Below are 57671 nucleotides of genomic sequence, written 5' to 3' on the forward strand. Positions count from 1 at the left end.
GTTGGTAGAGCAGTTGACTTTTAATCAATTGGTCGCTGGTTCGAATCCAGCACGACCCACCACTTTCTCTCCTAGCATCAAATGATGGGTCGTTAGCTCAGTTGGTAGAGCAGTTGACTTTTAATCAATTGGTCGCTGGTTCGAATCCAGCACGACCCACCATCATTTGAAATGCGCAACACATCTTAGTGTCACTTGATGGGTCGTTAGCTCAGTTGGTAGAGCAGTTGACTTTTAATCAATTGGTCGCTGGTTCGAATCCAGCACGACCCACCATCAAGCTAAAAACCAAAAACTCCCCAACACGTAAAATATCCTTCAACGTAAAATTAGGATTTGAACCAGCGAAGCTGGTCGACAAAACTCGCGCAGCGATTTTGAACGTGCTTTAGCACGGCCCGAAGGGCGAGGAACGCAGTGACGAGTAATCCAGCACGACCCACCATCAAGCTAAACACCAAATACTCCCCAACAGGCAAAACATCCTTCGATGTAAAATTAGGATTTGAACCAGCGAAGCTGGTCGACAAAACTCGCGCAGCGATTTTGAACGTGCTTTCACGTTTGCCCTTTGATCTTCTCTTCTTGTCCTCATGTACTTTATTTCAAGCACTTAGCAAAAGCGTTGAATAGTAAGCATGATTACGACTATTTTATTACGCTATTGTTGTCTATGGAGTGTGTAATTTTTATGACAGTTGGGTATAATCCGCACCCTTGTCGCAACAGAGATGTAGGTTAATGTCAGTAGCATTTCGAGTGGATCAGGTAGAGTACCCGTTCCCTGCAAAACCACAGCCATTATCAGAAGCACGTAAAGCTGAGTTGAAGGCTGAAATTAAAGCCTTGTTAAAAGCCCGCAATGCGGTGCTGGTAGCACACTATTACACCGACCATGAAATTCAGGCGCTAGCTGAAGAAACAGGTGGTTGTGTTGCAGACTCGCTAGAAATGGCGCGCTTTGGTCGCGATGCGCAAGAACAAACATTAATTGTTGCTGGCGTGCGTTTCATGGGCGAAACAGCAAAAATACTTAGCCCCGAAAAAACCGTGCTTATGCCAACACTGGAAGCAACCTGTTCGTTAGACATTGGCTGTCCGGTAAAAGAGTTCAGCGAATTCTGTGACCAGCATCCAGATCATACTGTTGTTGTTTATGCGAACACCTCAGCTGCCGTTAAAGCGCGTGCAGATTGGGTGGTTACCTCTAGCATTGCATTAGAAATTGTTGAGCACCTAGATAGCCAAGGCAAAAAAATTATTTGGGGGCCAGATCGCCATTTAGGCTCTTATATCGCCAAGCAAACCGGCGCAGACATGTTGATGTGGCAAGGTGAATGTATTGTGCACGACGAGTTCTCTGCACAAAAACTGGCTGACATGAAAGCATTGTACCCTAACGCTGCAGTATTGGTTCACCCAGAGTCACCGGCAAGTGTAGTTGATATGGCTGATGCGGTTGGCTCTACGAGCCAGCTTATCAAAGCGTCTCAAACCATGGACAACGACACCTTTATCGTTGCTACTGATAAAGGTATCTTTTACAAGATGCAACAACTTACTCCTGAGAAGACCTTTATTGAGGCTCCAACGGGCGGTAACGGCGCTACATGTAAAAGCTGTGCTCACTGCCCTTGGATGGCAATGAACGGCTTAGAGGCGATTAAGGCGTCTTTAACGGGCGAAAGTGACGGGCATGAGATCTTTGTAGACGATGAGCTTCGAAAAGGTGCACTTATCCCACTTGATCGCATGTTAGATTTTTCTGCCGAGCTAAAAGCAAAAGGCGGCTTGTAAAACAGCGCGTTTTATAAGCACTTGCTCACTAATTTTTAGCAAGTTCTTGATTAAGCGCGCGGCATTACCTACTATACGCGCGCTCAAGGGAAACCTTGATAACAAATTTGGAGAGATGGCTGAGTGGCTGAAGGCGCACGCCTGGAAAGTGTGTATACGTTTATAGCGTATCGAGGGTTCGAATCCCTCTCTCTCCGCCAAATACAAAAGAACCGGCTTTCGCCGGTTTTTTTCGCCATTTGATAAAAGCAACCTTGTTGCAGAGAACAAGGATTGCCCCGCAAATAAGTCTCTAGCACACCAATCCATCACACTAATTCGTCACTATTCAAATTTTAAATATATTTGAGAGTAATGGCGTGTTTGCACTACAGACCGCGTTTCGCAAGCAAAAGCGTCTATACAGTAAATTCAGAATTCCCACTATAAATAACAAAAATTAAACATTTTGTTTACATGTCTTTTCTTACTTGGTTATTGTAGATATCCCACACTTAATGAGCCGTTCGCTACGTTGTTGATGTGGACTATCGCTCAAAAATAATAAAAACACATAAAAACAAGTAAGAGAATAATAATGAGTAAACGCTTACCCTTAACCTTTAAACGCAAACAAGTCGCAACGCTCATCGCACTTAGTTTAAGCCTTACCAGTCAATCGGTGTTATCGCAGGAAACCACAGAGCCTGCAGAAGATGAATTGGTAGAACAAATTCTTATCACGGCTTCAAAAAGAAGCACAGGTTTGCAAGAAACACCTATCGCCGTTTCAGTTACTAGCGGTGAAGCCATTGAACAAACCCAAGTGTTAGATATTCAAGATATGCAGGCACTTGTACCTACGTTGCGCGTAACACCGCTTCAGCGCTCTACCAACACCAACTTCTCAATTCGCGGTTTCGGTAACGGAACTAACAATACGGGCATAGAGCCGTCCGTCGGCGTGTTTATCGACGGTGTATATCGTTCACGCGCTGCTGCGCAAATTGGTGATCTACCGCGGGTACAACAAGTCGAAGTATTAAGCGGCCCGCAAAGTACATTATTTGGTAAGAACGCGTCGGCTGGGGTAATCAGCATAAGAACCGATGCACCATCGTTTACGCAAGAAGGTAAGGTTACGCTTGGAATCGGCAACTATAACCAGCGACTATTAAAGGGATACTATACCAACGGTATTACAGATGAATTTGCTTTTAGTGTATCTGGTGGTATCAATAAGCGCGACGGCTACACTGACAGTGTTGTGGAGGGTGTTGACGAGCTTAATAACCGCGATCGCTGGAATATTCGTGGACAAGCCCTTTACGAACCAAACTCAGATGTTCGACTTCGCTTTATTGCCGATTACAGCGAAATTGATGAGCGTTGCTGTACGGTAGCAGACTTTATTAATGGCCCAACAACAGGTGTGGTAAGAGCGCTAGGGGGAACGGTATTAGATACTGAAGACCCTTATGCTTACGAGTCTGCACTAAACTTCAATCCAAACAATAGTGTGGAAGACGGTGGTGTGTCATTGCAGCTGGATGTGGACTTCGAAACATTCTCATTTACGTCAATCAGTGCGTATCGAAACAACAAATCAGACTACTTTGTTGATGTAGATTATACCTCGCTAGATATCTTAGCCGAGGAGGGTCATACCGATATTGATACTTTCACTCAGGAATTTCGCTTAACTTCAACGGGCGAAAATAAGCTAGATTGGATGGTGGGTATGTTCTACTTCTCTGAAGAAGTAGATACTGGAGATACGTTGTTTTACGGTTCAGCGGTGCGCCCTTTCTTTGACGTTTTACTTAACGCTGGCGTAGCGCAAGCTATTGCTCCACTGCCATTTGAAGCCGTTTTTCCTGATGGTTTCTTAGGCACATTTGAGCCGCTATACGGGCAAGCACCTGGAACATTTTTTGGGCCAGATCAGTTCGTGAATAGCGAGTTCTTACAAGACAATGACGCGCTTTCGGTATTCCTTAGTTTGGACTATCACTTCTCAGACCGTTTGACGGGGACATTCGGCGTAAGCTACACAGAAGATGAAAAAGATGTGTCTATTGAGCAAGTAAATACCGAAGTATTGTCTTCGATAGACTTTGCTACTACACCTACGGTGTTTGGTGTGCCGCTTTCCACCGCTGTGCCAGCACTTACTCCGTTTATCCCAACGTTGCAAAGTGTACAGTTTTTACCACCTCAGCTGACTTATCCAAACGCAGTTGAAAGTGGTAATACCAACGATGACAAAGTCACCTGGAGTGCGCGTATTGCCTATGAAGTAAACAAAAACATCAATGTGTTTGCTACGGCTGCAACAGGTTTTAAGGCGTCTTCATGGAACTTGTCCCGCGACACGCGCCCGTTCGCAGCGGACCAAAGCGCACTTGAAGCGGCCAATCTAACTCAGCCCAATCAAAGTTACGGTACGCGTTATGCGGGACCTGAAGAGTCAACGGTATACGAGCTAGGGATGAAGGCCCGATTTAAAGACGGTGCTTTTAACATCACATTGTTTGATCAAACTATTGAAGGTTTCCAATCAAGCATATTTGTTGGAACAGGCTTTGTGTTAGCTAATGCAGGTAAGCAGTCTACAAAAGGTGTTGAATTTGATTCAACCTATAATGTGACTGACAACTTAGTGTTTAACTTTGCAGGTACCATTTTAGACCCAGTTTACGACTCGTTCGAAGGCGCTAATGGACTAAATGGACCAACGGATTTATCGGGCACTATGCCTGCTGGTATCCATGAACGAAGCTTTGTTGCGGGCTTAACGTATCACCTTGATTTCGAAAATGGCATGACAGGTTATGTGCGAAGCGATTACCTGTATGAAAGTGAAGTTCACATTGTAGAGAACGTACCACCTGAAATGACTCGAGAAGTCAGTACACTAAATGCAAGTGCTGGTCTTGAGTTTGAAAATGGCGTTAGCGTACAGGTATGGGTTCGTAACCTCACCAATGACGAGTATTTCTTATCGGCATTCCCACCGCCTATTCAAGCGGGTAGCTTCAACGGATATCCGAATCAACCTCGTACTTTTGGTGCAACAATTTCATATTTGTTTGAATAAAACACGCTTGTACGTGAATTTAAAAAGGCCAGTTTGAATCTGGCCTTTTTTGTACAAGAGAGAAACTAGTTACTGCCAGGTACTGCAGGCACACCGTTACCATTCTTTCCGTTAGTAATATACATGCTAACTTCGTAATTTCCTGTTCTGAACGTACCGTTACCTGTACCGTCAAGAGAGATTATTCCCACGCCGGGCAACAGCAACTCATCAGGTGACGAAACTTGCAGTATGTAATCGCCGTCTTGGTTAAGCGGAGCATCAACCATATACGCATCAAAACCCTCGAAGTTTTGGAAGTTGCGTTGCACGAGTGTTAGCGAGCCATCACGCTCTACGTAATAAAGCGCGACAGCACCAATGACGAAATCAGCTAGGGCATTATGCTCTGCTGACGGTGTATCAAAGCCGAAGAACTCAGCACTTAAAAACTGACCTGACTTCGCTGTAAACCGGTAGCTATCTACTTCTCCTGCAACGTCAATACGTCCAGCTACACGCGCTTCTAATAACTCGAGTTTACCACCAGCATTATCGCCAGTTTCCAATGTATTTGGTGCAAGTACTTTTCGTAGTTTTACCTTCTTATTACCGCCAGTGACACTCTCTTCTTGCAGTAACCTCGCTCGCTGATTTGCAGCGAGTTTCAACGCTGAACGTTCAGAGAAAAAACGCAAGTCTACAGTGCTATCGGCAAAGCCTGTACCTACACTAGCACCAGATGCCATTGTATGATCAAATGACTCAAGGGCAGCAAGTGGGCCGTCAAATACAGGGAAAAAGTCACCCGTACCCGGTGTTACACCATCACCTGGTGCGCCGAAACTATCGTGGTGACGCAACCCTAAATTATGGCCTAATTCGTGAGCCCCAGTGTTCGATGCCTGATTAACAATTGCTGTCGACAATGCAGCATCCACATCGCCATCAACGATAGGAATACCTGAAATACGCGAGAAGAAATCGCCAGAAGGATCGAGTGCTACGAGTACCTGCCAAAGACTTGCATCAACAAATGCACTGTCGTCGCGTATATCATTTCTAATATCAATAGACTGGGCGCGGCCAAAAAGAATACCGTTGTTAAAGTCGATACATACACCGTCTTCGTCGCGACATTCAAAAATAAGAGTAGAGTAATCTCCTTCGGTAGGTCTTGTTTGCGTGAAGCTAATGTCAAAACCTTCATAGCGACTCTCAATATTCGCTTGAATTTGATCGCGCTCACTTTGGGAGTACTGATAGCTGGTAAACGTTTGTCGTACATTTGGTACAAACGTAATCGCTTCGAAAGTAGGCGATGATTGTTCAAAGTCAAGGAAGACTACTTGGGTATCGGTGTTCTGCTGACCAACGGCAACACCTTGGCCTTTTTTACTATTTTTGCTTTGTTTACCACTGTTTACTTGTGCGTTAATGGCGGATTCTTTGTGAGATGCGTCTGATAGTAGCGCCAGAGTTTGTTCAACCGATAGCGCTCTTCTGTCAAGGCAAGAGGTTTGACCGCAGTCATCCATGATGACAGGAAGTGATGTGGTAGTATTAATATCTTGGGCACTAGCGCCTTGCCAAACACAAAGCATACTGCATGCTAGTAGACTTAAGCGTACTGTCTTTTTGCTTTTTTTCATTTTACTAAGTCCTTTCAGCTGCTTGAAAGTTGCAACACCTTAAATACAAACTCGCGCAGTTGATTAATTTTTGTAGTAGAGGTTTTCTAACGTTTGGGTTAGAAAATCCAATGTAGCAAAGCGCAAGACATTGTTAAATTAATAAACGTTCATAAAATAATCAGAGTAATTTGACAGATGTTCACTTCCCTTTACGTAACCTTATTTTACTGATCCGCTTAGGAGTCTTCCGGCTCATAGTGAGTACGCTCTACTACGGTTTTGTGCTCATTGAGAGGGGAGTGGCAACAAAAACCAGTTTGCACTGGGACACACAAAGTTTAATGTCATAAATTTGTGGTTAAATTTTGATCAATGTGTAACACTGATAAATGCTGACTTGGTCGTTACATTTTTTAAACAGCCAAATTACGGACATCATATTCATTGCCTAAATTCGCTTGGAGAGAAGAAGTGTAGTGAAGCGGTCAGCACGTACAATCAATGACTGCGGTAAATGTCACTTCATTCTAGATTATCACTATGGAGGTGTATCATGTCTGGAACTTCTGAAGCAGTTACTCAGGCCACAAGACTAAACGAAATTGGATTCCCTGAATTTACGACTAAACTCATAACCGATGTATTTGACGCATTAATTTCTAGCAATATCCGCCAAACCGAAGCCTATATCGAGCTGCTTCAACAAACTAGCAAGTCGCTTTCTTCTTTTATCAATGACACCAAAGACGATATCAGCGGTGACATGATTTTAGACTTTTTAGCTCGCGCGTTACCTGCTGATGTCGACGATCAAGAGAAGGTTACTGCGGTTGAAAATAACGGTGGCAACGCCACACTCAATCAAGATCAAGCCAATACGCTCAATGCAGCGCTTGAAACGCCAGCAGAAGCCGGTGTCACTGACAATAACCAAGTTGCCGTAGATGGCCAAAACTCGTATGACGCTATTTTAGATGCCGTAGCAAGGCGAATATCAGTAAATAAATACGACATGCTCAAAGAAATGGTAAAGCAAGGAATTTTGCGACTGGTTATCGAAAACGGTGATATAGAAACGCGTTTAACTTTTACCACCTATGGTTCGTCGTTTAGCCGAGAAACACAGAACAAATACAACCGCAAAGCGTTTTCTGCAAAGGCTCGCGCTAAAACCGGTTCTATCTTATCTCCGTGGGTCAAAGCATCGGCGTCAACCAAATATTCTAATGTGACGGTGACGACAACAAGCAAAGTTGATCAGGATAGGTCAGGCTCAAGAGTAAATATTTTTGGTGGTGTGAAAATTAACTTCCGCACCGACTATTTACCTTTAGATCAGTAAGGATACACGCCATGTCAAACTCAGCTCTTAATGAGCTGGGTTTTGCCGAGTTTGTGGCAAAACTCATCTCAGATACCTTTGGTGCGGTTCTCGCATCGCAAATCGAACAGCAAGATAAAATAACAGAACTCACGAATTTACTGTCACTTTCGGACGACGAGTTTGTTGCAATGTGCATGCAAGACGACGATCTTGTGTTTCAGTTAGAAGAGAATCTCAAGCAGCGCTACCCTTTTGATAGTGATACAGCACATGCGGTCTACAAGGGCGCACCGTACCAGCCACCAACGCAACAAAAGGAAGAGCAGCCACCTTTTTTCAATGATTTAGGAATTTCGCTGGAAGAAAAACTGCACTTCTCAGGTAAAAAGTTAACCGAAGAAGGTGCAAAGAAAATAAAAAATGCCGTCATGTTTAACATTGCGCAGAAACAGCGCCAACTGCTTTCTGATGTATTGATAAATGGTATTCCCAAGTTGTCTGTCGATCACGGTAAGATCAACGCAAAGCTAACATTCAGCATGAAGGATGAGGGCTCGCAGGAAGAGGAAGATGAGAGTAACTCTGCGCCGAGCAACAATGCAGTAATAACCAACAATTTCGCTGTGAACAATTTGTCAGTGGCCAATCGATTTGCCGGTGTTATTGATACGTCAAAACTGATAAAAACAAGGCTTAACATTACGCCAGCGAGTAACCGAGCGCCGCAGGACGCACAAAGCAGCGCAAACATTTACAGCGAAGTTGAAATTCACTTCAAGTCCATTTTATGACTACTTCCACAGACGTGCAGAGCTTAATTTGGCTGGTTCATGCTGAAATGGCAACGGTGATGAACACCCTAGCCAATCAGCAGTCAGGCTTTGGTGTAGAGAGTATCCGAGTAAGAATGGGGCAGCTAACTGATAACGGAGATAACGGTGAAACGGCTCCCCAGCTTGATGTCCAGCGCTACCCGCTAGCCCAACAAGGGTGGTTACTAGACATTAACTACAATGTTCATGCTTTTGATACACAACCGGTACCTGCGAAATGGAAAGGCTTAAAAGGCGATATTGAGGTTATTCACCTTCAAGGCATAGGTCCACAGCTTACCAAGCGCCTGCATAAGTTACAGATCTTTACCATTGATGACCTAAGACTTATGAATGCTGAATTGGTCAGGGATCACGACTTAAGACAGCACCAAACGATGGCTGCGCTTGCATTAGCATTGCCGCCTATCGCTTTAACCACCAATGTCTTAGAAAAGTCGCCGCTATGGTTGATAGACAACGAATCGTGGTTGAATACCCATGTGTCTTCAGACAATCACCTTCGTGCACTCTCTACATGGCTACGGCAACTTGAGGTTTGTTTGGATAATAAGTGGTTGTCTCGTGTGTCATTACGCGAAATTGTAGATTAATTCCGCGCACAGTCTAAAAAATAACTTGCTTTCATGTAACCTTTGGGTATCATTGATACCTAAGGGTTACATATGGTTGGTTTAGGTATCATAGAACCGACGGTTTCCCACTATGCCATGGCTCGATATAACGTTTTACTTTTTTAGTTTGTCGCATTTACCGTGCGAACTACGCAAAGGATTTAATTTATGACACACACTTCACCTTCTGAAGTAACAGCAGCAATGGAAGAGGACTACCTGTCTTTGATAGGGCAATCGAGTATTGCTGTGGCTTTTATTTTGTTTTTTACCGCATTGTCAAATGCCAACATCGGTCAGGGTACTGCTTGGGAGTGGGTACTTGGTGGTGGAACATTAGTTGCGCTAACAGCGGTGATCACACTGTGCATTAGGTCGTTTAAATACACAAGAAACCTCAATAGAGTCGGGTTTTGGACGCTAAAATTCAATGACGAATACGTTGACTTTGTAAGTGGTACAAGTTTGCGAATTACCTGTCACATTATGATGTACGGCGGCATTATCATTGGCTTTTTTGGTAGTGATATGTGGTTTAAAGCGCTTGTTTCTCCACTGCCGCTTAACACTGTTGTTCAACTGTTAGTGAGCGTCGCATTTTTAGTGCACGGTGGCACTATTGTGGCGAAACTGCGAGAGGAAGACCTAAATGAATGAGGAGTTAGACAACCACATCCACAAGTTTAGGTTGCAGCATAAAGTCTCTCAGCAAGAACTGGCTGATGCAATAGGGGTTTCTCGCAAAACAATTAGCACGGTAGAAACTGGGCGCTTCACGCCATCTGTGGTCATTGCGCTTAAAATAGCGAAATACTTTGATGTACCTGTTGAGCACATGTTCGAGTTGCGTTGAGCAGCCTGCGACTTACATTAAGCGTACGACAATGTCGTACGCTTTGGTTGATTTTGCCCACCTGTAGCACCATTTGATGCTAACAACGAACGAACCTTGTTTGTTGTGAAATCGCTAGATACCTCGGGTTGTGATTGCAAGAAGTGTTCTCCTGCCTTGAGACCCAGTTTATAGTCGTGCTTAAGTTCTGCATCACTACTGCCCAGCAACTTACTCTGTAACTTCTGTTCAGCGAATATTTGTACTATTTCGACGTCTTCAGGCGGATTTTCAATAAATGCTAGCGCTTTTTGATAGGCGCGTTCATGCTGAAGCAAATAATCGATTGTTTTTGGGCATTGTCCCGTCGCGCACATAACGGTACTTAGCCGCTGTAACCAAACTGATTGGGCTTGAAAACTGCTATCCACTGTACGAATAACAACAATCTTACGCGCACCACGCTCATAGGCTTCTATTACGGGAAGCGGTGCAGCTAATCCGCCGTCTAAGTAAAAGTCAGTATTTGCGGCATTAACATCGTACTCGTGAAAGGTGGTAAGCGGCACGCCCTGTTTGTATAACATAGGCAATGCGCTCGATGCCTTAATTAAATCCACCCATGCGTTTTGGCTTGTGAGTGGGTTAAGGTAGTACGCTTTTCTGTCACGTACGTTAGTGGCAGTAAATAATATTTCTCTACCGTGTACATTTTCTAATGCGGTGTCGAAGTCAAGCAAACGCTTGGCCTCTCTGGTTTTATCAAAGTACCAATCTAAGTCGACAATGTGCTTACCTGTTAGCGCTCGACCTAGTTGAAAAAAGCGTTTGTGGCGAGTAAGGCCACGGATAAGACGCTTTGCGTACCCTTTTTGGCGCGCAACATAACTAGTAAGGTTTTGAGAGCCAGCAGACGTGCCAATTAGAATATCAAATGGGTCGTAATTGTTTTCAAGCCATGTATCTAATACACCTGCAGTGAAAATACCACGTTGTCCACCACCTTCGGCAACCAAGGCTACCTTAGTTGCCTGACTACCACTAAGTGTTACCACGTTGGATGATGAATAACCTGACATTGGAAAACCTCGCGCAACCCACTAATTTATTAACTACCTTGCGCTATAGTAAAGCGTTAGAAAAAACGGCGAAAATTGAAAGTTTGAATCAGCGTGATTGAAAAACCTGTACTACCAGTCATTTATTTGTAAATGTAGTGTTAAGGTATTAAATCAGCGCACGAACATAAAGGCGCTTAGCAGTACATGCGAGAAGCAATGAGTAAAGGTAACAACGCAAGCAATATTGTGATCTTAGGGGCGGGAAGCATAGGTTGCTATCTCGGAGGATGCTTACTTGCTGGTAACCCCGAGTTGTCTAGCTCATTGACCTTCATAGGTCGAGAACGACTTCAAAATGACATTTCAAAAAATGGCCTAACGCTTACAGATTGGCAAGGTAGGGATGTCTTCGTCGATTCAGCCGTTGTGAATTTTTCGGTAACGAATGATGCTCTCGCATCGGCCGACTTCATTCTACTGTGTGTCAAAAGCCAAGATACACAAGAGGCTGCAACGCTTATTCAAGCGCATGCTAACCCAAATGCGGTGATTGTGAGTTTTCAAAATGGCGTTACTAACGGCGATGTTCTCGCAAAGACCTTGTCGCAGAAAGTCATCAAAGGAATGGTGCCATTCAATGTCTTCTACGAAGGAAAAGGACATTTTCATTGTGGCACAGAAGGTAATTTAGCCATTGAAGATAAAGACGGAACATGCGGCAGTTTGCTTGAGAAGTTTAACAAAGCCTTGCTACATGTCACCGTGTATGACGATATAACTGCAGTTCAGTACGGAAAACTGATCATGAACTTGAACAATGCAGTAAATGCGCTTTCTGGAATCCCCCTAAAGCAGCAGCTTGGGAATAGAGCTTATCGCTTAGTAATGGCCAAAGTACTCAAAGAAGCCCTTCACGTGTTTAAGGCACATGGCATCACTGTGGCAAGAACGGGGAAGGTTATCCCGAAACTAATGCCAACTATCATGGTTCTTCCTAATACACTGTTCCAAATTGTTGCGGCTTCTACGCTTAAAATTGACCCACAAGCGCGTTCGTCAATGTATGAAGACTTAGCGCTGGGTAGACGAACCGAAATTGATTTTTTGAACGGTGAAATAGAGCGGCTCGGTCGACTAAGCGGTATCAGTACGCCGGTAAACAGTAAAATTGTAGCGTTAGTGAAAGACGCCGAGCGCAAGAAAAAAGGTAGTCCAATGTTGTTACCTGCTCAGCTCATGTGACACACGGCTGATAAGACATGAAAACAAGGTACATGCCGCCTCAGCCTTATACAGTGTTATAATGACGCGTTTTCAATTTCAAATAGCGGTATTTTTATGGGTTTTTCAACCTTAGGTTTGCAGGCAAATCTACTAACTACTCTTGATGCATTAGGTTATGAAGACCCAACGCCTATCCAGCAAGCAGCAATTCCACAGGTTCTTGCAGGTCATGACGTGATGGCTGGTGCGCAAACGGGAACTGGGAAAACTGCCGCTTTTGCGCTGCCGCTAATTCACCGTATTACTGCCCAAAAGGAAGCAAATAGTGACATTCGCGTGTTGGTGTTAACGCCTACGAGAGAGCTTGCTCAGCAAGTGCACCAAAGTTTCGTGCGCTATAGCGAAGGTCTAAATTTAAATACCGTTGCAGCCTATGGCGGTGCCAGTATAAATCCACAACTTGCCGCATTGAGTGAAGGCTGTGATGTGCTTGTCGCAACGCCAGGACGTTTACTCGAACTTGTTATAAAAGAGTTTATTGACCTTAATAACCTAACAACACTGGTGCTAGATGAGGCCGACCGTATGCTAGATATGGGCTTTATCACTGATATTACGCGTATTCTTAAGCGCTTGCCTGAGGGCATTCAGACACTATTTTTCTCGGCTACGTTTAATGATGAAGTGTTCGCTTTAAGTAAAACAATGCTAAACCAGCCAAAGCTTATTGAAGTAGCACAGCGAAACGCGACGGCTACACAAATTGAACAGCGCTTTTACGAAGTGGACAGTCAACGTAAAGCTGCGCTAACGGCCTTTTTAATTGGCGCGAATAATTGGCATCAGGTACTTATATTTACGCGCACCAAACAAGCGGTAGATGACCTTGCCAAAGAGCTAAAAAAAGATGGGATCAGCACGGCACCCATTCATGGTGACAAGTCTCAAGGGGCCCGTGATCGCGGTTTGGAAGATTTCAAAACAGGTAAAGTGAGAGTGCTTGTCGCAACCGACGTTGCGGCTAGAGGCCTAGATATTGACCAGTTGCAGTATGTGATCAACTTTGAACTTCCTTACAATGCCGAAGACTATATTCATCGAATTGGGCGAACTGGCCGCGCCGGTAATGCAGGCTTGGCAGTGTCGCTCGTATCGCATAGAGAAAAATACCTCTTGGCTGACATTGAAAAGCTTACTTCAGCGCATTTTTTATTACAGTGGCAAGAAGGGTTTGAACCTAACCCCGATGCACAAGAGCCATCGAATAACGTTAAACGCAAGTCTTCAAAGAAAAACCTGCGCGCCCAAGCACTTGGCCTAAAAACAAACAACAAGGCTAAAAAGGGTCGCCCTCGCCGTCGCTAGCATAAGAAAAAATCACCGTTTTTGGTGCTTGGTAATTTGCTTCAGATACGCTATTTTTGAAACGTGGATTGAATCAATCAAAGGATGTGTCATGGAAGAAAACGTAAAGCTTAACTACGTCGAATTTGCATCGCTAAACTTATCCGCGTCAAAACAGTTTTTTAGTGATGTTTTTAACTGGGAGTTTATAGATTACGGCAGTGAATACAGTGCGTTTTCAAATGCGGGCCTCGACGGCGGAATATTTTCAAGTGACAGGGTTACACAAGCGCAAAACGGTGCACCGCTGTTGGTATTTTACTCTGCAAATATTAGCAACACTCAAGCAAAGGTTGAGCAGGCTGGTGGCGTTATCTGTAAGCCGATTTTCTCATTTCCAGGCGGTTGTCGTTTCCATTTTATCGAGCCAGGCGGTAATGAACTAGCGGTGTGGTCAGAGTCTGATAACTAGCATAAAAAACGCCCCATGTCTGGGGCGTTTTGCTGTGTATTAAGCTTGTTCTAGAACAATTCTGAGCATTCTGCGAAGCGGTTCAGCGGCACCCCAAAGTAGTTGGTCGCCCACAGTAAACGCCGAAATATATTCAGGCCCCATGGTCAGTTTGCGAATTCTACCTACAGGAATAGACAAGGTCCCAGTTACTTTCGCTGGAGTAAGCTCTTGCATAGTGGCGTCGCGGTCATTGGGCACGACTTTCACCCAATCATTATGCTGGGCTAGGATTTGCTCTATTTCCGTTACACTTAAGTCTTTTTTCAGCTTTAAGGTAATGGCTTGGCTGTGACAACGCATAGCACCTACACGTACACAAATACCGTCGATAGGTACTTCACCGTATGATGTGCCTAAAATCTTGTTAGCTTCTGCCTGTGCCTTCCACTCTTCGCGGCTTTGACCTGAAGGAAGCTGCGAATCAATGTAAGGAATAAGACTGCCTGCTAGTGGCACGCCAAACTGGTCACTTGGATATTCGTTACTGCGAATAAATTCGGCAACTTGTTGGTCAATGTCTAAAATGGCCGTAGCTGGATCATCAATTTTATCTTTCACGTTGCTGTGAATAGCACCCATTTGGCTTATCAGCTCGCGCATGTGTTTTGCACCAGAGCCCGACGCTGCTTGATAGGTCATAGGTGATGCCCACTCGACAAGATCTTTCTCAAACAAGCCGCCAAGCGCCAGTAGCATAAGTGAAACAGTGCAGTTACCGCCGACATACGTGCGTATGCCGTTTGCCATGCCGTTATCAATTTCTTTTCGATTTACTGGGTCGAGTATAATAACGGCGTCGTCTTTCATACGCAGGGCTGATGCTGCATCTATCCAGTAGCCTTTCCAGCCCGTCGCGCGCAAATCGGCGTAAACCGCTTTGGTGTAGTCTCCACCTTGGCAGGTAATAATAATATCTTGTTTTGATAGTGCGTCGATATCGAACGCATCTTCAAGTACACCAGCATCTTTGCCTGCAAAATCTGGTGCTGCACTACCTTTTTGAGAGGTAGTGAAAAAGGTGGGCTCAATGTGCGCAAAATCCTGCTCTTCTTGCATGCGCTGCATTAATACTGAGCCAACCATACCGCGCCAGCCCACTAGACCTACTTTTTGTTGTGACATTAAACTGAGAACCCTTGTTTCTAAAATGATAAGCAAGCAAGTAATTTAGCTAATTACCTGCACAATACCTGTCGTTTTTATATTTATCTTCGCAGTCTAAGCCTAATTCTGTGCAGTGGCTAGGTGGTTTTTATAAATATTCCTTTCTCGATATAAGTAAATTTTTGAATCGGTTTCAGTTTATAGATTCCGTTGATACTGATTCAAAAATTATGAACATTATCTGTTTGGCAACATCTTGTTACCATGCTCTATATTCACTTGGTTCTATGCGGCTCATTAAAAGCAGCAAAACACAGCTTAGGTATTGTTATGAAAACCGTTTTAATTACTGGCGCAACAGATGGAATTGGCTTTGAAACCGCGAAAATGTTCTTACAGCGGGGCCTTGAGGTTATTATACATGGGCGCAGCAAAGTAAAGTTAGCAAATGTAAAAAAGACACTATTAAGTACTTATCCAAAAGCAAACGTCGATACGCTTTGCGCAGACTTGTCGAGTTTCGATGAGGTAAGGGCACTTGTTGATACAGTGAATAACCGTTACGAGCGTATCGATGTAGTAATAAATAACGCGGGTGTATTTAATATTGCAAACTCGCTAACGCAATCAGGGTTAGACGTGCGGTTCATGGTAAATACCATCGCCCCTTATATGCTCACTCTAGGTGTATTGAAGCGTATTCCCCCGTCTGGCCGTGTGGTAAATGTATCTTCTGCTGCTCAAGCGGCCGTGAATTTTGACGCGCTACGAGGAGAGGTACTTTTATCCGATGCGCAGGCTTATGCACAAAGTAAATTGGCTATTACCATGTGGACAATGTCTCTTGGTGAACGCCACGCACAGAGTGGGCCGCGTTTTGTCTCGGTTAACCCCAAGTCGCTTCTTGGCAGTAAAATGGTGAAAGAAGCTTATGGAATAGCCGGCGGCGATTTAAAACTGGGGGCAAGCATATTCGTTGACGCAGCTCTCTCTTCACAATTTGAGAATGTCTGTGGAGAGTATTTCGATAACGATCATGGCGTTTTTGCAACACCACATCAATTTGCGATGAGCGCAGATAACCGCCAGCAGCTTATTAATACCATTGAAGCGATAATCGCGAAAAACTAGCGCGTGATTATTGAATCATACCGATAAGCTTTTTATCCCAATAAGGTGTGCCGCTAAAACGCTCTGCAAGAAAATCAATGAATGCGCGCACCTTTGGGGCGAGCAGCCTATTACTGGGATACACGGCCCAAAGGGCACAGTCTGTTGCGACGGGATAGTCTTTTAATACCTGCACCAGTTCACCACGAGCTATATTTTCATAGCTACACCATGTCGCAGTAAGTGTAAGACCGCAGCCTGCCACGCAGGCATCTCGCACGGCTTCACCATTGTCCATGCGCACCCGGCTTTTAGTCTTTATAGAGGTAACGCTGTTACCTGTTTTGAATTCCCAAACGTCAAGCGCTGGCAAGTTGACCGCCATATGCTCTTTCAGGTCATTTGGCGTTTTAGGTTCTCCGTGTTTCTTTAGGTACTCTGGCGAGGCAACAATAATGCGCTTATCGTCAGTCAGTTTTTTCGCATGCAGGTTGGAGTCTTTAAGTTCTGCATCTCGAATGGCCACGTCAAAACCACCATCTACGACGTCTAAAATGCTGTCACTAAAACGAAAATCGATATTCAGTTTTGGGTACTTAGCCAAAAACTCATGTATGGCTGGTACAAGGTGCATGCGCCCAAACGACGCTGGAGCGGTGACTCTTAGTGTACCCTGAGGCGTTCGCGCGCCAGTACCAACGGCCGCTTGGGCCGTTTCTATACTGTCTAGCACTTCTTGAGCATGGGGTAAAAATAACTGCCCTTCATCGGTTAACGACACTTTGCGTGTTGTACGATGCACAAGCCTTACACCCAATGTATCTTCAAGCTTACCAATGTGTGCGCTAGCCACCGCAGGAGATATGTTAAGTTCTCGCCCTGCAAGACTAATATTTGAAGTGCTCGCAATGCGCACAAAGAGCTTTAGGTGCTCAATATTCATAAGAGTTTTCAACATGCTCTACATAATTCCTTACGTTATAACCCAATTCTCATTGATAAAACACCTAATATTCTGGTTGTGATGCAAACGACTCACTTTCTTTAACCCTTCATTAAAGGGCTTATAAAAGCGATGTACTTGCGTTTTGAGTTTCACATTTCTATGCTCATCAAAAAGGCTTTTTCTCGTAAGCAATGGCCTAATAATGGCAAACCATAAGAGTGGGGTAGGTGATGGGTGTTGCTAACATCATGTCTAAACGCGTAGTCAGTGTGCATATGGATGACAGCTTGCAGTCGCTCAGAGAACTATTTGCCGCGACTGGGTTTCATCATCTCGTCGTAGTGCATGATAACGAGCTCAAAGGTATTATTTCAGATCGTGATTTGATGAAAGCAGTCAGTCCTTTTGTAGATACCATTAGTGAGCGAATGTTGGACCGGGCGACCTTGGATAAGAAAGCGCATCAAATAATGACGCGAGAGGTCATCACACTTGAGCCTCACGATACTATTGTGAATGCAATCGAGCTGTTTAACAGTAACAAAATTTCATGTATTCCAATTGTAGACGATAAAAATCGACCTGTAGGCATGGTGTCTTGGCGTGATGTAATGCAGTTCATGCAGCAGCGAGTGCAATCGAAACGTTAGAGAATGACTGATAACAAATAGAAAGCGTGACCTTTACAGAAACAGCTTCAGTAAAGGTCACTCTCTTTTCGCTTGCTAATAGCGTGGTTAATTGTTGCGATAACTGGCTTTAAACATCAAGCTATAGAGGACCGGTACTGCAATTAGGGTTAGCACTGTCGCAAAGGCAAGCCCGCCCATAATGGTCACCGCCATGTCGGCAAAGAACGCATCAAACAGCAACGGCGCCATGCCAAGTATGGTAGTCACAGCCGCTAACGCCACAGGACGAACACGACTTAACGTTGCTTCAACAATGGCCTTGTGAATAACCAGCCCTTCTTCAATTTGAAGGTCGATTTCTTCAATAAGTACGATGGCGTTTTTAATGAGCATGCCAAACAGGCTCAAGAAACCCAGTAAAGACATAAAACCAAACGGCATGTCGGTTGACAATAATCCGGTCACCACACCCACAATTGCCATGGGTACCACAAGCCAGATGATAAGGGGCTGACGTGCATGACCAAAAAGCAAAACAGAGATAATGAACATTACTAGGAAGCCTGCTGGCAGGCCTGCTCCTAGCGCCTGTTGCGCTTCGCTAGAGCTCTCAAATTCACCACCCCATTCAAGTGAATAGCCCGGGGGTAAAGCAATACCTTCGATAACTGGTCGAATACGCGCAAGGGCTTTTGCCGCCGTTTCATTTTCGCCCGGCTCAGCTTCAACGGTTATGGTGCGCACGCGATCTTTTCTGTGAATGCGCATTTCTTCAGTCATGAGCTCCAGGCCTTGTGATACCTGCGTAAATGGGATGTATTGTCGCTGTTGTGTAGACCAGACCTGCGATTCGCGAATAGACTGAAGCTCGCTATCATCGCTATTACCCATTTTTGCAATAATGCTATACGCATAATCGCCGTCCTGAACCGTGCCTAAACGTACGCCACTACTTGCGTATTGTACGGTTTGGCTAAAGTCAGAATGCGAAACCCCTGCAATACCTGCATTGTAGTTATCGTACTGCGTATTAATAGCAAAGCCTTTTTCACGCCAGTTGTGACGTATGTCAATGACTTGTCCGTCCTCAAATAGTAGCGTTTTTGCTTGTTCGGCGAGGGTGCGCAGTACCTCGGTATCTGGGCCAGAAAAACGCGCTTCTAACTTAGCGCCTGCTCCTGGGCCAAACTGCATACGCTCCATGTAAAAATTAGCGTCTAGATCTAGACTATTGAGTCTGCCAGACAACGCTTGTTGAATTGCTGGAATGTTCTCAAGCGCGTTAGCTCGTACCATAAAAAACGCATAGTTTTCATTCGCACTTTTCGGCGCGTAGGTCAGGGTAAAACGGTCTGCTCCCTGACCGATAAACGTTGTCACAGCCGTTACATTGTCTAACTCGAGAATACGTTGTTCCGCTTCTTTGGCGATAGCTTCCGTTGCGCGAATATCCCGATCTTGCGGCCCCCAATAATGCACAAAAAACAACGGCGCGTTTGAAGGAGGGAAGAACCCTTGCTTCACCATGCCAAAGCTGCCATAAGCAACTACAGTAATAAGTACCAACACACCAATAGTTACCCAGCGAAGCTTCAATGCACCAACGAGCGCATTTTTGAACCAGCGTTGCATCAATGAAGGTGAAGCGTCGGAGGCTTGGCTCATGCCTTTTTTATAGAATTGCGCACCTAACACGGGAACTAATGTCACGGCCAATACCCAGCTAATCATGAGTGACACCAACACCACGGCGAATAATGAGTAAAGAAATTCGCCAGTTGCATCGTTAGACAAACCAATGCCCGAGAAGGCAGCAATACCGATTACCGTGGCGCCAAGTAGCGGCCACTGCGTGCGCTTTACAATAAAGCTGGCTGCTTCTTTGGCCGTAGCACCTGTCGCCATTCTTAGCATCATACCTTCGGCAACAACAATAGCGTTGTCAACCAACATACCCATGGCAATGACCATGGCACCTAATGAAATGCGCTGTAGTTGAATATCCATTAGCCACATTATTAAAATGGTGCCTAATACCGTCACAAGCAATACACTTCCAACGACAATACCTGAGCGCCACCCCATGAATAAACACAGAGTAAGCGTTACGACTGCTACCGACATTACGAGGTTATTGATAAAGCCATCAACCGACTCATCAACCACTGCGGCTTGATCGTAAATAGGTGTCAGAGTTATCCCAATAGGGAGCTGTTTTAATAGCGCATCGACTTTGGCATTAACACGGTTACCAACATCTACAATGTTCACATCGGTTAGGGCAGAAACACTTAGTGTTAATGCTTCCTCACCATTGTAGCGGACTAAAATAGGTTGAATATCCGCGGGTTCTAGTTTTAATGTCGCAACATCCGCAACGCGAATGGAACGGTTGGTACCCGGAACTACCAATGACAGGTTTGATATTTCTTCTAATCTGTCAGGCGCGCGTTCAACGACAATACGCACATTTTTTTCATCAACTTTTACCCGACCACCATTAAACGGACGAAGATTGTCTTGAAACAGTGAGGCGAGGTCGGGAAATGAAATTCCCAAGCCAGCAAGTTGATAGGGATTAATGTAGGCAACAATTTGTTCTTTTTGAACACCGGTAACATTGACTTTAGCGACACCTTCCGTAGTAAGTAGATCACGGCGAATAATGCGGGCAAATTCGCGAAGTTCTCTCGTGTCGAAATCAGGAGCGCTCAGCGCATAATACAAGCCATAAACATCGCCAAAATCGTCAAATACCACAGGCTCTTGTGCACCTGCTGGTAACGACGGTGTAGTATCGCGAAGGCGCTTTCTTAACTCGTCCCAAATTTGAGGCAGTAAATGGCTATCGTAGGTACTTTTTACCTCGACGGTAATTTCAGAACGACCCGGCGAAGAAACAGAAGTGACTTCTTTTAATTGTGGCATTTGTTGAATAGCAATTTCCAATCGCTCAGTGACTTCCCGCTCAACTTTTTCAGCACTTGCACCAGGGTAGGATGTGTACACTTTTACTTGCTTAATAGTAAAGGCTGGGTCTTCAAGTCGGCCAATTTTAGTCATTGCCAGCATGCCACCAAGCAGCAGTATAACGACCATTAGCCATACGTTGACGGGTTTATCTATGGAATAACGTGCAATATCCATAAACTACTTCTCTCCCTTGTAAGGAAGCACTTTCATACCGTTTCGCATTTGCGCAGCGCCTGCAGCCACTACTTGCTGACCCAACTGCACATTGCCTTCAATAATGGCAAGACTGTTTTCGATATGTTTCACACTAATTGATTGCTTTGAAACCTGTTGGGTTTTGTCGTCGTAAAGCCAAACCGCGAAACCGTTGTTCTCATCGCCAACTAGCGCTTTTACAGGTACAACTACGCCATCTGGATACAGCGTCCCTTGCAAGCTCACTTTAACCACGGCGCGCGCACCTGGGGTTAGCGGTAATTCATCTCTTGGTGCCATCGCAAACACGACTTCATAAGTTTGCGATACAGGGTCAGGTTGCGTTGAGTGCTCAACGTATTGAACGGGGTACCACTGACGTCTATTAGTGGCGAGTGTGGCACTGGCTTCTTTTATGCCTCTGCCAATATTGGCAGTAAGCAAACGCTCGGGCACATTAATATTGAAATAAATTTTTGATACATCTTGCAAGCGCGCAATTGCGGTACCTGATTTTACAAAACTGTTATTTTCTACCAGTCGCTGAGATACCTTGGCGTCAAAGGGAGCGTATAACTCTGTGTAGCTAAGATCTTGTTCAGCGTTTTTTAAATCGATTACCGCTAACTCGTATGATGTCATGGCTGAATCAAGCGCACTTTGTGCCACCAGCTTTTGGGCAAACATTTTTTCAATGCGATCAAGTTCTCTTTTAGCTTGCTCTAAGCGCGTTTTTGACTGTTCCACTCGTCTCTCAAAGGGTTTTCTATCAATTGAGGCTAGTAGCGTGCCTTTGGTGATATCACTGCCTGTCACCAAGTCAGTTTGTGTTAAGCGGCCCGACACTTCAAAACTAAGGTCAACGGTTTTTACCGCAGATACCACAGCGGGAAAGGTAAACTCATCAAAGTTAGGGATGGTTTCTATTGCGGCTAACTTGACGTATCGAGGTGTATTTTCCGTCTGTTCAACGGTTTTTTCAGACGTACAAGCAGTAAGCGTAATTGCACTGAAGACGCTCAACATGAGCACAAGAGGAAATCGTTTCATGGACATGGGCGTATGTAATCCATTAGTAAAGTGAAAATAGTATTGATAGTAAACGCATTAGGCATTTGATAACGTCGACGTCATAAATGTCTAAAGTAAACTGGTGAGTGCATTTTAATGTGGGCGCTTTGAAAAGTAAACTGTTCGGTGTAAAATGGCGGACAAGATAAATACGAGTACCTTTTATGACAGGCAATACCCGAACGCGCAGTGACTTGAAACGAGAAGCTATTATTCAGGCTGCTACGCAGGCTTTTCAGGAATATGGCGTGAACGGCACGAGTATGGATAAACTGGCAGAACTGGCCAATGTATCAAAGCGTACTGTGTATAATCACTTTTCGACAAAAGATGAGTTGGTCATGTACTTGGTCACACAGCAGTGGCAAAGTGCTATTTTAAACGTCACCACGCGGTATGACAGTGCAATAGCACTAGATGAACAATTACGTGATCTTATCTTGCAAGACATTGAGTTTATGGCCAGCGAAACCCATCTTGAACTTGCGCGCGTAGCTATAGGCCACTTCTTTTACGAGCCAGAAAAGCTTAAAGATGAAGTTGCCCAACTTAAGGCACAAGAAACCGCAATGCATCGTTGGTTAAAAGATGCCAAAGCAGACGGCAAAATGCGCTTCGACGAATTAGACAGGGTAGTTGAAGAGATTGACAGCTTAGTAAAGGGCCAGTGTTTTTGGCCGCAGTTGTTTAAAATTGAAGATGCCCTAAGCGACAAGGACAAACAGCGTGTCGCAGACAATACCGCAGCACTCATCCTGTGCCGCTATGCAATTTCCTAATGTGTTTGACCTTCGCTATTAAAACGTAAGGCAAAGGTCGACCCGCTTAACTCACATCTCTATATCTAAACTCACTCACAGCGCTTAAGAGCACAATATAAAGGCTTTTTCCTTTCACAATGCGTCATCATAACGGCTTGAGTTGTGTGCGAGTCGTTGCGCGTTTTTCTGTAAACCGCCACTTTTAACCATATATTGTCTTTTTACACGCTTATTTATTGCGCAATAAAGTAAAAATAAAAACAACATTCAAAAAAACTTACTTTGCCTCTCGTCAACAGCTTCATTTTTCTATATCATCTCAACCGAAAATGACAACGATTCTTATTAGCACTTAACTTGTTGGGTAAAGCGCCAGCTTTTCAGAGCACTAGTTCTCTATGCTATTTGCCACTTTGCCGTTTACCCAAAATATAAGACCTGTTTGAACACACGGAGATAGACATTGAAATTTAAACTTACGAGTATCGCTACGGCAGTATTGTTAAGCCCAGTTGCGCTGGCAGTTGATGTAGAAGATATCGAAAGAGTAACGATTAATGGTCAGTACCTTTCTGTAAACCAATCAAACTCAATCAAGAGCCCCACGCCAATTATTGATGTACCACAAAGTTTATCAATTATGACGTCTGAAGAGATTACAGCTCGCGGTATTACCAGCATTGGTCAGATCATTGATTACACACCAGGTGTAAACACGTCACAGGGTGAAGGTCACCGTGACTCTGTTGTGTTTCGTGGTGTGCGTTCAACAGCAGATTTCTATCTAGATGGTAACCGAGACGACGTTCAATACTACCGTGCACTCTACAATGTAGAACAGGTGGAAATTTTGCGTGGTCCAAACGCGTTGCTTTTCGGCCGTGGTGGTACAGGGGGTATTTTAAACCGCGTATCTAAGAAAGCGAAAACCGGCGAGCAGTTTGTAAATTACAATGTATCTGCCAATACCTTTGGCGCTTACAACCTGCAACTAGACACCAATATCGATACGGGCGATGAATCAGCAGTTCGCATCAACGCTATGTACGAAAGTTTAGAAAATCACCGTGATTTTTACGATGGCGACCGTTATGGCTTCAACCCTACAGCACGCTTAGAACTTAGCGATAATACTATTGTTGATTTGTCTTACGAGTATATTGATCACGAGCGTTTTATTGACCGTGGTATTCCAACAGGTGCCAATGGCGAACCAGTTGAAGCGTTTGAAGATATTGTGTTTGGCGATCCGGAAAATAACTATCAAACACTTGATGCTGACGTATTTCGCGCAAACCTTCAGCACAGATTTTCAGACAACCTGAAAGGTAACTTCAACGCATTTTACGGCGATTACGACAAAGTTTACGCAAACTTTTACGCTGCTGATTTCGATGCGCAAACCAATGTTGCTACGCTAGATGGTTACATTGATACTACACAGCGCGAAAACCTGATTTTATCGGCTAACTTGGTAGGTGAGTTTGAAACGGGTAGTTTTGAGCATACCGTGATTTTTGGTGGTGAAGTTATCAATACTAAGTCTAACCAAGATCGTTTCAATCCAGTATTTGATTCAACTGGCAACGATAAAGAGCGTTTTGCGGTAGAGCGCCCATTAAGCTTTAGAGGCCTTACAGGACTAATGCGGACGGTGAGACAGTAACAACCTCATTCTCAGCGCTTAACGATGACACCCATGTAGACTTGGACGTTTACTCTTTCTACGTACAAGACGAAATTGCTCTATCAGATAACTTTGATGTTGTTATCGGCGCGCGTTTCGATAGCTTCGATATTGAAGTGTTCGATGCACGTCCAGCGGTGTTAGAAACACGTAATCGCAAAGACGAAGAAGTATCACCACGTGCTGGTCTTGTATACAAACCACAAGAAAATATCTCAATTTATGCAAGCTACAGCGAGTCGTTCTTACCGCGAAGTGGTGAGCAATACGCAAATATCAATGGCGATGCTAACCAACTAGACCCAGATACGTTCACTAACCAAGAAATTGGTGTGAAATGGGATTTTGCGCAAGGCTTAAGCTTCACTGCAGCAATTTTTGAAAATGAGCAAAAATCACTAGATAACGATCCAAACGATCCAGAAGGTTTTGTAGAAGTAGACTCTGACGTATCGGGTTTTGAACTTCAATTCCAAGGCAACCTGACTGACAAATGGTACATTACTGCTAACTACAGCAACCTAGACGGCGAAAATGCTGATGGTGTTGAACTGCGTGAACTACCAGAAAATACATTGTCTGTATGGACAACGTATCAGGTTAATGATCTATTCGGTTTCGGTTTAGGTGCAACGTATCAAGACGAAAGCTATATTCTAACGGCAGAAAACTCGCCAGTATTGCCTAGCTACACCCGTGTAGATGCATCGGCATACTATGACTTAAGCGACAAAATGCGTTTGCAGCTTAACATTGAAAACCTAACTGATACGCTGTACTTCCCGAACGCACACTCTCGACATCAAGCTACAGTAGGTGCGCCTATTAATGCACGACTGTCGCTTGTAGGTTCGTTCTAATATCTGCGATGTAGATAGTTTATAGACGTAAAAAAGCCATTCGCTTGCGAATGGCTTTTTTGTTGGTCATGGCCATGAGCCTTTGCTGAAATTACCCGTTGTTGGCAAAATCAATCAAGGTCTGTCCATCCATTCTATAACCCAGCCATTCGCTTTTGGGTTTAGCGCCAAGCGAGTCGTAAAAATCTATTGCTGGCTTGTTCCAATCTAATACGCTCCATTCAAAGCGTCCGCAGTTGTTATCTACTGCAATTTTAGCGAGGTGTTTTAGCAGTGCCTTACCAGCACCTTGACCTCGTGACGAGGGTGATACATACAAGTCTTCTAAGTAAAGGCCATTTCTACCTTGCCACGTAGAATAATTGAAAAAGTAAACCGCAAATCCAATTGCCTGGCCGCTACTTTCGCAAATAACACAATGCGCTGTTGCGCCTTCGCCAAATAGCGTGGTGTGCAAATCAGCTTCTGTTGCTTCAACCTCATGCTCTGCTTTTTCATAAATAGCTAACTCTAAAATGAACTGGCGAATTTGGGCTACATCGTCGCTGGTGGCTTTTCTAATCGTTAACGTGTCAGTCATAAAAGGTCCAATAGTTGTTTTTCAAAAGGGTAGGGGTTTTAGCTCTAGAAGTCTAATGAAAGAAGGTTCAAACCATTTACGTTCTTACAAAAAAAATCGGCCGTGTAATAAGGCCGATTTTCAAAAGGTAATACGAACAGGCTTTATTAATCTATGCCTGACTGGGCTTGTGGCTCACCCATTGGATCGCTTGCACTACCGCTGTAAGGCGCTTTTTTACGTGACGTTAGTTTGCTTTTGACAAACGAGAATGGCCCCGCTAAATCAAGCAAAATAAGGTACAAGCACGGTACTAGTATCAAGGTTACCAAGGTAGCATAAAGTACTGCAAAACCAAGTGCAGCCGCCATTGGTATAACAAACGCGGCTTGTAGACTTGTCTCAAACAAGATGGGTAATACACCCGCAAACGTTGTGATAGATGTTAGGGTAATGGCCCTGAAGCGTGCTGTGCCTGCTTCAACCACTGCCTCTCTAACGCTATAGCCTTGTGCACGGCGCTGGTTTACAAAGTCCGTCATAACCAGTGAGTCGTTAATTACAACACCAGCCGCAGCTATAAGCCCGAATGTCGACATCATTGATAAGTCTAATCCTAGGAAGTAGTGCCCCCAGATAGCACCCGTTAGGCTAAATGGAATAACCGACATGATTATCAGTGGCTGTCCATAGCTTTTTAGTGGCACGGCTAGAAGGATGTATACCATTATCATTGCCGCAAGGAAAAACAGTATTTGCTCGTTTTGTTGCGCCTGCTGCTCTTCAATATCGCCACCGAGTTCTGTCATTGCAGAAGGAAACGACTCCTTAAGCTGAGGTAATAGCTTTTCTCTAATCTCAGTTACAACTTCGTTTGGCTCAACCTTTTCTTCATCAATGTTGCCCCAAATGTAAACGCTGCGATAACCACCTTCTCGGCGGATATAGCTAATACCTGGCTTTTCTTCAAGCGCAACGACATCACCCAGCATGACTTCTTCACCTTGCGGCGTTTTAATCAGTGTGTATTTAAGGTCTGCAAAACGTTCACGGGTAAGTTCAGGGTAGCGTACCATTACGCGCACTTCTTCACCGTTTCGGATGACGCGCTGCGCTTCACCACCGTAGAAACCCGCACCCACTTGTGACGCAATATTTGAAAGCGTTAGGCCCAAGTCATACGCCACTGGAAGCAAAGTCATTTGCACTTCTTTGCTTGGTGGGTCAATGGTTGAACTTACGTCAAATAATCCGTCTTGCTGCTGCAGCATTTCAATAAATTTAAGGCCTGCTGCGTTAAGCGTATCAATATCTGGACCAAACAACAGGTAACCAAATTCACCGTCATCGCCATTGCCGTTTACATCATCAATAACCGTAAACGATTTCATCCCTGAAATTTCCGGAATAGCTTCACGCCAGCGACGAGCGAGTTCAAAGGTGTCGATAGGACGGTCTTCTTCATTCACTAGCGGTGCTAAAATACGGCCTTCAGTGCGCTCATCGTTAAATGCAAGTCGATCGCGGATCATGCCTGTACCAAATTCGTCGACAATATCTTGCTCAACTTTCAAAATAGTCTGCTCAACAATTTTCAGCGCGGTAATGGTTGCTTCATCTGACACGTTTTCGTTCATTTCAATACGAACACTTGGGAAATCGTGTGGCACTTTAGGGTTGGGCACCATACGCACATAGTTAGCATTGATAAGACCAAAACTTAGCATAAGCAGTGCAATAAACATCATTAGTACTGCCCAGCGCCATTCAATTGCGCGCTCAACGGTACGCTTGTACGGGCCGTTTACAAACTTAAAAAAGTTCTTGTTAAAACGCGAACGCCAACTGGTCGGTTTAACTGGTGAAAAGCGCGTATGCGCCAAATGCGCAGGCAAAATAAGCTTCGACTCAATCAAACTGAACGCCAAGCACAAAATAACAACCACAGAAATGTTGTAGAAGAAGGCACCTTCAGGGCCGCTGCTTAAAGTAAACGGCGCAAATACTGCGATAGTGGTCAATACGCCAAACGTTGCAGGTGTAGCAACCCGTTTCGCTCCGCGAATAACATTATCAATACCGCCGCCCTTACTCTCAATTTCAGTGTAGGCGCTTTCCCCTATAACAATGGCATCATCTACCACAATACCTAATACCATGATAAATGCGAACAGCGACAGAATGTTAATACTCACACCAAATAACGGCATCATCATCATTGCGCCTAAAAAGCACACGGGTAAGCCAATCATTACCCACAACGCAAGCCTAAAGCGTAAGAAAAGCGTTAGCATGAAGGCAACGAGCACAGAACCCTGCATAAGGTTGGACAGCATCATGTCTAAACGCGCATTGAGGTAATAGGTCATATCAACCAATACTTCTAAGCTAATACCTTGTGGTAGCTTTTCATTTTTCTGCTCGATGTAGGCTTTTACTGTTTCCGCTACCGGAATGGTGTCTTGCGATTTTGTCGCTTTAACCGCGATATAAATCGCGTTCATGCCGTTGTATTTGAAATACCGCTCGCCTTCTACAAAACCATCATTAATGTACGCAACATCACCAAGGGTAACTTTAGCGCCAGCATTGCCTATTTTGATAGGGATTTGTCTGAACTCTTCACCATTGTAATACTGGTTTTCTACACGAACAGAAACAATTCCTGAATTAGTGCGTAACTGGCCGGCAGAGATATTCGCAGAATAGCTGTTAATCGCTTGGGTAATATCAGAAATGTTGATGCCGTATTTACGCAACGTATCGGGTTTAATCTCTATTGCTATTTCATCGCTTGGTGCCGACACTTGTACCAGTGAGATAGAGCCAAGCTGTAGCAGTTCATCCTCAACTTCTTTTGCCAATAATTTGAGTTCAGAAAGGGGAAGGTCGCCCACCAATGGCATTTCAATCACTTGTTGCTGAAACTCAACTTGTGAAACGTTAACGGGCTCCATACCAGCTGGGAAGGTTGCGATACTGTCAACGCGAAGTTTTACCTTATCCAATACGTCAGTAAGTTCAGCTTTGGTGTCAACTTCAAGTGTAACTGCACCGCCGCCACGTCTAGCGCGCGATACTGTACGTTTTATCTCAGTTACATCTTTTAGTGCTTCTTCTACCTTAATGAAGATACTTTCTTCAATTTCTTGAGGCGAAGCACCTGGATACGTAGCTTCAACGTTAATATAGTTAATTTCGATGTTGGGAAACATCTGACGTTGAATGGTGAGATAGCTTGCTATACCCATAATGATGATAAAAATCATCAGTAAGTTTGCGGCAACTGAGTTGCGCGCAAACCAAGAGATAATGCCGTGTTGAGTGTCGTTGTGGTTTTCCATGACAGCGCCCTTAGTTTGTTTGTGCTGTCACAAGGTCAGAAGAATTTTCGATAACTTTTACCGCCATACCGTCTTGTGGGTATTCAGGCAGCGTCATGACCACCTTACTAGCGTTAAACTCACCTTGAATTAAAAAGTCACCGTTTTCTTCACGAATTACTTTAACCTTGTGGGAGGTCAATTTGTTGTCCTCATCGAGGGTCCATAGTTTGCGATTGGTCACAAGCTCTTGAGGCACGCGATAAACGTCACTTAAGGTTTTACCTTCAAATGAAATCGTGCTGTATGAACCAAACTTAACAATGGGTTTGGTTGTGTTGATGGCGTATGGATCTTCAATACGCGCTACAAAATAGCTCATGCGAGTATTGTTATCGATAACACCCGTATCACGATGAATAGTGCCTTTAACCGTTGCGCCTTGTACGTCATCGACTTCAATAGCGATATCGCTACCTATTGTATTGTCGGCAAGAAACAGTCTGTCAAATCCGGCAACAGGGAAGGTGATTTCGGCGTACTCAATGTTGTTGATCACTGCAACAGGGCTGCCTTGGGTTACATAGTCACCCGTACTGATGTTACGCGACACTATCAGTGCGTCGTAAGGTGCTTTAACTTTACAGTTATCAAGATCTCGCTTGGCAATTTTTAGTTGCGCTTCAGCCGATTTAACACCCGCTTGCGCGCTCATTACTTGCGGTTTACGCAGGTACAGGTCGGTTACACGAGCATCAGGCATGGTTTTCGCCTCTCTCGCTGCGACATCAGCCTGCGCTTCCTCTTGAATAAGTTGCGCTTTGGCACTAGCCAAATTAGCTTCTGCCAACAGCAAAGCCGCCTCATAGGCATCTTGCTCGATTGAGAAAAGAGTTTCACCGCGGCGAACCAAGCCGCCTGATACAAATTTAGGGTTCCAGCTCTCAACTTCGCCCGATACTTGGGCGGCCAAATTAGTGGTTTCTAAGGGCGTAATTTCACCATATGACGTTAACCTTACACGAACATCCTCAGGAGAAAGCGATTCAATGGTAACGGTTGGGCGAGTGTCTACTTCCTCTTTAATTGCAGAGTCTGACGCAGAGGCCTCTATACCTTTCATCCCCAGGTAACCAGCAATAAAGACACCGACTGGCAGTGCAATTCTCATCCATTTCATAACCAATTCTACTTTAGTATCAAAATCAGGCTACAGTGTAGCGCTAAACTGTTTCAAAGATATAGTGCAAATGTAACGAAACATGAGTCAATTTTGTGTAAAGAGTGATAAAGGAAAAGGTAAAACTAAGACTGATTTTCCAGTGAAGAGAAAGCGCTTACTTTGTTTCTGCCCGTATCCTTAGCGTGATAAAGGGCTTTATCCGCTTGTTTGATGGCGAAGGCGACGGTATTTGTAAGGTTAACCTCACACACACCAAAGCTACTACTTACGTGCATTTCAACGTCATTGATATGCAGTGGTGTAGTGTTTAACTTCTTTCTAATAAGCTCAAGCGCCTTGAGTGCCTCAGCTTCATTGGTCTCGGGAAAAATAAACATAAATTCTTCACCGCCCCAGCGTGCCAGTATGTCTTGCCCGCGAATGCGAGAAGTAAATAAGTTTGAAATTTGTTTCAATACTTCGTCGCCCTGTTCATGACCTAACGTATCATTAATGCTTTTAAAGCGGTCAATATCAGCGATAGCAATAGAGAAAGACGTTTTATTGCGCTGCAGACGGGCGTATTCCCTTTCAAGACACTGCTGGGCACCGCGTCTATTGAGTAGTTTTGTGAGATGATCGTGATTCGCTTGGCGCTCGAATTGTTCTTTCAAATGAAGCGCCGTGTCGTAGCTTTTTTGTCGACTGTATTCATAAAAGGCTGAAAGAAACGATACCGTTAAAAATGAATAAAGCAGTCGTGTCTTAAACGCATAGGTATAATTGGTTAGTAGTAAAACATCGCCCAAAGCGAAGAGTATTACGGCGCTCACCACCGTATAGGCCAGTAGCGCTAACAGCCCTCTTTTGAAACCTGCAAAAAACATCGTTACAGGTGGCACCAGGTATATCCACAACGGCCCTGTATTGTCTTTTCCGCCTGTAATAAGGAGCAAAAGAGTTAATACCATCAAGCACGAAATTAACAGTGTGATAGAAGCTGTTCTTGCTTTGGCCGACTTAAAACGAACTTGTAATTGTTGCGAAACGGCAAAAATTGTACTGGCGATAAGTAACGTAATCGCCAATGACAGTTCTTGAGCAAACAGGGCACGCATACCTAATAAAAAGGTAATAGACATGCCAACTGCAGCGAATAAGTTTACAACGACTATTCGCCGGTTTGTTTCATCTCTATAACGGTGACTTACACCACTGTAAACGTATTGTTTGATGCGACTTAGCATAACCTAGTCAATTTTACCTACTTCGGTTGCAACTGTTTCAGCCAACTTATCAATGGCATGTCTCATGGCATCAATACTTGCTGAAAAGCCATCATTTTCTAAATCAGTGCGTAGATCAAACGTGAAATGCGTTAATTCATCCATTGACGACGTAATAACATAGTCGCCAGTGAAGGTAACCTCACCCTTATGGGTGCTAACAAAATCGGTTACATGCAGCGAAACGTGTATGGCTGCCTTACCGTCGTAGTGGTCGGCGCGTAGAAGTTTAACATTGCGGCTTGCTAGCGCTTGTTTTAGCGACTTAGTCAAACCTTCTTCAACGGGCTCTGCCCATAAATGTTTGGTCGAAATATGCAAATTGGTGTCACTGGTTTGATAAACCAAACCACGGTGCTTCAAGTATTCAGGCAACGTGATTCTGTCAATGATTACCAATTTGGCGGACGTTGGGTAGGTTTCACTCATTGCGCCTGAAGACGGTGAGTGTAATAGGTAGTAGGTTAAGGAACTAGGCGTGCTGCTACACGCCATCAAACTGCAAATAGTGATGCACAATAGGCTCCATTTGTTAAATGTAATGCCCTTTAAGCGGGGTACTGTAATTCGCTTGAGTATCATGTTCGTTATTCCTTTTCTCAAATCATGTGCAATACAGCTCAAATTAGTCCGCACGTTATTCTTCTCGCTTGGCTTTTGGCTGAATATCCGCGCCATCATCTTGAGAGAAAATCAAACTATTCGGAGATTGATTCAACTTCAGCAACAAGGGTTGCATGTTGCGCATGGTTTCTTGCAATGCGTCGACGGTTTCTTTAATTTCAGACTGATTAAAGCCGCCTTCGCTGTAGTTCTTCAGTAAACCGTCCAAACTAACTAGCACCTGGTTTAGATTGGCATTTAGTGCTTTAGCATCAATATCTGCAATAAGTAGATCAAAGTCGTTACTTGCAGTCTCGACAGACTCTGCTGCCAATTTCATGTCTTCTACTGCCAACTGCACATTTTCAACCATTTCTTTTAGAGGAAGTTGATTAATTTTGTCTAAAATCGCATCCGCTTTTTGGGTTAACTGTGTGAATTCATTACTCACAGTAGGGATCACTTCATAACCATTTATAACGTCAATTTTTGTATTCCCGGCATGTTCTGGAAAGTGCTGCAAGTCCACATAAAGGCCCCCAGTCAGTATATTGCCCATACGCAACGAGGCGCGCAAATCGCGTTCAAGCCAGTTGCGTATTGTTTGTTTGATTGCCTTTAACCCTTCTTCAGTGTCAGGTTGTCGGGCTTTACCCGGGTAAATGTTAATCAGTACAGGGATAGGGTAGTCCTGCTGAAGTATGTTCCCTTCAACAGCGGGAAATGAGTTAATCGCGGTTACATAACCAATTTCAATTCCGCGATATTCGACTGGTGCGCCAACCGTGAGACCTCGTACACTTTCATCGATAAGTAATAAATACTCCGCAGCTACCTTAAAGCGTGCATCTGAAGCGGCGCTCTGATCTTCATAAATAGTAAAGAATGCATTTTCTAGTACTTGCTGGCCTTTACTGACGCCTTCTGGAATGCCAAAAGTAATACCATTTGCTAGCAAGGTCTCCAAGCTTCTTGTTTGCACACTTACACCACTAGACTCTAAAAGGAGCTTAACGCCACTAACATCCCAAAAGCGTGTGTTTTCGGTAATAAGCTTGTGATATGGCGCTTCAATAAAGGCGTCGTAATAAACAACACGTTCTTCAATATTAAAGGTAGCATCTTCAAATTCGCCCACTTTAAACCCTTTGTAAATGATAGGGTCGCCGGGTTTGTATGCGAACTCATCGTCACTTTTGAGCATGACATGTAGCCCCGGCGTGCCTGGAGGGGTAACGGGAGGGCGCTCAAGCGCTACAAAATGCAACTTTTCGCTCCCTTTATCGTTTGCTGACATCGCGATGTAGCTACCTGATAGTAGCGTGTTAAGACCTGATACTTCAGAGAAGCTAATACGCGGAGCCACTACCCAGAAATTGGCGTTTTCGTTAAGAAGATGAGCTGCACTTGCATCAATTCTCGCGGTTACCAACACGCCATTTAAATCAGGTTTCAACGTAATTTTTTTGACCTGACCAATATCCAGATCGCGCACTTTTATAGGGGTTTTATTGACTTCTATACCCGTTGCAGACTTTAACTCGATGGTGATGAGGGGACCTTGGTTTTTCCATTGGTAATACACCATCCAACCGCCGATAATGATCACCAAAAGCGGGATGATCCAAATGCGAGATATGGAACTGGTCGGTTTCACGGTTGCGTCGCTAACCTGTGCGTTATCGGTCATGGTAATTGCTTCCACTGCTGCCAAATTAGCCGCGAATCAAATGTCATTGCAGCTATCATTGTTACAAATACTACAGCACAAAAGGCTAATGCCGCTTGGCCTGGATAAATTGATAATGTGTTACCCATTTGAATGAGTGCTACTAACACTGCCACCACAAATACATCAATCATTGACCAACGACCAATAGCTTCCGTTATACGGTAGTAGCGAATGCGCAATTGCTTAGAACTGGTTTTTTGTCGTTGAACTGAAAAATTAAGCCACGCCAATATGACTATCTTGGCTACGGGTACCACAACACTGGCAATTAAAATCACAATGGCGACAGGATAAGATCCTGACTCCCAGAGTGAAATTACGCCGCCTATAATGGTATTTGGCGTTTCTTGCCCGAAAAGTTCAGTATACATAATTGGCAATACATTGGCAGGTATATACAAAATACATGCCGTAATAAGTAAAGCCCATGTACGTTGAATACTTTCGCTCGCTTGTGTTTCGCTGAGTGGTTTCGGCGAGGGCGGCACACCTTGACTAAGCCACATTTGGTATCGCGTTACGTCAAATTGACTAATGCACAATGCCGTCAATGCAGAAAAACCAATAAAAGCATAAAAAGACATGCCGATGGCAACATCGGCGAGTTCGGTTATTTTGATTAGGCTCACCAAGGTTCCAACCAAAAATATCTCTGCCATGCTCCAAGGTAACAGTGCTTTTACTAACCGAAATAACCGGTTTAAGTAGAAAGGGCGTTGTTGTTTGATTTGCGCTAATGACAACAAAAATATACCCACAATTACAATGCCTGGAAGCAACACCGTTGCAAGACTTGTAATGATAGCCAGCGACAAATAATCTTGTTCTATCAGTACAGTGATTCCAGTAGGTAGATCGATACTGTGTTTTTGCCCGCTTGCTTTGAAGGTTAAAAAGTTAAATGGCAACGACAGCAGTAAAAATATAAACGCGCTAAATGAATGCGCGAGCATTTTTTCACTGGCTTGATTTCTAAATGACACCAGTGTGTGATTGCACACGGGGCAAACCGCCCGCTGACGATGAGAAAGCGATGGAATTTTCACAGAAGTATGGCATTGCTCGCAAACCAGCGTTAGGTTATCTGTGTGTTCCATAAAAATTAGTATGCCGCGGCGCCAATGTGTATTATCAAAATTAGGGATAACTTATTGATTTACAGATTTCACAGCATAGCGCATTGCGAGGGTATCGGGAAGTGATGCAGTTTTTAAACCACGAAAAACAAGAAGAAATTAAGAATATGTTTACGGACAAACGAAGTGGCATTCAACGTCTGTACTTAACGGGTAAACGACGCGGTAGACGCTTTGTGTCAAAGCGTAGTATCGGTGGCGTACGCTTTTGGCGCAGCCTAACATTTGCTCAACGATGTTACCTTGTTGCAACGGGAATGGGGCTATTAGGAATGTATTTCAACGTCCAAAGTGCCGCTTTTGATGTTGTAATGTATGCCTTTGCGTTAGCAGGGATCGTAAACGAAATATGGCCCCGTTTTATGATTGTGTGGCACAGCCTGCCGGGCAAGGCGGTCATACTATTTGTGTACGCCATTATTGCTAATTTTGCATTAGCCTCGGCAAGTGGCATGGTTAACGATATCGCGGGGGTATCGGCTGGTGCATTGCCCTATAGTCATAACTTCGCGCTTATACTTACTATTCCAACGTGGTTCTTTATCACGTCAATCATGGCGCTACTTCTTTTAATACTCTTAACGCCACTGTATATGATGGTACTGCTAGTGCTTAAGCCCTTTGGTGTTAAGCGCATTTGGCATCCGCCTGAGTATCGATTTGTGCTAACGACCACGTTCATTCGTTTCATTTGGACTGTTTTATTGTTGGTTGAGTTTTCTCTGCTTTCTGCACAAGTTGGATTGATGTGGGAGGATGAAGAGCAAGTAGCAAGCGAAATGGCATCGGTTCAATTTGCCGGTGATGCCCTTGTTAAGAAAATTGCTGAGCAACAAAAAGCGCAAAAAGCCGACGGCGATGTGTTGTCTGATGAGGGGGCTGAGTTGCCCGGCTTAACAGTTAAACTAGGTAACGAGACAGGTGATGAAGCAAGCAATGCAGAAAATAATGTCGCGTTAGACGATGCAACCAAGACGATTAATGATATCAACAACGCAAACGCTGACATAGAAAAAGAGTTTGAACAGGCATGGGAAGATGCAAAGGTGAGAAGTAAAGCATTTAAAAAGATGCAGCAACGCGCTTTAGCTGACTTCATTTATGTGTTTGAAGCAGACTCTCGTTCACGCTGTGCGCATTCACAAGATAGTCGTGTAATAGAGTTAAATGACTACGAGTTCCTTGAAATTACTCGCGACAAAAGCGAAGAAAACGAAATTGGATACCTTTACCAAGTGAAGGCGTGCAAATCGGCGGCAATTGGGTTGTAGTTAAATTTAACTTATTAAACAAGTGAAACAAAAAAGCCCGTGGTAGTTAGCAACCGCGGGCTTTCTTTTATTAGGAACGCTTAGAAGCTAGCGTTGCCCGGTGTACGAGGGAATGGAATAACGTCACGTACGTTTTGCATACCTGTAACATAGGCAACAAGACGCTCGAAACCAAGACCGAAACCTGAGTGAGGAACAGTGCCGTAACGGCGAAGGTCGCGGTACCATGCGTAATCTTCTTTCGATAGGCCCATTTCATCAAGACGTGCATCGAAAACATCTAGGCGCTCTTCACGTTGTGAGCCACCAATAATCTCACCAATGCCCGGCGCAAGCACGTCCATTGCAGCAACCGTTTTACCGTCATCGTTAATGCGCATATAGAACGCTTTAATATCTTTCGGGTAGTTCTGCATGATAATTGGCGCGCCAACGTGCTCTTCTGCTAGGTAACGCTCGTGCTCAGACGAAAGGTCAATACCCCATTCAACAGGGAATTCAAAGTCTTTGCCGCAGTTTTGCAAGATTTCGATAGCATCGGTGTAATCCATGCGTACGAAGTCTGAGTTAACTAGCTTTTCCAGACGTTCAATTGCATCTTTCTTGATACGCTGCGCGAAGAAAGCCATGTCATCTGGCAGTTCTTCTAGTACCGCTTTACAGACGTACTTCAGCATATCTTCTGCAAGTTGTGCCACATCTTTAAGTTCAGCAAAGGCCACTTCTGGCTCTATCATCCAGAACTCTGCAAGGTGACGAGAAGTGTTTGAGTTTTCTGCGCGGAACGTAGGCCCAAACGTATATACTTTCGACATTGCAGTGCAGTAAGTCTCAACGTTAAGCTGACCTGATACCGTTAGGTAGGTTTCTTTTCCAAAGAAGTCTTCTGAATAATCAACGTTACCTTTGTCGTCACGCGGAATGTTCATCATATCAAGTGTTGATACGCGGAACATCTCACCAGCACCTTCGGTGTCACTCGCGGTAAGAATTGGCGTAGAGATCCAAAAGTAACCTTTTTCGTGGAAGAAGCGGTGAATTGCTTGAGACAAGCAGTTACGCACACGTGTTACTGCGCCAATAACGTTGGTACGCGGGCGAAGGTGTGCATATTCACGTAAATACTCAATGCTGTGGCGTTTTGCTGCCATTGGATAAGTGTCTGGATTTTCTACCCAGCCCAAAATCTCTATGTCTGTTGCATCGATTTCAACTGACTGACCTTGGCCTTGAGACTCTTTAACCGTGCCTGTTACAGACAGAGAGCAACCTGCCGTCAAACGCTGAACGTCGGCGTAATTTGACAGAGAATTTAGCGCAATAACCTGCACAGGATCGAAGCAGCTACCATCGTGTAGTGCAATAAATGATAAACCTGCTTTTGAGTCTCGGCGTGTTCTTACCCAACCTTTTACGGTTACCGATTCGCCAACGGCGTACTTACCCTTAAGTACGTCAACTACGGGCGCATGCGTCATGTTAATTTCTCCGTCTTACTAATTTTATGTTGTTGCTCGCCATTAGGTGATATTCAACAACACAGTGCAAAATGCACGAAAACTTGTTTTATGGTCAATGTTCTGGATTGCTGTGCCGATAAAAAACACAAACCTAGCTAGGCATTTTTACGTATTCATACCTAGAAGCATGCTATGGTGGTGTAAAAATAGACAAAAAGGCACAATCCACTAGCACGCTAGTATACTCAACCTTAAGCGGGATGCCAGAGAACAGAGTGACAAATGGGAAATAAAAACAGTTCATCATCACCAAATTCACCGTTGACTTCGCCAACGGGTGACAGCTCGTCATCTCGTAAAGACGAAAAGCCTGATATTGTCACCTACGAAATGCTGGCCGAAAGGCGCTCGATACCGCGCTCGCAAACAACATTTTATAAAGTGATGCTGGGTCTAAATATCTTAGGCTGGGTAGGGCTGGTTGTTGTGTTAATTCTATTTCACTATGCGCGGCCAGACTTTATAAGCGGTGTTCAAGAATATTGGGGCATTAAAGGTGACACATCATGGTCACAGACCCACGTAAATGCAATGACAATCATGTTGCTCGTATGCTTGGCGCTCAGTGTGGTTAGTTTTGTTATGCGAGCAAAGCGAACTCGACGAGAAAACGATAATTTTGGTGTGAACTTGATTGTGCTCATAGCGATAGTAGCTATCAGTTTAGTCACTGTAGCTACTACGCTAGGCTTTTAGCATAACTTGTTAAATGAACGCAGCCTGTATCAACCAGTAAGTATAAGCGGCATACGCGACAACGAATGCGCCGCCTTCTAGCCTATTTAGGCGGCCCTGACGCTTAATGCCAATACAGAAGATAAATAGTGCGACAGTTGATGCCAGCATAACCACCACATCGCGATACAAAAAGTCTGCACTTACTGCCATTGGCTGAATGGTGCCAGCAATACCGACTACCGCAAGCGTGTTAAACATATTTGACCCGATGACATTCCCGATGGCGAGGTCGTGCTCACCCTTGCGTACTGCCATCAATGATGATGCAAGTTCTGGCAGTGATGTGCCGATGGCAATAACAGTAAGGCCAATAACCGTATCGCTAACACCAAAAAAGGTGGCTACTTCAACCGCGCCCCACACCAGCATTCGCGAGCTTGCTACCAGTAACAATAAACCGGCAATTAACCACATTACATGGGTTTTTACCGTACCTTCGGTTGCATTAATTTCGTCACTGTATTCAGACGCCAGCGCATCGCTATCACCTTTCATACCATGATATATGCTCCATGAAATTAGCAACACAAAAAGACCAAGCAATGAAAAGGCGTCATCTTTTGATACTTGTTGGTCAAGTACCTGCCATGCAGCAAAAAAGGTGATGCCAAGCAATACAGGCAATTCTTTTTTGATAATTTCTGATTTAACGGCAATAGGGCTTATTACGGCGGTGATACCCAGAATAAGCATGACATTGGCAATGTTCGAGCCATACGCATTACCTAATGCAATGCCCGAATTACCCTGAATAGCAGCAAAAATAGACACAATAATTTCTGGGGCTGAAGTGCCGAAACCAATGATGAGCATACCAATCAGCAACGGTGACACACCAAAGTGATTAGCAACAGAAGCCGCGCCACCTACAAATTTGCCCGCACTCCATAACAATACAGGTAACCCGATTGCAATAGCCAAACTGGCCAATAACATACCTACTCCTTAAATCTATATGTTTTGCTTCGCGACAGTTAACGATAACACGAACGCTTATAAAAACAGGTCAACACGATGATGAGTATCCTTCCACATGAGTAAACATTTTTGTTCATCATTGCATCAGTTTTCGTTGTCTTAACGATGAAAAAAAGCCGTGCTGATAATGCTATGCAAAGTTCAAGTTAAGCGTAAACTCAGCGCTGTTTTAAATGCGATTGCAATTTGCGCAATAGCAACTTTAATTGTAACCGACAACACACTTTTTAGAAGCGAATTACATGCACAATACACTGATTGTTACTGATGATGTTACTTCTTTTTGTAACACAGCTTTAACCGTGCTTACTTTTCAAGACTACCTTGCAGAGTTCCCAAAACTGAACGAACCCAAAACACGCGTAATAAACTTATGCGATACCTCGCGTTATTTAAGCGAAGGGTATTACTGTTCACTATTGGCGCAAGCAAGAAGTCACTCTGTTTTGCCATCGGTAAATACCATTAATGATCTGCGCATGGCAGAAGAGAAAAGTATTGATCGTATTGTGTTCTCGGTATCAGCAACACAAGACAACGCTGAGCTTAGCGAAGAACCTTTATTAGTACTGTTTGGTGAAGTGAAAGATCAGCGTTTTAAGCGTCTTGCAAGACAGGCGTTTGAAAAGTACCCGTGCCCAGTATTGTTGTTAACGCCCACTATTACGCAAACAAAAACGTTAGCGAAAGGGGCGGGCAAAGTTCAAATTGAAGGGGTGGCAAGCGTACAGGCTAAAGCGTTCAATGAGTTATCCGACAAGCAACAGGTTCGCTTTATTGAACAACTAGTTGCATACACAAAAATTCAGTGGCGGGCGAGTAAGGCCAGCAAGAAAGCGCGTTGGGATATGGCTATTCTAGTAAACCCTGAAGAAAGCACACCGCCAAGCGATGAAAAAGCGATAAAGCACTTTGTTAAAGCTGCAGAGAAGGTGGGCTTTCGCGCTGACGTAGTAAGTCGATTGAAGCCTGAGGATTTGGGGCATTATGATGCGTTGTTTATTCGTGAAACGACCGCCATTGACCATCATACTTACCGTTTAGCCCGTGCCGCAGAGCGCGAAGGTATCGTGGTGATGGATGATACTCAGTCTATTTTGCGCTGTTGTAATAAGGTGTTTTTACAAGACGCATTTGCGTATCAAAAAGTCCCTGCGCCTAAAGCAACCTTTGTATCAAGTGCAAGCGATGAAGTGTGCGAAAAACTGATTAATGACTTTGGGTTGCCTTTGGTACTTAAACTGCCAGAGAGTTCGTTCTCGCGAGGTGTGCACAAAGCAGAGACTAAAGAGGCACTAAAACTGAGACTGGAACAAATGTTGTCGGAATCTGCGTTAGTGCTGGTGCAAGAATACATCTTCACTGAGTTCGACTGGCGAATTGGTGTGCTTGGCGGCAAGCCCATTTACGCGTGCCAATACTTTATGGTGCGAAACCATTGGCAGATATACAACCATCAAGGGGATAGATTTTCTTCGGGTGGTTTTGCCACCATGCCAACCTTTGAAGTACCAAAGCCTGTGTTACAAGCGGCTGTGAAAGCGGCAAAGGTAGTTGGTGATGGTCTATATGGTGTGGATATAAAACAGGCTGGGAACGCTGTGTACGTAATTGAAGTGAACGATAACCCAAGTATCGATTCAGGTGTAGAAGACAAATATTTGGGCAAAGAACTGTATGAATTAATCATGCAAGAATTTGCTAACAGGTTGGAGCAAAGAGGGCGATGATTCCATCGGCTGAAGTACAATTTATTGGTGATAGCGCTGCAAAGTCGCAAAACTCGACTGATGTGACACAAGGTATGGCAGCAGCATCGAAATCTAACAAGATGCCAGGTAGTCAGCCTGGGCAAATCGCTTTGCGGATTGCCACAACCAGTGACTTGGCTGCACTTCAGCATATCGAGAAAACCTGTTTCACCACAGATAGACTCACTAAGTCGCGCTTTAAATTTTACATTGAAGCGCCGCATGCTGAACTTGTGGTTGTGGAATTTACACCGACTGAAAGTGGCGCTCACCCTAATGCTCAAGCGATGACATGCACCGAACCCACTGTAGTTGGCTACGGCCTTCTGCTTTTGCGTAGAGGTACGCAATTAACACGACTTTACTCTATTGCCGTGTTACCAAGTGCTAGAGGTTTGGGCATTGCTGAAAAGCTCATAAATAGCTTGGGGGAGCGGGCGCTTTCGCGGGGAAAGCGGTTTATGCGCCTGGAAGTTGCAGTTGGTAACACAGGTGCAATTGCGCTATACAAAAAGCTAGGATTTAGTCAGTTTGGTATGTACACCGACTATTACGATGACCACACCGATGCGTTGCGTATGCAAAAAGTATTAGTGCCAAGTCGTTCGGCCAAATCTGAAGTGTATCCGTGGTATCAACAAACGACTGATTTTACGTGCGGTCCTTCCGCACTAATGATGGCGATGTGCGCCTTAGACAGTAATTATGAAATGTCTCAACAAAACGAATTGGCGTTGTGGCGAAAGGCGACAACTATTTTCATGATGTCAGGACATGGTGGTTGTCATCCTGTGGGGTTAGCGCTAGCAGCCCATTCAGAGGGGTTTTCAGCACGCGTAATCATTAATCAAAACGTACCTTTATTTGTAGATGGTGTACGAAACACTGAGAAAAAAGCCATTGTAGAAAGCGTAGAGATGCAGTTTATGCAAGAGGCCAAGGATAAGCAGATAGAGGTTGAAATTACTGATTGGCACACGGAAATTATTGATGACGCGCTGCGTGCAGGTAGCACGGTATTGTGCTTGATCAGCACTTACTCCTTCGACAAGAAAAAAATACCACATTGGGTGGCTATTACCAGTTGTGACTCGCATTGCTATTATCTTCACGACCCTGATGCCAGTGAAGGGCAACCTGTGGAATATCAGCACATTCCTGTTGCGCGTGAAGATTTTTTGCGCCTAGCAAGTTATGGTACACGTAAAGTCAGAACACTGGTTTTACTCAACCCGCCGAACTAGCATGCAAGCTAGCAGTAATCTCAGATTAGGGAAGCCTACGTTATAGGCTTTCCCTAATGATGAGCTTGAGAAACGCTAATTTTGTTGTTCAGTGTTTTAAGCTTACTTACTAATTGAGATAGCTCTTTAACCGATCCTGAGTACTCAATGTGCTTGTTCATTTGTTGGCCTTTTACCGCACTGTTATACAAAGCGGCACTTTCAAAGCAAGCAGTTTGCTTGTCTAGTTGTTTCCATTCACCCTGTAAATCTCGGGGAATGCAATGACGTTTTGCACTAAGTTTGTCTTTAATTTGCAACACTTTTCCGATTAATAATTGTGCATCAGTTGGCATAATTATATCTCCTATACTGCTATTATTAGGTAACTTTTTGTTTTGCTTAGCTTTTGTGTTGAATGTGTGGGCTAAACAAACCATTTTCACGTTACGCTTACCTTCGTTCACATATTGACATTGCATCAACAGTGCCAAAGTAGATAAGAAATAAGCTAACACAATGAATTGGCGTGTTAATTATTGAAAAAGCTCAATAGGTATTAGAAATGAGTTGTATAAAAAGTGGACGCATTTTGCAGTTTACTCGCATATGCGTCGCACAATGCGAGTTAAGTTACTCTGCAAGCTGTCTAAAGTCTGCGAGTAATGAAAGCGCGCTGTCGCCAAGCATCGAGTAAGGGTCAAACGCGTCTTTGGTGCTAAATTGCAGTACTGAACGCTTTGTCATGGCTTGCTCAGACACATATGCCATTTCCCAAGAGCTAAATGCTCGTTGGGAAATTTCCCCATAAGACAAGAGCATTAATGATCTGTGTCTTGTGTCAGTCTGAATTAATGAGAAGCAGTCATTAACCGCTGAGCGCGATCCCTCTAAACACTGAAGGAAGTAACGAGAGTTAAAACACAGCATACCTGTAATACCATGCTGCCTATTATTTTTTCTGGCGCTGCGCAGGATAGATTCTATATCACTTGGTTTGAAGGATTCGCCAACCGTACTTGCGTAAATTAGTCTTACAAGAAACATAATAAGCCCTTTTTTAAACATTCTCCTCGTTTACCTACGCTGTGTAGGTAAACCCAAAAAACTATTAAAACTCAAACGATACAGCTTCTTTTTGCATTACAGCATTTGGACTCTCATTGAACTGTGCTGTAACCGGTGGTTTAAAGGATCGAAACTTATTCTTATGCATTACACTATAGTCGTCTTTTGCAAAAGCGTGAGCGTTTTACAGTCTTGAATTTCCACCGTGTTGACGTAAATATTCAAAAACGACTCCAGGAATAGCATCTAGGTCGCATACTTTACTTGCTGCATCAAGTTTTATGGCTTCACGAGGCATGCCAAAAATAACACAAGACGCTTCATCTTGTGCCAGCGTAAATGCTCCCGCTTGTTTTAGTTTAAGCAGTCCGTTGGCGCCATCTTTTCCCATTCCCGTCATGATTATGCCTATCGCATTTTTCCCCGCTGCTGTACTCACACTATCAAAAAGTACATCTACAGACGGCTTATGCCCACTTACACGCTCGGAATCTATTAACACGGTGCGGTAATCTGCGCCGCTGCGCTCTATGCCCATGTGAATATCTCCCGGCGCAATAAATACGTAGCCTGGCAGCAGCCTTTCACCGCCGCGTGCCTCGGCGACATTGACGCTGCAAGATGCATTCAATCGCTGTGCGAAGGTTTTGGTGAACCCGGGAGGCATATGTTGCGTTATCACTATTGCAGGTGCATTGGCAGGCATGGTTTCTAAAAAGCGCTTTATCGCAATGGTTCCGCCTGTTGATGCGCCAATAGCAATAATTTTCTCTGTTCCTGAAATGATAGATTCTTGTTTTGCAGTAGGTGTTGAAGAGAGCTTTTTAACTTTTGATTTTGACGCAAGTCGAATTTTTTCAATTATAAGCGAACTGTACCTTTCAAAACCCTCGGTAACACCAATCTTAGGCTTAGGGATATAGTCGACAGCACCAAGTTCTAAGCTTCTTAATGTTGCTTCTGCACCTTTTTCGGTTAGCGTAGAGATCATGACCACAGGCGTCGGTCTGGCCTTCATCAACTTAGACAAAAACGTTATGCCGTCAACTTTTGGCATTTCGATATCCAGCGTTATTACATCAGGGCAGTGTTGGTTAACCATATCCCGAGCGATGTAAGCATTAGGTGCCGCACCGACAACAACCATGCCGGGTGTAGCAGATACGATTTCAGACAACAGGCTTCGAATTAGCGCGGAGTCGTCGACTATCAGTACTTTTATCATCGCTCCTCCTAAAATAAGTCCACTGAGTTATCAATAGAGGCATTTTTGAGTTTGATACGATATTCGCTTTCCCTATCAAGAATAGTGGTATTATGAAGCGCCTTTATCTTTTTCACCCTTACTAAGCCGCCTTCCTCAAAAAAATAAACCTTTCTTGGGTAATCAGAGAGCACATCGCTGGCAATTATCGGAATCGACTCGTTTTTTAGATACTCAAACGCAAAATCGACATTTTTCTGGCCAACATTATTGTGAATAAGTCCTTTCATTACGTTACCTCCGCCAAACACTTTCGCCACAATTTGGTTTTTTCTAGCCCCTAATTTAAGCATCTCATTAATGAGTAATTCCATAGCGTATGTGCCGTAGCGCGCGGACTCACAAAGTAGGGCTGATTTTTCCATATCGTCTCTGGGCAACAAAAAATGATTCATGCCGCGCACGTTATTGACAGGGTCGAACAAACAAGTAGCTATACAAGAACCCAATACGGTAACAATAAGGTGATTGTTCGACGTCGCATAAAACTCTCCGGGTAGAATTTTGACTGCGTTGCAATTGAAATACCGGTCAAAGTAGTGGTTAGCTTCTGGCGAGGCATTAAAGTCACTATACATCAGGGCGTCCCACTTCGTTTTTGATAGACGGTTCGTCCAACTGATACAAAGCTCGAATCCAAATTGGCCACCGTTTCTGAATGCCCGGCAAAATACAATCCGCCGTTTTTAAGTTTTAGGGCAAACCGGTGTAACAATTGTGCTTGCGTTGTTTTATCGAAATAAATCATCACATTTCTACAGAAGATGACATCTAAGTTGCTCGGTATGCACGACCATTGATTATTAATTAGGTTTAGCTGCTTGAAAGACACTAATTTTCTTAGCTCCGGAATAACACGCACAAAGCCTTTGTTGTTACCCGTTCCCTTATGAAAAAAACGTTTTTTGTCGTCATAGGTAAGCGATGACGCGGTGTCATCAGTATAAATACCTTGGTTTGCCTTAAGTAAAACATTGCTGTCTATATCTGTTGCAATAATCTCAACCGGAGGCTCGAAGGAACCATAAGCTTTCACCACCGTCATGGCGATGGAGTAGACTTCTTCCCCCGTGCTACTGGCAGCGCACCAAATGCGCCTTGGCTCTCGATTTAATGACAAAAATGTATTTAATGTATCAAAGTGATGCGGCTCTCTGAAAAAAGAGGTGAGGTTTGTAGTTAACCCATTAATGAAATTCTCCATTTCACCATGGTTACTTTCCAGATACACGAGGTAATCGGAAAAACGAGATAGATTAAGTGCGCGTAGCCGGCGTGAAAGCCGACTATAAACCATTGAGTCTTTACTCTGTCCTAGGCAAATACCTGCATTTTGGTGCAGTATCGTACGCACTTTATCAAAATCGTTGGCCGTAAATTCAAACTCTCTATGTTCCATATACAGCAGCCGCGATTTCTATTCTTAAAACGACTCCCACTCATCTTCTTCGGGAGATACCATTTTGACTAAGCGCTCTTTCACCTTGGGAGCTGCAATTTTTTCAACCGTTGAAAGGGTGCTCTTTTGTGCGCGGTTTTGATCTTCACTTAACTTAAAGGCTGAAATTTGCTTGTTCATGTTTTGTGCTTGAGCTTGCAAGCTTTCTGCAGCCGCCGCAGCTTCCTCAACAAGCGCAGCATTTTGTTGTGTAACTTCATCCATTTGAGAAACAGCTTTGCTCACTTCGTCAATGCCTGATGCCTGTTCAGAAGACGCGGCAGCTATTTCACCCATAATGTCGTTAACACGCTTGATAGAAAGCACAATTTCTTCCATTGTCTTGCCCGACTTATTCACCAACTCGTTACCATTTTCAATCTTGTTAACCGAGTCTGAAATGAGATTCTTAATGTCTTTCGCGGCTTCAGCAGAACGCTGTGCAAGAGAACGCACTTCAGATGCTACTACCGCGAAGCCTCTGCCTTGCTCGCCGGCTCTTGCTGCTTCAACGGCAGCGTTAAGCGCAAGTATGTTGGTTTGAAACGCAATACCGTCAATGACACCAATAATATCTGAGATTTTTTGCGCCGATTCATTGATTGAACCCATGGTATCGACCACTTGCCCAATGAGTTTGCCGCCATCAATAGCAATGGTTGAAGCTTGCGAGGCAAGGCCGTTGGCCTGATCTGCATTTTCTGAGTTAAGTTTAACTGTGCCCGTTAGCTCTTCCATACTTGACGCGGTTTGTTCTAAGCTGGACGCTTGTTCTTCGGTTCGGCTTGATAGGTCGCTATTCCCTTGGGCTATTTCAGTCGCTGCGGTGTTAATTAAGTCTGACGCAGAACGGATTTCTGAAATCATGTTCACGAGATTTTCAATAAACGAACGCATCGCTTCACTGATTTGAATAAACTCACCCTCAAAATTTGCTTCTAATCGTGTGGTTAGGTCACCTTCGGATAAGCGCATCAACACACGTTTTATCTCATTCACAGCAATTTTTGTTGCTGTTATATCGGTCGCATATTTAACGACTTTGAACGGTTTGCCATTAACATCGAATATTGGATTGTAAGTGGCTTGGATCCAAATCTCCCTTCCGCCTTTTGCAATGCGTTTAAATTCACCACTTGCGTGAGTGCCTTCTCTAAGCTGTGCCCAAAAATCGTGATATTCCTGGCTTCTGCGGTGTTCTGCATCTACAAACAAACTGTGGTGCTTACCCTTAATTTCAGAAAGAGAATAACCGACAGTGTTAAGGAAATTATCATTAGCAGTAATAATTGTGCCGTCCAACTGAAACTCGATAACGGCTTGCGATTTTCCAATGGCGTCTATCTGTCCGGCATAGTCGGCGTTGCGCATTTTTTCTGCGGTAATATCTGTGGCATATTGCACCACACTGGTCACTTTGCCTGAACTATTCAAAATGGGGTTGTACGAGGCCTGAAGCCACACTTCTTCACCGTCTTTACGAATATATCGATATTCGCCGGTTTGGAAGTTGCCTTCTTTCATTTGCGACCAAAGCTCTCGGTTGGCTGCCAAGGTTTTATCATCGCTTGACGTTAAAACCTTATGACTCTTACCCCGAATTTCTTCAATGTCGTACCCGGTTATCTTAAGAAAGTTTTCATTCGCATTTAAGACATTACCCTCTGCGCTAAACTCAACCACCGCTTGCGAGCGGTCGAGCGCATCTAACATACCGCTTTTTAATAAAAGTTCGCTTATGTCGAGCCATTCTACAGCAGTGCCAATGCTGGCGCCGTTTTCGTCTTTAAGCGGCATTAGCGTTAGGCGAAAGTTTAACGAACCTACCGTGATTGACGACACCATTACGTCTCGTAAATTTGCGAGAATGCTGCTTTGATGAGCGGGGTTCTTATGAAATTGGTCGATACTTTGGCCGATAAGGTTATCTGCTGAAAATTGAGGCAACACTTTGCGCAGCTCTTCTTCACTTTTCTTAAGTAAAGAAACCACCGCTTTGTTTGCATAAATAATAATTCTATCAGCATTTGCAATCATAAAACTTGTAGAGCTCTGCTCTAACGTTTGAATGCGATGCTCGGTATACCTTGAATCGGTTTTTGATTTTAAAAGGTTCGCCAACTTCATAGATCACTCCTGATCAACAATTTCACAGTGTCTGAAAATGCACCTAAATACCTGTATGCCGTTAAAACAGACAAATACAATGCGGTGCTTGGCGCTTGAAATGCGTTATCTCAAGTTACGCCTTGGATTGTGCAAAACTTAAGCAATTGCTTCGTGACGCTCATTGCGCAATCTTTAAATTGGAAGCGGAGACATACTGTTGCCTGATATTTCGTCATGCTTGAGCTTGAGGCCTTGCTCAATCTGTTCCAAGTACAAGAATTAGCAAAAGTAATTATTAAAAATCGTTAAGAATCTCAGCTAACGAGAAAAGTGTAGACAAGGATTTAAAATAATGTGCAATTTATTCGACTTTAGTTGAATAAATTGTCTATCAATCAGCAGTGAAGACTTTGTTTGATGGTTTTTTAAACTTACTTTTAAGCTTTACTTATAAGAAAAACGCTTTGGTTTTGAACGAGCTTTTTTTACTTGGCAATAGCAAAAATGCGGTGTCCAAATAAGCAAATTCAATAAAATAGCCGTGACCAAGCTAAATATAATTGATGAGGGTGTCAGGGGAACCGAAGGGCTGAAGTTGTCTAGGACTCTGTCTAACGTGTCATATTGAGACGGGGTGGCCATAAATACGAGCTTTTCAAAGTAGTGGCCGTGTTCCAATTTACGCATACCTTGTTCAATGGCATTAATTTGCGCAAAGCGTTCTGCTTTTAATGTGGCATTTTCTCGCACAACGGCTTCATTGTTTTGTTGCAAGCTTTCCAGCATGGCTTCCACTGATGAAAAACCATGTTGCTTCGCCAACTCAGTTGAACTTGTCACTTCATCACGAAGCGCATCGTAATAGCCACTTAAGTACTGACGATAATGGTCGGCCAAAATAGGCACTTGTAGTGTAATGATAAACAAAACGGCAAATAACACCTTATCAAGTACTCTAACAATCATTTTTTAAACTCACTCCATCATCGACGTACTGGCTAGCCACTTCCGTTGAGCAATCAATAACTTCACTGTTAGTTGTAGGATGCCACCTAATTACTACTTCAAACTAGTATAGATGGCATGCGTTAACATACTGAGTTGCTCCGGGCTTATGATATAGGGAGGCATAATGTATACCAGCTTTCCAAAAGGCCGTATCCATACACCATGCTTCACAAAATGGCGTTGAATTTCAGCGACATTAACCGGTTTTACGGTTTCAACAACACCTATAGCGCCCAGCACGCGTACATCTGCAACACGCGGAAGTTCTGCACATTTTGCAAGCTCGGCCTGTAATTGTTTCTCAATAGCAGGAATTTGCTGTTGCCAGTGATTTTGATTAATCAACGACAAACTTGCATTAGCGACGGCGCAGGCCAGTGGATTTCCCATGTACGTAGGCCCATGCATGAATACACCGGGTTCGCCTTGGCATACACCAAGCGCCACATCCTCGGTGCACAAAGTGGCCGCCAACGTCATATAACCGCCGGTAATCGCTTTACCTAAGCACATGATATCTGGTGAAATACCTGCGTGTTCGCACGCAAATAGTTTACCGGTGCGCCCAAATCCCGTGGCAATTTCATCGCAAATCAACAATACATCATAGTTGTCGCACAGCTGGCGACAGCGCTTTAAATATTCCGGGTGATAAATGCGCATGCCGCCCGCACCTTGAACAACCGGCTCCAAAATAAGGGCGGCCATTTCGTGGTGATGCTTTTCAAATAATTCTTCTAGTGGAAGAATGTCATCCTCACTGAAGGTTTGACCAAAACGGGTTTGTGGGGCAGGGGCGAATATTTGCTTGCTAAGCACGCCTTCAAACAAGCTGTGCATGCCGTTTACCGGGTCGCATACACTCATGGCGGCGAAGGTATCGCCATGATAGCCGTTGCGAGGCGCAACAATACGCGACTTTTCAGCGCGGCCTTGGCATGCCCAATACTGAATAGCCATTTTTATGGCAACTTCCACCGATACTGAGCCAGAGTCGGCCAAAAACACGCGCTCTAATCCTGCGGGCACCATATCAAGCAAGGTTTTACAGACATCTATTGCGGGCTGGTGGGTAATACCGCCAAACATGACGTGAGAAAACGCCTCTATTTGATCATGAGCGGCTTTATTAAGTAAAGGGTGGTTGTATCCATGAATGGCAGCCCACCAACTCGACATGCCATCAACCAGTACTTCGCCAGTGGCTAGAGTGAGCTCAGCGCCTTTGGCGCCGGTGACTTCGTAACAAGGAAGCGGGTTAACCGCAGACGTATAAGGGTGCCAAATGTGTTGTTTATCGAATTCTATATTGTTCAAAATTTAACCGTTAGTAAAGCTTTTGAAATGGTCAGAGTTGACAACTTTGCAATGACGCATAGACTAAGCCAGCATTCTTAATTAGTAAAGGACAGTCAATGACACTGGCTTCAGCGCAACAGGCGCAAACGACAACTATTCGTAACGATTGGACCAAAGCCGAAGTAGAGGCATTATTCGCTATGCCGTTCAACGACCTGCTATTTGAAGCGCAGGTGGTACACAGACAACACTTCAACCCAAACGAAGTGCAAGTTAGTACGCTATTGTCGATTAAAACAGGTGCATGCCCTGAAGACTGTAAATATTGCCCGCAAAGCGCGCGCTATGACACTGGCCTTGAAAAAGAGCGCTTGCTTGAAATTGAAAAAGTGATCCAGCGAGCAAAAGAAGCCAAACAGGTTGGCTCAACGCGTTTTTGTATGGGCGCTGCGTGGCGAAACCCACGCGACCGAGACATGCCTTATATTGTTAAAATGGTTGAAGAGGTGAAAAGTCTTGGCCTTGAAACCTGTATGACCCTTGGCATGCTAACACGCGACCAAGCGGTAGCCTTAAAGCAAGCAGGCCTTGATTACTACAACCACAACCTTGATACATCGCCAGAATTTTACGGCGACATTATTACCACACGTACGTATCAAGACCGTTTAAACACGCTAGAAAACGTGCGAGCAGCGGGGATGAACGTATGCTCTGGCGGTATTGTGGGTATGGGCGAGACAGTAAGCGATCGCGCAAGCATGCTTGTGCAGCTAGCGAACTTACCTGAGCAGCCGCAAAGTGTACCAATTAACATGTTGGTTAAGGTAAAAGGTACACCTCTTGATAATGTGGAAGACCTCGACTATTTCGAATTTATTCGCACTATTGCCGTGGCGCGTATAATGATGCCAAAATCTCACGTGCGTTTATCGGCAGGCCGCGAGGCAATGAACGAGCAGATGCAGGCGCTGTGCTTTATGGCTGGCGCAAACTCTATTTTCTATGGTTGCAAGCTGTTAACCACGTCAAACCCAGACACCCACGAAGATGTAATGTTGTTTAAAAAGCTTGGTATCAATACCGAGCGTACGCGCGATTTTTCTGATGAAGCACACCAACAAGTGTTAGAGGAAGAAATAGCGCAGCAGCAAGAACAAACAGACAGTGGCGACTTGTTTTATGACGCCAGTAAGCCAAAAGCAAAAAGCGATAAAACGCCTAGTACGATGGATGCCTAATGGCTTTTAATTGGTTAGAAGCAAAATTGACGGAGCGTGCCCAGCATGGCCTGCTTCGTCAGCGCCATTGCCAGCAATATGAAAAAGACAACATTGTTTGTATTAATGGCGAGCACTACCTTAACTTTTCGAGCAACGATTACCTTGGGATGCGTCAGCATGAAGGGGTATTGCAATCGTGGGTAGAAGGGTTGGCGCAATTTGGCGCAGGTAGCGGTGCATCTCCGCTTGTGACAGGACATACACAAGCGCATTTAGCGCTTGAGGCGTATATTGCCGATGGTCTCAATCGCGAGGCGGCATTGTTGTTTAATTCAGGTTTTGCGGCTAATCAAGCCTTGTGCATGGCGTTGTTTTCACGTCATGCGGGTAAGCCTGCGTCATCAAACCCTGCGTCTAATTCAAAACTGCAAAGCCATATATTGGCCGACAAACTGATGCATGCGTCGTTTTTAGAAGGCGCTATGTGCGTAGCAGAGCAAGCGCAGCTACGCCGCTTTAAGCATAACGATTTAACGCATTTAGAAAGCCTGTTACAAAAGCGCTGCAATGCAGAAGACAATCAAGATACGCTTATTGTCAGTGAAGGCGTGTTTAGTATGGACGGTGACTATGCACCAAGCATTGAAATAGCGGCGTTAGCCAAGCAATACGATGCATGGTTTATGCTAGATGACGCTCACGGCATGGGCGTAATGGGTGAAAACGGTTTTGGCACGGTTGAAGCGTTGGGGCTAACACAAGAGCAGGTGCCTATCGTCATGGGCACTTTTGGCAAAGCCATTGGTACCGCAGGCGCGTTTATTGCCGGAAGTCAGGTGCTGATTGATTTTTTGGTTAATTTTGCCAAACACTATGTATATTCAACGGCCATGCCCCCCGCACAGGCGGTGGCAACCCTTTATTCACTTACCCATATTGCCAGTGACAGGCCGCGTCGCGATGCCTTAACGCAAAATATTATGCATTTCAGAGATGCCTTTAACGCTAAGTTTAGTAGCACAACAACGCTTACGCTTGCCGATTCAAACAGTGCTATTCAGCCTATTATTGTTGGTTGCCCTAAACGCGCAGTGGCATTAAGTGAAGGGCTAAAACGCCGCGGTATTTGGGTAACGGCCATTCGTTATCCTACGGTCCCTAAAAACGAAGATAGGCTGCGCGTTACCTTGTCAGCCAATCATACTCAGCAAGATATTGATGTGCTGCTTGATGCCATTGCGCTTGCCGCAGAGGAGTGTAGCGAGTGAACGCCGAGCAAAACAGAATTGCACTAGGTGAAAACGCAAACGCGAGTGCAATGGATGAGCGCGCAGTTGCCTCACGTTTTTCAAAAGCGGCGACACGCTATGACAGTATTGCCTGTATTCAAAAAGTGATTGCCCATGAGGCGCTGAACAACTTACCTCAAAAACTTTCAGGTAACGCGCTTGATATCGGCTGCGGTACGGGCGTGCACACACAAGCGCTGAGCGAGCGGGGCGCGAATACTACGGGTGTAGATATTGCCGAAGGAATGCTTAGCGTAGCAAGAGAATCCTTCCCAGCCCCACATTTTGTGCATGCTAGCGCCATGTCGCTGCCTTTTGAATCGGGGCAATTTACTACCGTGTTTTCATCCATGGCACTGCAATGGGCAAGCTCACCGGCTATTGTGGCACAGCAGATCAGTAAAGTGCTTAGCCATGGCGGTGTTGCCGAATTGGCCATTATGGTTGATGGCTCATTCAGTGAGCTTAAAAAAGCACGCAAAATTGCTCAGCTTGTTGAGGCAACTACGCCAATGCCGTCAACGACCACGTGGGTTAATGCATTTCAACAATCTCCCCTCGTACTTACGCGCGTGATCACCAAAGATTATGTGGACAGTCACTCATCAATTATGTCGCTGCTTCACTCTGTCAAAGGGGTAGGCGCGGGTGAAACCGGAAAGAAGCAGCCGCCATTATCGCGCCGAGATATCAAGAAGCTCGCCATGGCCTATCAGAACATTAGCGCCGTGGGCAGTGAGTTACCGCTTACCTACCGAGTAAGTCATTTCAGATTGGAACAAAGATGAAGCAGTATTTTGTAACCGGGACAGACACCGAAGTGGGTAAAACCTATGTAACCTGTCACCTTCTTCGCGCAGCAACTCAAGCAAAGCTTACCTCAATAGGTTACAAACCTATTTCAGCGGGCTGCGACTTAGTTGATGGCGAATGGGTAAACGAGGATGCCGCTAATATTCAAAAGGCAAGCGGCTTGTCTTTACCCATTAGCGAAATAAACCCCATTGCACTAAAGCCGCCTATTGCGCCGCACATAGCGGCAAGCGAAGCGGGTGTCGAGCTTACGCAAGATGCCATAGAAAAAGGACTGAACCACTTACAAAGCTACAATGTAGACTTCCTTTTAATGGAAGGTGCGGGTGGTTGGCGACTGCCGCTGTCTTTGGGCAATGAAAACGCGCCGACACGCTATTTATCTGACGTGGTTAAATCGCTAAATATGCCGGTTATTTTAGTGGTAGGAATGCGTTTGGGCTGCTTGAATCACGCAATGCTTACTGCCGAAGCTATTCTTGCCGATGGCCTTACCATTGCTGGCTGGGTAGCAAACGATGTCACTGGCAACATGACGCGATACGATGAAAACCTCACATCGTTAAAAGCCATGATGCCAGCGCCATTGCTGGCGGAAATACCGTTTAAAGCCGAACCCTCTGACGTTGTTTTACAGCACGCTATCGAGCAATTGGTTTAAGCTATCGCCGGCATTAATTGGCGTTTTCTCATTACCTAAAAAGATAAAACCGTCATGTTCGCTGTCGGCCTTGTTTTCGCGACCATCTTCAAAAGTAAGTGTAGCTTCGCTTAATTTAAGGGCCGTCCCTTCGCGAATGGCAACAACCGGGGTTGTTGGGTTAAGCGCGGTAAATTCTGCAAGGCGCTGATCACGCGTTTCACCATTGTGGCCTGGCGGTTGGTAATCGGTGTAATGTGGGTTAATTTGAAACGGCACAATATCGAGCGCATCAAAGCTCGGTGGCTCAATAATAGGCATATCATTGGTGGTGCGAATAGATTGCCCACAAATATTTGAACCCGCGCTCCAACCAATATAAGGCGTGCCATCGGCAATAGCATGCTTCATAGGTACAATTAACGCGTTGGCGTAAAGAGTCGACAATAGGTGAAAGGTGTTTCCTCCGCCTACCACAATTGCTTGGCCGTTTTGTTTTGCGTTGTTTATGGCGGCTACTGGGTCGTCAACACTGTGTAAACCCGTTACCTTGCATTCTGGTAGCGCGTTAGCCACGGCATCAACATATGCATCATAACTTTGTGTTACGGCGGCATAAGGAACAAATAGAAGGTCGCGAATATCACCTAAGTGTGCAAAAATAAGCGCTCTGGCGTGTTCGAGGTAAGGCTCACTACCTTGACGTGAACTGCTCAGCATAAGTACATGTGCGGTCATACAAACTCCACAATTTTTCTGACGGCGTATCATACGTGAAACTGAACATAAAGTTTAGTCACGCTCCGTTATAGCATGGTGAAAGGAAGTTAAATGGAACAGTCAATATCGGTGTTATTCGTGTGTTTGGGTAACATTTGTCGCTCTCCAACAGCAGAAGCGGTGTTTAAACAAAAAGCGGCAGAGGCTGGATTGTCGTTGAATATTGACTCGGCAGGCACCCATGGTTATCACATTGGTAGCCCACCGGATAAGCGCTCTCAGGCGGCAGGCGTTGAACGCGGTTACAGTTTTAAAGGGCTGAAATGCCGTCGTGTTGATGAAAGTGATTTTGAAAAATTTGACTATATTTTGGCTATGGATAACAGCAATTTGTCTAACCTGCACGGCATGTCGCCAGCGCAATATCACGACAAAATTAAGCTGTTTTTAGACTATGCAGACGAAGAAGACAAAGAAGTGCCAGACCCTTACTACGGCGGAAAACGCGGCTTTGAGTTGGTGCTAGACTTAATAGAAGCTGCGTCAGATGGATTAATTGCGCACATTAAGGCCAACAGTGCTAACGCCCAACACGACTAAACCTTATAAAGCATCCGCGGTGATCACCGCGCTGCTGTCTGTTTTATTCACTGCTTCTGCGGTGGCAATACTAGCGGTTGTCATGTTATCTGACTCGCCAGACACGCTAAAACAGCACATTACGCTACAAATTCAAATGCCGTTGGTATTAACCGCTGTATTAGTGGGGGCGGCACTTTCAACAAGTGGCGCAACACTTCAGGTGGTGTTAAGAAATCCGCTGGCCGACCCAGGTATTGTGGGCATAACCAGTGGTGCCAGCCTGGTAGCGGCTATTTTATTGCTGCTTACGCCTGACTGGGCAAACGCGTATATGCATTATATTTTGCCTGTCGGATGCTTTTTAGGGGCGCTTGCCTCTACCTTCATCATTTATCGGCTTGCGCGAAAATTGCTGGGCTCTGCTACTGCGGTTATTTTGTCGGGCATTGCAATTTCTACCCTAAGCGGCGCTATTATTGCGTGGCTTTACATGCTAAGCGATGCGAACGCGCTTCGAAATCTCACGTTTTGGCTGATGGGCAGTTTGTATCAAACTAACTGGCCTATTTTAGCGTTAGGTGCTCCTTTTGTAGTGGTGGCCGTTAGTTATCAGCTTTACGTTGCCAAGCACCTTAACAAGCTCTATGCCGGCGATATTGCCGCGAAAAGCAGTGGAGTTAATGTTGAACAGTTGACAGAGCGTGCGCTGGTTGCCAGTGCTGTCGCGGTAGGGGCTGCGGTGTCTATGGCGGGCTCGATTGCCTTTGTCGGTTTGCTAGTACCACATATTCTACGCCGTGTTGTGGGGTACAATAATGCGCTACTGCTACCGCTAAGTGCGCTCGCGGGCGCGTGCATGCTGTTATTGGTGGCATTGTGCTCTGAGCTTACGCGCGCCATTACATTGCCGGTATCAATGATTACCGCAACTCTTGGTGGCCCATTATTAATTTGGGCATTGTCAAAAGGGCAGGTTAAGGGGTAACCCTTAATGCATGGCGTGAACAGCATGAATAAACACACACACAATGCTAACCCATCATTGAGTAGCACCAACAAAGCAGCGGCTGAACACGGGAAAGCGGTGAGTGCGAATATTTTGTCAAATAGCACGTCACAGAGCTCGTCAAACGTTTCATTGCAAGTCGCGTTAGAAGTCGCATCGCTAAATGACGTGTCGGTATCTAATCGCCTTCAAAGCGCGTCATTAACTGTTGCCAAAGGCCAGTGTGTACACATTCTCGGGCCAAACGGCGCGGGTAAATCTACGCTGCTAATGGTATTAGCCGGGTTATTAAAAGCAGGTGCGGGTAGCGTTGTACTATTTAACAAGCCTGTATCGTCGTGGTCGCTGGCGAGCTT

General features: G+C 44.6%; 49 protein-coding genes, 4 tRNA genes and 1 pseudogene (2 of these 54 cut by a window edge). 30 read left to right on the plus strand and 24 right to left on the minus strand.

The features are described 5' to 3' along the window. The 6 genes from LHL20_RS06980 to LHL20_RS07010 all read left to right on the plus strand — a co-directional run. A tRNA-Lys gene (locus tag LHL20_RS06980) sits at positions 1 to 62 on the plus strand (it extends 14 nt beyond the left edge of the window). 24 nt (positions 63 to 86) lie between these two features. Further along, positions 87 to 162: transfer RNA gene (locus LHL20_RS06985), tRNA-Lys, on the plus strand. Between the two features lie 38 nt (positions 163 to 200). Further along, positions 201 to 276 (plus strand) — tRNA-Lys (locus tag LHL20_RS06990). A 465-nt stretch (positions 277 to 741) separates the two neighbouring features. After that, positions 742 to 1797, plus strand: coding sequence for a quinolinate synthase NadA (nadA, locus tag LHL20_RS07000; RefSeq protein ID WP_226432777.1), 1056 nt, complete (start codon positions 742 to 744; stop codon positions 1795 to 1797). 109 nt (positions 1798 to 1906) lie between these two features. Next, positions 1907 to 1997: transfer RNA gene (locus tag LHL20_RS07005), tRNA-Ser, on the plus strand. Positions 1998 to 2374: 377 nt separating this feature from the next. Continuing rightward, a complete protein-coding gene (locus LHL20_RS07010) occupies positions 2375 to 4876 on the plus strand; it encodes a TonB-dependent receptor (protein ID WP_226432778.1) in 2502 nt (833 codons plus the stop codon). Positions 4877 to 4941: 65 nt separating this feature from the next. Here the strand turns inward: LHL20_RS07010 and LHL20_RS07015 are convergent, their stop codons facing one another. Continuing rightward, the gene (locus LHL20_RS07015; RefSeq protein ID WP_226432779.1) at positions 4942 to 6507 is read right to left on the minus strand and encodes a hypothetical protein; all 1566 of its coding nucleotides are present in this window, start codon (positions 6505 to 6507) and stop codon (positions 4942 to 4944) included. A 535-nt stretch (positions 6508 to 7042) separates the two neighbouring features. On the opposite strand from LHL20_RS07015, the gene LHL20_RS07020 reads away from it, so the two are divergent. From LHL20_RS07020 to LHL20_RS07040, 5 genes are all read left to right on the plus strand, one after another. Further along, entirely contained in the window at positions 7043 to 7831 is a 789-nt protein-coding gene (locus LHL20_RS07020; RefSeq protein ID WP_202264586.1) for a hypothetical protein, read from the plus strand. 11 nt (positions 7832 to 7842) lie between these two features. After that, positions 7843 to 8604, plus strand: coding sequence for a hypothetical protein (locus LHL20_RS07025; protein WP_202264588.1), 762 nt, complete (start codon positions 7843 to 7845; stop codon positions 8602 to 8604). Next, on the plus strand, positions 8601 to 9239 hold the full coding sequence (locus LHL20_RS07030) for a hypothetical protein (RefSeq protein WP_226432780.1): 639 nt from the start codon (positions 8601 to 8603) through the stop codon (positions 9237 to 9239). The genes LHL20_RS07025 and LHL20_RS07030 overlap by 4 nt, the downstream gene beginning before the upstream one ends. 189 nt (positions 9240 to 9428) lie before the next feature. Next, positions 9429 to 9917 carry a hypothetical protein gene (locus tag LHL20_RS07035; protein WP_226432781.1) on the plus strand — a complete coding sequence of 163 codons (489 nt, stop codon included), beginning with the start codon at positions 9429 to 9431 and terminating at the stop codon, positions 9915 to 9917. Continuing rightward, positions 9910 to 10113, plus strand: a complete 204-nt coding sequence (locus LHL20_RS07040) for a helix-turn-helix transcriptional regulator (RefSeq protein WP_159623035.1) — start codon at positions 9910 to 9912, stop codon at positions 10111 to 10113. Before LHL20_RS07035 ends, LHL20_RS07040 begins: the two co-directional genes overlap by 8 nt. 17 nt (positions 10114 to 10130) lie before the next feature. Here the strand turns inward: LHL20_RS07040 and LHL20_RS07045 are convergent, their stop codons facing one another. Continuing rightward, positions 10131 to 11171, minus strand: a complete 1041-nt coding sequence (locus LHL20_RS07045) for a patatin-like phospholipase family protein (RefSeq protein ID WP_226432782.1) — start codon at positions 11169 to 11171, stop codon at positions 10131 to 10133. Between the two features lie 198 nt (positions 11172 to 11369). Between LHL20_RS07045 and LHL20_RS07050 the strand changes: the two genes are divergently transcribed. The 3 genes from LHL20_RS07050 to LHL20_RS07060 all read left to right on the plus strand — a co-directional run bounded on the left by LHL20_RS07050 (position 11370) and on the right by LHL20_RS07060 (position 14193). Beyond that, positions 11370 to 12395, plus strand: coding sequence for a 2-dehydropantoate 2-reductase (locus tag LHL20_RS07050; protein WP_226432783.1), 1026 nt, complete (start codon positions 11370 to 11372; stop codon positions 12393 to 12395). Between the two features lie 96 nt (positions 12396 to 12491). Further along, entirely contained in the window at positions 12492 to 13742 is a 1251-nt protein-coding gene (locus LHL20_RS07055; RefSeq protein WP_226432784.1) for a DEAD/DEAH box helicase, read from the plus strand. A 91-nt stretch (positions 13743 to 13833) separates the two neighbouring features. Beyond that, positions 13834 to 14193: a VOC family protein gene (locus LHL20_RS07060; protein ID WP_226432785.1), complete on the plus strand. Its 360-nt coding sequence runs from the start codon at positions 13834 to 13836 to the stop codon at positions 14191 to 14193. 39 nt (positions 14194 to 14232) lie between these two features. Here LHL20_RS07060 and asd read toward each other — a convergent pair whose 3' ends face one another. Continuing rightward, entirely contained in the window at positions 14233 to 15357 is a 1125-nt protein-coding gene (asd, locus tag LHL20_RS07065) for an aspartate-semialdehyde dehydrogenase (RefSeq protein WP_226432786.1), read from the minus strand. Positions 15358 to 15669: 312 nt separating this feature from the next. Here asd and LHL20_RS07070 point away from each other — a divergent pair, with 312 nt between their 5' ends. Continuing rightward, positions 15670 to 16470, plus strand: coding sequence for an SDR family NAD(P)-dependent oxidoreductase (locus LHL20_RS07070; RefSeq protein ID WP_226432787.1), 801 nt, complete (start codon positions 15670 to 15672; stop codon positions 16468 to 16470). A gap of 7 nt (positions 16471 to 16477) precedes the next feature. Here LHL20_RS07070 and LHL20_RS07075 read toward each other — a convergent pair whose 3' ends face one another. Next, positions 16478 to 17392, minus strand: coding sequence for a LysR family transcriptional regulator (locus LHL20_RS07075; RefSeq protein ID WP_202265944.1), 915 nt, complete (start codon positions 17390 to 17392; stop codon positions 16478 to 16480). Positions 17393 to 17625: 233 nt separating this feature from the next. Here LHL20_RS07075 and LHL20_RS07080 point away from each other — a divergent pair, with 233 nt between their 5' ends. Continuing rightward, the gene (locus LHL20_RS07080) at positions 17626 to 18045 is read left to right on the plus strand and encodes a CBS domain-containing protein (RefSeq protein ID WP_226432831.1); all 420 of its coding nucleotides are present in this window, start codon (positions 17626 to 17628) and stop codon (positions 18043 to 18045) included. Between the two features lie 87 nt (positions 18046 to 18132). Here the strand turns inward: LHL20_RS07080 and LHL20_RS07085 are convergent, their stop codons facing one another. Then, on the minus strand, positions 18133 to 21174 hold the full coding sequence (locus LHL20_RS07085) for an efflux RND transporter permease subunit (RefSeq protein WP_226432788.1): 3042 nt from the start codon (positions 21172 to 21174) through the stop codon (positions 18133 to 18135). A gap of 3 nt (positions 21175 to 21177) precedes the next feature. Further along, positions 21178 to 22245, minus strand: coding sequence for an efflux RND transporter periplasmic adaptor subunit (locus tag LHL20_RS07090; protein WP_226432832.1), 1068 nt, complete (start codon positions 22243 to 22245; stop codon positions 21178 to 21180). Between the two features lie 185 nt (positions 22246 to 22430). On the opposite strand from LHL20_RS07090, the gene LHL20_RS07095 reads away from it, so the two are divergent. The 3 genes and pseudogenes from LHL20_RS07095 to LHL20_RS07105 form a co-directional block, all read left to right on the plus strand. Beyond that, a complete protein-coding gene (locus LHL20_RS07095) occupies positions 22431 to 23045 on the plus strand; it encodes a TetR/AcrR family transcriptional regulator (protein ID WP_226432789.1) in 615 nt (204 codons plus the stop codon). Positions 23046 to 23490: 445 nt separating this feature from the next. Beyond that, positions 23491 to 24693, plus strand: a complete 1203-nt coding sequence (locus tag LHL20_RS07100) for a TonB-dependent receptor (RefSeq protein WP_226432790.1) — start codon at positions 23491 to 23493, stop codon at positions 24691 to 24693. 29 nt (positions 24694 to 24722) lie between these two features. After that, positions 24723 to 25574 (plus strand): annotated as a pseudogene (locus tag LHL20_RS07105) (TonB-dependent receptor); the annotation flags it as partial. A 91-nt stretch (positions 25575 to 25665) separates the two neighbouring features. On the opposite strand, the gene LHL20_RS07110 reads toward LHL20_RS07105, so the two are convergent. The 7 genes from LHL20_RS07110 to LHL20_RS07140 form a co-directional block, all read right to left on the minus strand. Next, the gene (locus LHL20_RS07110; RefSeq protein WP_226432791.1) at positions 25666 to 26154 is read right to left on the minus strand and encodes a GNAT family N-acetyltransferase; all 489 of its coding nucleotides are present in this window, start codon (positions 26152 to 26154) and stop codon (positions 25666 to 25668) included. Positions 26155 to 26300: 146 nt separating this feature from the next. Further along, positions 26301 to 29477: an efflux RND transporter permease subunit gene (locus LHL20_RS07115; protein ID WP_226432792.1), complete on the minus strand. Its 3177-nt coding sequence runs from the start codon at positions 29475 to 29477 to the stop codon at positions 26301 to 26303. Between the two features lie 10 nt (positions 29478 to 29487). Further along, complete coding sequence (locus tag LHL20_RS07120; protein ID WP_226432793.1) at positions 29488 to 30636, minus strand: efflux RND transporter periplasmic adaptor subunit; 1149 nt, start codon at positions 30634 to 30636, stop codon at positions 29488 to 29490. A 125-nt stretch (positions 30637 to 30761) separates the two neighbouring features. Continuing rightward, positions 30762 to 31760 carry a GGDEF domain-containing protein gene (locus LHL20_RS07125; protein ID WP_226432794.1) on the minus strand — a complete coding sequence of 333 codons (999 nt, stop codon included), beginning with the start codon at positions 31758 to 31760 and terminating at the stop codon, positions 30762 to 30764. A gap of 108 nt (positions 31761 to 31868) precedes the next feature. After that, positions 31869 to 32486 carry a PqiC family protein gene (locus tag LHL20_RS07130; protein WP_226432795.1) on the minus strand — a complete coding sequence of 206 codons (618 nt, stop codon included), beginning with the start codon at positions 32484 to 32486 and terminating at the stop codon, positions 31869 to 31871. Between the two features lie 55 nt (positions 32487 to 32541). Then, entirely contained in the window at positions 32542 to 34197 is a 1656-nt protein-coding gene (gene pqiB, locus LHL20_RS07135) for an intermembrane transport protein PqiB (protein WP_226432796.1), read from the minus strand. Next, positions 34194 to 35336, minus strand: a complete 1143-nt coding sequence (locus LHL20_RS07140) for a paraquat-inducible protein A (protein WP_226432797.1) — start codon at positions 35334 to 35336, stop codon at positions 34194 to 34196. The genes pqiB and LHL20_RS07140 overlap by 4 nt, the downstream gene beginning before the upstream one ends. A gap of 104 nt (positions 35337 to 35440) precedes the next feature. On the opposite strand from LHL20_RS07140, the gene LHL20_RS07145 reads away from it, so the two are divergent. Continuing rightward, the gene (locus LHL20_RS07145) at positions 35441 to 36646 is read left to right on the plus strand and encodes a hypothetical protein (RefSeq protein WP_413228884.1); all 1206 of its coding nucleotides are present in this window, start codon (positions 35441 to 35443) and stop codon (positions 36644 to 36646) included. 80 nt (positions 36647 to 36726) lie between these two features. On the opposite strand, the gene asnS is transcribed toward LHL20_RS07145, so the two are convergent. Continuing rightward, complete coding sequence (gene asnS / locus LHL20_RS07150) at positions 36727 to 38124, minus strand: asparagine--tRNA ligase (RefSeq protein ID WP_202264638.1); 1398 nt, start codon at positions 38122 to 38124, stop codon at positions 36727 to 36729. A gap of 264 nt (positions 38125 to 38388) precedes the next feature. On the opposite strand from asnS, the gene LHL20_RS07155 reads away from it, so the two are divergent. Further along, entirely contained in the window at positions 38389 to 38862 is a 474-nt protein-coding gene (locus tag LHL20_RS07155; RefSeq protein WP_226432799.1) for a hypothetical protein, read from the plus strand. Between the two features lie 9 nt (positions 38863 to 38871). Here LHL20_RS07155 and LHL20_RS07160 read toward each other — a convergent pair whose 3' ends face one another. Further along, the gene (locus tag LHL20_RS07160) at positions 38872 to 39840 is read right to left on the minus strand and encodes a calcium/sodium antiporter (protein WP_226432800.1); all 969 of its coding nucleotides are present in this window, start codon (positions 39838 to 39840) and stop codon (positions 38872 to 38874) included. Positions 39841 to 40124: 284 nt separating this feature from the next. On the opposite strand from LHL20_RS07160, the gene LHL20_RS07165 reads away from it, so the two are divergent. Next, entirely contained in the window at positions 40125 to 41612 is a 1488-nt protein-coding gene (locus tag LHL20_RS07165; RefSeq protein ID WP_226432801.1) for a RimK family protein, read from the plus strand. 74 nt (positions 41613 to 41686) lie between these two features. After that, entirely contained in the window at positions 41687 to 42877 is a 1191-nt protein-coding gene (locus LHL20_RS07170; RefSeq protein ID WP_413228885.1) for a peptidase C39 family protein, read from the plus strand. Between the two features lie 53 nt (positions 42878 to 42930). Here the strand turns inward: LHL20_RS07170 and LHL20_RS07175 are convergent, their stop codons facing one another. From LHL20_RS07175 to bioA, 8 genes are all read right to left on the minus strand, one after another. After that, positions 42931 to 43212 (minus strand): hypothetical protein, encoded by a 282-nt coding sequence (locus tag LHL20_RS07175; RefSeq protein ID WP_226432803.1) that lies wholly within the window; start codon positions 43210 to 43212, stop codon positions 42931 to 42933. Positions 43213 to 43489: 277 nt separating this feature from the next. Further along, positions 43490 to 43903, minus strand: a complete 414-nt coding sequence (locus LHL20_RS07180) for a BLUF domain-containing protein (RefSeq protein ID WP_226432804.1) — start codon at positions 43901 to 43903, stop codon at positions 43490 to 43492. 205 nt (positions 43904 to 44108) lie between these two features. Then, positions 44109 to 45149: a protein-glutamate methylesterase/protein-glutamine glutaminase gene (locus LHL20_RS07185; RefSeq protein WP_226432805.1), complete on the minus strand. Its 1041-nt coding sequence runs from the start codon at positions 45147 to 45149 to the stop codon at positions 44109 to 44111. An 8-nt stretch (positions 45150 to 45157) separates the two neighbouring features. After that, entirely contained in the window at positions 45158 to 45766 is a 609-nt protein-coding gene (cheD, locus tag LHL20_RS07190) for a chemoreceptor glutamine deamidase CheD (RefSeq protein ID WP_226432806.1), read from the minus strand. After that, a complete protein-coding gene (locus LHL20_RS07195; protein WP_226432807.1) occupies positions 45766 to 46587 on the minus strand; it encodes a CheR family methyltransferase in 822 nt (273 codons plus the stop codon). Before LHL20_RS07195 ends, cheD begins: the two co-directional genes overlap by 1 nt. Before the next feature lie 24 nt (positions 46588 to 46611). Beyond that, on the minus strand, positions 46612 to 48753 hold the full coding sequence (locus tag LHL20_RS07200; RefSeq protein WP_319003215.1) for a methyl-accepting chemotaxis protein: 2142 nt from the start codon (positions 48751 to 48753) through the stop codon (positions 46612 to 46614). Positions 48754 to 49179: 426 nt separating this feature from the next. Continuing rightward, complete coding sequence (locus LHL20_RS07205) at positions 49180 to 49701, minus strand: DUF2937 family protein (RefSeq protein ID WP_226432808.1); 522 nt, start codon at positions 49699 to 49701, stop codon at positions 49180 to 49182. A gap of 93 nt (positions 49702 to 49794) precedes the next feature. Next, on the minus strand, positions 49795 to 51060 hold the full coding sequence (bioA, locus tag LHL20_RS07210; protein WP_226432809.1) for an adenosylmethionine--8-amino-7-oxononanoate transaminase: 1266 nt from the start codon (positions 51058 to 51060) through the stop codon (positions 49795 to 49797). 98 nt (positions 51061 to 51158) lie between these two features. Here bioA and bioB point away from each other — a divergent pair, with 98 nt between their 5' ends. Genes bioB through bioD form a run of 4 tightly spaced genes read left to right on the plus strand, consistent with a single transcriptional unit; the run spans position 51159 to position 55028 of the window. Beyond that, positions 51159 to 52283, plus strand: coding sequence for a biotin synthase BioB (bioB, locus tag LHL20_RS07215; RefSeq protein WP_226432810.1), 1125 nt, complete (start codon positions 51159 to 51161; stop codon positions 52281 to 52283). Then, entirely contained in the window at positions 52283 to 53533 is a 1251-nt protein-coding gene (locus LHL20_RS07220; RefSeq protein WP_226432811.1) for an aminotransferase class I/II-fold pyridoxal phosphate-dependent enzyme, read from the plus strand. The genes bioB and LHL20_RS07220 overlap by 1 nt, the downstream gene beginning before the upstream one ends. Next, on the plus strand, positions 53530 to 54342 hold the full coding sequence (locus tag LHL20_RS07225) for a methyltransferase domain-containing protein (protein ID WP_226432812.1): 813 nt from the start codon (positions 53530 to 53532) through the stop codon (positions 54340 to 54342). The genes LHL20_RS07220 and LHL20_RS07225 overlap by 4 nt, the downstream gene beginning before the upstream one ends. Further along, on the plus strand, positions 54339 to 55028 hold the full coding sequence (gene bioD / locus LHL20_RS07230) for a dethiobiotin synthase (RefSeq protein WP_226432813.1): 690 nt from the start codon (positions 54339 to 54341) through the stop codon (positions 55026 to 55028). Before LHL20_RS07225 ends, bioD begins: the two co-directional genes overlap by 4 nt. Here bioD and pepE read toward each other — a convergent pair. After that, the gene (pepE, locus tag LHL20_RS07235; RefSeq protein WP_226432814.1) at positions 54999 to 55745 is read right to left on the minus strand and encodes a dipeptidase PepE; all 747 of its coding nucleotides are present in this window, start codon (positions 55743 to 55745) and stop codon (positions 54999 to 55001) included. The genes bioD and pepE overlap by 30 nt on opposite strands. Positions 55746 to 55838: 93 nt before the next feature. Between pepE and LHL20_RS07240 the strand changes: the two genes are divergently transcribed. The 3 genes in view from LHL20_RS07240 to LHL20_RS07250 are tightly spaced (at most 24 nt apart) and all read left to right on the plus strand, a layout consistent with a single transcriptional unit that may run on beyond the window. Further along, positions 55839 to 56327, plus strand: coding sequence for a low molecular weight protein-tyrosine-phosphatase (locus LHL20_RS07240; protein ID WP_226432815.1), 489 nt, complete (start codon positions 55839 to 55841; stop codon positions 56325 to 56327). After that, the gene (locus LHL20_RS07245) at positions 56305 to 57294 is read left to right on the plus strand and encodes a FecCD family ABC transporter permease (RefSeq protein WP_226432816.1); all 990 of its coding nucleotides are present in this window, start codon (positions 56305 to 56307) and stop codon (positions 57292 to 57294) included. The genes LHL20_RS07240 and LHL20_RS07245 overlap by 23 nt, the downstream gene beginning before the upstream one ends. 24 nt (positions 57295 to 57318) lie before the next feature. Next, positions 57319 to 57671 carry the 5' end (the start) of an ATP-binding cassette domain-containing protein gene (locus tag LHL20_RS07250; RefSeq protein ID WP_226432817.1) on the plus strand. It continues 553 nt past the right edge of the window, so 353 of the gene's 906 nt are visible here — the first part of the coding sequence; it begins with the start codon at positions 57319 to 57321; its stop codon lies beyond the right edge, outside the window.

Origin of the sequence: Alteromonas sp. McT4-15 (assembly GCF_020515205.1) — a bacterium.
In the GTDB taxonomy this organism is placed as follows: Bacteria; Pseudomonadota; Gammaproteobacteria; order Enterobacterales; family Alteromonadaceae; genus Alteromonas.

Excerpts from the sequence above, each read along its gene's own strand:
- LHL20_RS07240 (WP_226432815.1), top strand. The coding sequence starts at position 55,839 with ATGGAACAGTCAATATCGGTGTTATTCGTGTGTTTGGGTAACATTTGT.
- LHL20_RS07120 (WP_226432793.1), bottom strand. The coding sequence starts at position 30,636 with ATGAAATGGATGAGAATTGCACTGCCAGTCGGTGTCTTTATTGCTGGT.
- LHL20_RS07110 (WP_226432791.1), bottom strand. The coding sequence starts at position 26,154 with ATGACTGACACGTTAACGATTAGAAAAGCCACCAGCGACGATGTAGCC.
- LHL20_RS07220 (WP_226432811.1), top strand. The coding sequence starts at position 52,283 with ATGGCTTTTAATTGGTTAGAAGCAAAATTGACGGAGCGTGCCCAGCAT.
- pepE (WP_226432814.1), bottom strand. The coding sequence starts at position 55,745 with ATGACCGCACATGTACTTATGCTGAGCAGTTCACGTCAAGGTAGTGAG.
- LHL20_RS07200 (WP_319003215.1), bottom strand. The coding sequence starts at position 48,753 with ATGAAGTTGGCGAACCTTTTAAAATCAAAAACCGATTCAAGGTATACC.
- LHL20_RS07045 (WP_226432782.1), bottom strand. The coding sequence starts at position 11,171 with ATGTCAGGTTATTCATCATCCAACGTGGTAACACTTAGTGGTAGTCAG.
- LHL20_RS07090 (WP_226432832.1), bottom strand. The coding sequence starts at position 22,245 with ATGAAACGATTTCCTCTTGTGCTCATGTTGAGCGTCTTCAGTGCAATT.
- LHL20_RS07195 (WP_226432807.1), bottom strand. The coding sequence starts at position 46,587 with ATGGAACATAGAGAGTTTGAATTTACGGCCAACGATTTTGATAAAGTG.
- pqiB (WP_226432796.1), bottom strand. The coding sequence starts at position 34,197 with ATGACCGATAACGCACAGGTTAGCGACGCAACCGTGAAACCGACCAGT.
- LHL20_RS07145 (WP_413228884.1), top strand. The coding sequence starts at position 35,441 with ATGCAGTTTTTAAACCACGAAAAACAAGAAGAAATTAAGAATATGTTT.
- LHL20_RS07080 (WP_226432831.1), top strand. The coding sequence starts at position 17,626 with ATGGGTGTTGCTAACATCATGTCTAAACGCGTAGTCAGTGTGCATATG.
- bioD (WP_226432813.1), top strand. The coding sequence starts at position 54,339 with ATGAAGCAGTATTTTGTAACCGGGACAGACACCGAAGTGGGTAAAACC.
- LHL20_RS07155 (WP_226432799.1), top strand. The coding sequence starts at position 38,389 with ATGGGAAATAAAAACAGTTCATCATCACCAAATTCACCGTTGACTTCG.
- LHL20_RS07170 (WP_413228885.1), top strand. The coding sequence starts at position 41,687 with ATGGCAGCAGCATCGAAATCTAACAAGATGCCAGGTAGTCAGCCTGGG.
- LHL20_RS07085 (WP_226432788.1), bottom strand. The coding sequence starts at position 21,174 with ATGGATATTGCACGTTATTCCATAGATAAACCCGTCAACGTATGGCTA.
- LHL20_RS07185 (WP_226432805.1), bottom strand. The coding sequence starts at position 45,149 with ATGATAAAAGTACTGATAGTCGACGACTCCGCGCTAATTCGAAGCCTG.
- LHL20_RS07125 (WP_226432794.1), bottom strand. The coding sequence starts at position 31,760 with ATGTCTATTACCTTTTTATTAGGTATGCGTGCCCTGTTTGCTCAAGAA.
- nadA (WP_226432777.1), top strand. The coding sequence starts at position 742 with ATGTCAGTAGCATTTCGAGTGGATCAGGTAGAGTACCCGTTCCCTGCA.
- LHL20_RS07015 (WP_226432779.1), bottom strand. The coding sequence starts at position 6,507 with ATGAAAAAAAGCAAAAAGACAGTACGCTTAAGTCTACTAGCATGCAGT.
- bioB (WP_226432810.1), top strand. The coding sequence starts at position 51,159 with ATGACACTGGCTTCAGCGCAACAGGCGCAAACGACAACTATTCGTAAC.
- LHL20_RS07035 (WP_226432781.1), top strand. The coding sequence starts at position 9,429 with ATGACACACACTTCACCTTCTGAAGTAACAGCAGCAATGGAAGAGGAC.
- LHL20_RS07030 (WP_226432780.1), top strand. The coding sequence starts at position 8,601 with ATGACTACTTCCACAGACGTGCAGAGCTTAATTTGGCTGGTTCATGCT.
- LHL20_RS07130 (WP_226432795.1), bottom strand. The coding sequence starts at position 32,486 with ATGATACTCAAGCGAATTACAGTACCCCGCTTAAAGGGCATTACATTT.
- LHL20_RS07010 (WP_226432778.1), top strand. The coding sequence starts at position 2,375 with ATGAGTAAACGCTTACCCTTAACCTTTAAACGCAAACAAGTCGCAACG.
- LHL20_RS07055 (WP_226432784.1), top strand. The coding sequence starts at position 12,492 with ATGGGTTTTTCAACCTTAGGTTTGCAGGCAAATCTACTAACTACTCTT.
- asd (WP_226432786.1), bottom strand. The coding sequence starts at position 15,357 with ATGTCACAACAAAAAGTAGGTCTAGTGGGCTGGCGCGGTATGGTTGGC.
- asnS (WP_202264638.1), bottom strand. The coding sequence starts at position 38,124 with ATGACGCATGCGCCCGTAGTTGACGTACTTAAGGGTAAGTACGCCGTT.
- LHL20_RS07050 (WP_226432783.1), top strand. The coding sequence starts at position 11,370 with ATGAGTAAAGGTAACAACGCAAGCAATATTGTGATCTTAGGGGCGGGA.
- cheD (WP_226432806.1), bottom strand. The coding sequence starts at position 45,766 with ATGTATAGTGACTTTAATGCCTCGCCAGAAGCTAACCACTACTTTGAC.
- LHL20_RS07180 (WP_226432804.1), bottom strand. The coding sequence starts at position 43,903 with ATGTTTCTTGTAAGACTAATTTACGCAAGTACGGTTGGCGAATCCTTC.
- LHL20_RS07205 (WP_226432808.1), bottom strand. The coding sequence starts at position 49,701 with ATGATTGTTAGAGTACTTGATAAGGTGTTATTTGCCGTTTTGTTTATC.
- LHL20_RS07140 (WP_226432797.1), bottom strand. The coding sequence starts at position 35,336 with ATGGAACACACAGATAACCTAACGCTGGTTTGCGAGCAATGCCATACT.
- LHL20_RS07070 (WP_226432787.1), top strand. The coding sequence starts at position 15,670 with ATGAAAACCGTTTTAATTACTGGCGCAACAGATGGAATTGGCTTTGAA.
- LHL20_RS07075 (WP_202265944.1), bottom strand. The coding sequence starts at position 17,392 with ATGAATATTGAGCACCTAAAGCTCTTTGTGCGCATTGCGAGCACTTCA.
- LHL20_RS07025 (WP_202264588.1), top strand. The coding sequence starts at position 7,843 with ATGTCAAACTCAGCTCTTAATGAGCTGGGTTTTGCCGAGTTTGTGGCA.
- LHL20_RS07175 (WP_226432803.1), bottom strand. The coding sequence starts at position 43,212 with ATGCCAACTGATGCACAATTATTAATCGGAAAAGTGTTGCAAATTAAA.
- LHL20_RS07020 (WP_202264586.1), top strand. The coding sequence starts at position 7,043 with ATGTCTGGAACTTCTGAAGCAGTTACTCAGGCCACAAGACTAAACGAA.
- LHL20_RS07115 (WP_226432792.1), bottom strand. The coding sequence starts at position 29,477 with ATGGAAAACCACAACGACACTCAACACGGCATTATCTCTTGGTTTGCG.
- LHL20_RS07040 (WP_159623035.1), top strand. The coding sequence starts at position 9,910 with ATGAATGAGGAGTTAGACAACCACATCCACAAGTTTAGGTTGCAGCAT.
- LHL20_RS07165 (WP_226432801.1), top strand. The coding sequence starts at position 40,125 with ATGCACAATACACTGATTGTTACTGATGATGTTACTTCTTTTTGTAAC.
- LHL20_RS07095 (WP_226432789.1), top strand. The coding sequence starts at position 22,431 with ATGACAGGCAATACCCGAACGCGCAGTGACTTGAAACGAGAAGCTATT.
- LHL20_RS07060 (WP_226432785.1), top strand. The coding sequence starts at position 13,834 with ATGGAAGAAAACGTAAAGCTTAACTACGTCGAATTTGCATCGCTAAAC.
- LHL20_RS07160 (WP_226432800.1), bottom strand. The coding sequence starts at position 39,840 with ATGTTATTGGCCAGTTTGGCTATTGCAATCGGGTTACCTGTATTGTTA.